Here is a 57671-nt window from a genome sequence, read left to right as displayed (position 1 = left end):
GGCCACGTCTCATTGTTCAAGCATTTATTTTTAATCGTAAAACCACATTCTAGTGATTTTGACATCGCGGCTTTATCGCAATAAGCCACAAATTGTGACCTCGGTTGGCGGATTTCCATTTCATTAATCAGGGCTGCGGCAATTTTCACTTTTTAAAGCCAAAGCCACTGAGTAGATTAGTGGTTATCATAGAACTTGTGGATATTCCGCCATGTTATTACCAGATAGATTAGTGCAAATCGTCACCAACCCGCAGCTTTCACACAAGCAAAAATCCAACTATTTAGCATTAGAAGCGGAAGCCAGTTTGCCCTATATGTCGATATCGCCCGAGGTAAAAGCGGCGATGAATGACGGTATTATTTGCGACATGTTTGAAGGCCATGCGCCGTTTAAACCACGCTATGTGTTGCCAGATTATGCCCGCTACCTTCAACAAGGCTCTGAATACTTAGAGTTATCTGCGGCAAAAAACTTGGACGAAGCCATCAATGCCTTAACGATTCTGTATCATCACGTGCCATCGGTGACCAATATCCCCGTGTATTTAGGTCAGCTGGATGACATTTTGATGCCTTTCGTTGAAGGAATGGATGTGGAAGTCCTTTATCGTAAATTAAAACTGTTCTGGATCATGCTCGACAGAACCCTGCCCGATGCCTTTATGCATGTGAATATTGGCCCTACAGATAACATCGTTTGCCGCACCCTACTGCGCATTGATGCCGAGTTAAAACAAGTTGCCCCCAATTTGACTTTTATGTACGACCCCGCCGTCACGCCAGATGAATTGTTGTTGATTGCGACCACCAATATTTGTCAGTGCAGTAAGCCACATATCGCGAATTACCCTCTGCATGCCAGTGCGTTTGATGAGCGCGGTTTTGGTATTGTCAGTTGCTACAACGCGTTGCCGTTAGCGGGCGGCGCCAATACCTTAGTTCGACTTAATCTTAAAGAAGTTGCGTTAAAGGCCAATTCTATAAACGATTTTTTTGATACTGTATTGCCAAACTACTGCTCACTCACCTTTGAGCTCATTGAAGCGCGCTCGGCATTTTTGCATCAAGAATCACACTTCTTTGACAGCTTTTTAGTTAAAGAGCAATTGATCGATGAATCGCGCTTTGCACCCATGTTTGGTATTTACGGCATGGCAGAAGCCGTGAATATTCTGCGGACATTCACTGCAACTGATGCAACGAAGTTATCTCAACGAGATCAACACACTGGCTATGGTCATCAGGCAGATGCAAATCAACTTGGCTACCGTATTTCTGCTGCGCTCGATGCCATAGTGAAATCCACACCCGTCGCCCATGGTTACCATGGGCGGGCACTACTGCATTCACAGGGCGGTATTAGTATCGACAACGATGTGACTCCTGGCGTTCGCATCCCCTATGGCACTGAACCGAATCCCATCGCCCATATTCAAGCCCTAGCGCAACATCATCAGTATTATACGGCGGGGATTAGCGATATTTTGACCATAGATGAAACCGTGAAATCCAATCCTCAAGCCATGTTCCAACTGTGTAAAGCCGCGCTTGAGTTAGGTTTTAGGGAGTTTACCGCCAATGTCGCCTCTAACGATTTAATGCGCGTGACTGGCTATATGGTAAAACGCTCAGATATTGAAGCGTTTAAACAGTGCGGCTCGCGTCTCAATACCACAGGCTTAGCCGCAGAAGCTGCGGTTAATACGGGAATATTGCAACGACAAGCACGAGTTATCGCCCATGAACACTCCCCTTGTGTCTTTAAATAGACACGCTATTGTCAGTCAGCTATTGCCCTTTTCATGCGTCGACGGGCCTGGCAGCAGGCTCGTATTATTCCTGCAGGGCTGTAACTATCAATGCAAAAACTGCCATAACCCACATACCATAGGCTTATGTGATGCTTGTGGCGATTGTGTCGCCACCTGCCCTGAAAATGCGCTGACATTGATGAGTCTCAATAATAAGCCTCACATTCAATGGGATAGTGAGCGTTGTAGCCAATGCAATACTTGTCTTACCGTATGCCCGAAACAAGCGAGCCCTAAGGTCAGTCGTTACACAGTCGAGGAGATACTGACGATTCTCCATAGTCAGCGTCACTTTATTAATGGTATTACGGTTAGCGGCGGCGAAGCGAGTCTGCAACTGCCGTTTATTATTGCGTTGTTTCAAGCGATTAAGGCCTCAAAGCCGTTATCACACCTGACTTGCATGCTCGACACCAATGGCAGTTTAAGTCTAACGGGATGGCATAAACTGCTGCCGTTTTTAGATGGCGCTATGGTGGATCTTAAAGCGTGGCAGCAAGATACCCATAGGTATATTACCGGTCGTGATAACCATGCCGTGTTCAAATCAATCCAGTTATTGGCTAAACAGCAAAAACTGTATGAGGTGAGATTGCTGCACATTCCGAGCATCACGGATTATGAGGAAGAAATAGACGCGCTAGCGACCTATTTACTTCTGCTAGGCCCAGATACACGAGTTAAGTTAAATGCCTTTCACCATCATGGTGTTGTCGATGAAGCACTCAATTGGCCAAGCTGTAAACAAGCCGATATTGAACGCTTAGCCGCAACGCTTGCAAAGCGAGGCGTAACCAATCTCGTGTTACCTTCCATATACCTTTAACGACTGCAAAGCAAAATTTGCTCATAAAGCCAGCGTAGTGCGGGATCTTTCATGCTTTGACTATGCCAAACTAGGCTGTAAGCCACTTTGCCATATTCTATGGGTAAAGATTTAATCGTTAAGCCTTGAGCTTGGCTAGCGATGGATGCCCAGCGGCGCGAGCAGGTAAAGAGCAACTCACTGTGGTGGCACATTAACGCCGCACTGCCAAAGTCTGGGACCGAAATGGGAACGGCACGTTTTTTAGATTGCTGGGCGAGCAAAATATCAAAAAAAGGCGTACTGAGATCCGTATCGGTAATGCCAATATGGCTAAAACTCAGGTAATCATCGAAGCTGATATGCGGCTGTTTAGCCAAGGGATGGGATGAATTCATCAGGCAGATCATTTCATCGCTAAACAAGGTTTCCCACACCAGATCGTCTTGAAGAGGATTAGGTTGACTCAGATCATGGGGTAACAGCACAAAGTCTAATGTACCTTTAAGCAATCCATCAAAACCAATATTGTCTTTACTGTAAATATCGAGGTGGATATTAGGAGCCAAGCTCAGAATATGGGCACTGAGCTTGGCGGCCAGCAGTTCAAAGGTGCTTTCGCGCATCGCAAGCGAAAAACGCCCCTCAAAATGTGCAGGGTTAAACGCATCCTGACTCATGATCTGATTCATATCATTGATCATCTGCTGCACGCTTGGCCCTAATCGTCTTGCCAATGGGGTTGCTACCAGTGAGTTGCCGTTACGATAGAACAGTTCATCGTTTAAACTGTCCCTGAGCTGGCTTAAGGTTTTACTGACGGATGAGGGGCTTAAACATAAACGTTCGGCGCTGGCGGTTACACTCAGGGTATCGAGCATCACATGCAAAGTGATCAAATGCTTCATACTAATCCGCGAAAGCTTGGCCAAATCCATCGGTGACATCCTATTGATTTATCGTGTACACACATCTAAAGATACGTTCTTTTAATTATGATAAACAATAACATACAACTAACCCAGCATCTTACTCAGTAATGAGCGTCAGCTCACAGGCTTTCTCAAAACGAGTGTTCTTGAAGGCATATGGTCTCAACGTCATCTTGCTTAACGCCATTGTCGATAAATTAAAGTTAACAAAAAAGCGAATGCATTTGAGCATTCGCTTTTGGGATGGCTAACTTTGGATAGCTAACTTGGAATGGCTAACTGATGATCAACATTCAATAAGCATAACGTTGATATTCAAGCAGCAAACTCTAGACGCTAAGCGTCGCAAGCTAATGAGTAACTCAATACAGCTAAGCCTAGCTATGTTTGTTTGCAAACTCATTCATAAACTTGACCAAGGCAACTACGCCATCGAGTGGCATTGCATTATAGAGGCTAGCACGCATACCACCTACGATACGATGGCCCTTTAAGGCAACGAGTCCAGCTATTTGGGCTTGCTTTAGGAACTCACTATCGAGCGCTTCGTTGACTAATTGGAAAGTCACGTTCATTTGTGAGCGGTTCGCTGCAACAACCCCATTACGGTAGAAAGCATTACCATCAATGCATTGATATAACATCTGCGCTTTTTGTTGATTAATTTTTGCAATACTCGCAATGCCGCCAATGGACTTAAGCCAAGCAAAGACTTCAGCGGCGAGATACCAAGCAAAGGTTGGCGGTGTGTTGAACATAGAATCATGCTCAACGGCTAAACGATAGTCCATGATGGACGACTGCACTAAACTCGGCAGTTTGAGCATGTCATCACGCACTATCACTATCGACAGACCCGATGGACCTATGTTCTTTTGTGCGCCAGCGTAAATCAAACCGTAGCGGCTGACGTCGATTTCACGTGACATAATGGTTGACGATAAATCGGCAACAATTGGCCAAGGTGAGTCTAATTCGTCAAAAATTTCGATACCATCTACTGTCTCATTTGGACAGTAGTGAACATAGCGATAATCGGCATCAATTTTATGTAAGTCAGGTAAGACAACCGCATTGAGTCCATTGTATTTTTCAACAATATTCAGACTATCAATCTGTGCTTCACCCACGAGCTTTTGTGCTTCGGCTAACGCGGCAGATGACCATTGACCACTGACTAAATACAGGGCTCGGCCATGATTACCTAAAAAATTATTCACAACAGCGGAGAACTGTCCACGACCACCGCCGTGCATAAATAGCACATGGTAATTTGTGGGGATCTGCATCAGTTCACGTAAATCGGACTCGGCTTGTTGTGTAAGCGCTATGAACTCTTTACTTCGGTGGCTGATTTCCATCACGGAAACGCCTTGGCCATTCCAATCAAGTAATTCCTGTTGTGCTTTTTTCATTACCGCTGCGGGTAACATTGCAGGTCCAGCACAGAAATTATAAATCGCGCTCACTGACACTCTCCTTAATCCCAACCATGATGTAGGTATTGATAAATACGAAACCATTCTAAAATGAACAATGCTACCAACAATCAATGCCATTAAAAAAACGAGCGTCCAATTGGACGCTCGTTAATATGACACTTAATTACTCTTCGTCTTGCTCATCATCAGCAAGCTCGTCTTCATCTTCGTCCAACTCTTCTTCGTCATCCAGCGCTTCTTCAAGCGCCTCGTCGGCTAATTCGCCTTCGATAATGACAGGAACAATCGGTAAACCGTTTTCATCCAGCTCGACTTCATCTTCTTCAGTTTGGATTTCGTCGATACGTTGTAGGCCGACCACTTTCTCGTCGCCCGCAGTGCGGATAATCGTTACACCTTGAGTGTTACGGCCAATGATAGACACGCCGCTCGCAGGTGTACGCACTAAGGTACCTTTATCACTGATGAGCATCAGTTCGTCGTTAAGACCGACTTGAACAGCCCCAACAACTGCGCCGTTACGTTCGCTCACCTTGATAGAAACCACACCTTTAGTCGCACGGCTCTTCGCTGGGTATTCAGACAGTTGCGTCCGTTTACCGTAACCGTTTTCAGTCACAGTCAGAATCGCGCCATCGCCTTTGGGTACGATAAGCGACACGACTTTCTGACCTTCTTCTAAACGAATACCACGAACGCCTGTTGCAGTACGGCCCATAGGACGTAAGGACAAGACTTCTTCGCCGGTTTCAGGATCGGTTTTCACTTCGCCTGTTTCAGAATCACGTACTTTCTCACCAAAGCGAACCACTTTACCTTCGTTCGAGAACAACATGATTTCGTCATCACCGTTAGTGATATCGACACCGATCAGTTGGTCACCGTCTTTGAGGTTAACGGCGATAATGCCGTTTGCACGTGGGTTGCTATAAGCAGTTAGTGCGGTTTTCTTCACAGTACCGTGAGAGGTCGCCATGATGATGTACTTGTCCGCCGCGTATTCACGTACTGGCAGAATCGCAGTAATGCGCTCGCCATCAGATAACGGCAGCAAGTTAACAATTGGACGACCACGGGCCGTACGGCTCGCTAATGGCAGTTGATAAACTTTGAGCCAGTACATCTTACCAAAATCAGAGAAGCACAAAATGGTATCATGGGTATTGGCAACTAACAGCTTCTCGACGAAATCTTCGTCTTTCACTTTCGTCGCGGCTTTACCTTTACCACCACGGCGCTGGGCTTGGTAATCGGTCAATGGTTGATACTTGGCATAACCTAAGTGCGACAGTGTTACCACAACGTCTTCTTCGTTGATCAAGTCTTCAAGACTCATATCGACTTCGTTGGCATTGATCACTGTACGGCGCGCATCACCATATTCTTCAAGGATTTGAACTAATTCTTCCTTGATTACTTCCATCAAACGCTCAGGACTGCGCAAAATAAACAGCAGACCAGCGATAAATTCGAGCAGTTCTTCGTATTCGGCGATGATCTTATCGTGCTCAAGACCGGTCAAACGGTGTAAACGCAGTTCCAGAATGGCCTGAGCTTGTTGCTCAGTCAGGAAGTATTGACCGTCACGAATACCGTATTGTGGCTCTAACCACTCTGGACGCGCGGCGTCATCGCCCGCTTTTTCCAGCATGCCTTGAACGTGGCCTAATTCCCAACCTTGCTCAACCAATTTCACTTTGGCATCCGCAGGCGTGGGTGAGGCTTTGATCAGTGCAATAATCGGATCAATGTTAGCCAGTGCAACCGCCAGCGCTTCCAAAATATGGGCACGCTCACGGGCTTTACGCAGTTCGAATACGGTACGACGCGTCACTACTTCACGGCGATGCAAAATAAAGCATTCGAGCATTTCTTTAAGGTTAAACAGTTTAGGCTGACCATTGGTCAGGGCCACCATGTTAATTCCGAAAGAACACTGCATTTGCGTTTGAGCATAAAGGTTATTGAGTACAACCTCGCCCACTTCACCGCGCTTAATTTCGATAACGATACGCATACCGTCTTTATCAGACTCGTCGCGTAGACCGCTGATCCCTTCAAGCTTTTTATCTTTAACCAGCTCGGCAATCTTCTCGATTAAACGGGCTTTATTCACTTGATACGGGATTTCAGTGACGATAATGCGCTCACGGCCATTATCTTCGGTTTCCACATCTGCCAGAGCACGCATGATCGCGCGGCCACGGCCAGTTTTATAGGCATCAATAATGCCTTTACGGCCGTTGATAATCGCTGCTGTGGGGAAATCCGGACCTGGAATGTATTCCATCAACTGTTCAATCGACAGTGAAGGTTCTTCAATCAATGCCAAACAGCCCTTCACCACTTCTGTTAAGTTGTGGGGTGGGATGTTGGTTGCCATACCCACGGCAATACCCGATGAACCGTTAATTAACAGGTTAGGTACGCGTGTAGGTAATACAGCTGGGATCTGTTCTGTGCCGTCGTAGTTAGGGACGAAATCCACTGTCTCTTTTTCAAGATCAGCCAGTAATTGGTGCGCCAACTTATCCATACGGATTTCGGTATAACGCATTGCCGCCGCTGAGTCACCGTCGACCGAACCGAAGTTACCTTGGCCGTCTACTAAGGTGTAACGCAGTGAGAATGGCTGGGCCATACGGACGATAGTGTCATAAACAGCAGAATCACCATGGGGGTGATATTTACCGATGACGTCACCGACCACACGGGCTGATTTTTTGTAAGGCTTGTTCCAATCGTTCTTCAATTCACTCATGGCAAACAGAACGCGGCGATGAACCGGCTTTAAACCGTCGCGCACGTCTGGTAATGCACGTCCCACGATAACGCTCATGGCGTAATCAAGGTACGAATTCTTTAGTTCGTCTTCGATATTAATTGGCGAAATAGATGATGCCAGATCAGTCATAAACTGCTCGTTCCCCTGAAAAATAGCCGACAACGTATAATCCGTATCATTGCCTAGCCCAAAAACGTGATTTGGCATTCTAACACAGTTATTTAATGTCGCCAGACCTATCATTATCGAATTGAGAGTCTGGTGGCTTAATAGATGAAAACACTGTCAATTTGGTCGTTTGTGCGATAAACAAGCGTTGAAATTCACGGCTTACGATGAGGAAAAATCGCCAAAGGGATAAAGTAAAAGGTCGATACGGAGCACAACAATTAACATAAAAGCAGATAACTGCTGAAAATTCACTCAACCACAAGGGCTTAGCTCAGTCGAGCACTTTGTTTATCAAACATAGTCGTTATAATAGCCGCACAATACAGCTTCTTCAGGTAATAGCATGCATCAGAATACCAATGTAGACCCACAGGAAATCGCAAAGTTTGAACGTATGGCCGAAACTTGGTGGGATCTCAACGGCGAATTTAAGCCGCTGCATCTATTGAACCCGCTGCGCTTAAACTATATCGATCAAACCGCAGGTGGTATTTTCGGCAAGAAAGTGCTCGACGTTGGTTGCGGCGGCGGGATTTTATCTGAAAGCATGGCCCGTATCGGTGCCGAGGTTGATGGTCTCGACATGGGTGATGAGCCCTTAGAAGTCGCGCGCCTGCATGCCCTCGAAACGGGCGTGAGCATTAATTATGTAAAAAATACTGCCGAGGCCCACAGCCAAGATCATCAAGCCTATTACGATGTGGTGACCTGCATGGAAATGCTCGAACATGTACCCGATCCACAATCTGTGATCAAGGCTTGCTGTGACATGGTTAAACCCGGTGGTCATGTGTTTTTCTCCACCATCAACCGCAACATTAAATCCTACGTGCACACCATTTTAGGTGCGGAATATTTGCTAAAAATGCTGCCAGTTGGCACCCACGAGCATAAAAAATTCATTAAGCCTTCGGAGCTGATTGAGCTAGTAGATAATACCGATCTTATCTGTACCGATGCCTTAGGGGTAAGCTACAACCCATTGACGGGCATTTTTAAGTACACGCCAAAGGTTGATGTGAATTACATGATAGCGACGCGTAAGGTTGATTAATATGAGTCTGGCACAGATCCAAGGCGTACTGTTCGATCTCGACGGCACCTTAGCCGATACCGCGCCGGATCTGGTGCAAGCCCTCAATTTAAGTCTTCAGGACGTCGGCATCGCCGCGCAGCCGTTAGCGGCCATGCGCTACGCCGCATCCCACGGCAGTTTTGCTTTAGTCGATGCGGCAATACCCAATGCAGCGGATGATCTTCGTACTCAAGTTCAGCAAGGGCTGCTCGCCCACTATCAGCGCATTAATGGCGATCACTGTGCGCTATTCACAGGCATTGCTGCATTACTCGACTGGCTCGAGTTAACGCAACTGCCGTTTGGGGTGATCACCAACAAGCCTGCCCGCTTTACCCGTCCCTTATTGCGAAAACTGAATTTACACTTACGTATGCCCGTTATCATCAGTGGCGATTCAACCAAACACGCTAAACCCCACACAGCACCTATGCTGTTAGGCGCACAACAGCTGAACTGTGCTCCAGAGCACATTTTGTATCTTGGGGATGCCGAGCGAGATTTGCTCGCGGCCAAGGCTGCTGGCATGTTAGGCGGCGTGGCCCTATGGGGTTATCTGGGCGTGAACGACAAGCCGTTGCAATGGCCAGCGCACGCGCATTTTGCGAGCCCAACTGAGCTACATCAAGCACTAATCGAAGCATTGGCTTAACAACATCAACCAAAAACAGCGCCTACAATGCTCACGAATAAGGCATCCAATACGTAACTTCACTGACGAACATCAGTGTGTCAGCATACTATTTATGACCCACGGAAAAAGTCAGGCGGATAAAAGATCGGCACTCGTGAGCGATCGCGATCTAAAGAAAAGATCGCCTAAAAATCCCCCATGAGTGTGACACGCTAACCTGAAATTGAGCTTCAAGGTTAGTCGTTACTAACGCAAAATTTTATCCTCACGTTATCCACAAGATGTCCCCTGAATTCAGACTTGCAAATAGGGGCAAACCTCACTATCTTGTATCCCATATAATTTAAAACACCATATCTTGTGTATAGGTAACAATCAGACACACTAGAAGCTCGCCGCTTAATTGACTCGTTTGTAACCAGTCAGCTGTATTTAAGGGACGATTATTGATTGTTTTACAAGGATACGTACGGTGATTTTGCTCACCTAAATACATATAAGAACCAAGGCCTATCTCCAAATGAATAGCACTATGACAGTCACAAAACGCTGTGGCGATCGTGAGAATATCGATCTCGAAAAAATACACCGCGTAATTACTTGGGCAGCCAAGGGATTAAAAAACGTTTCTGTTTCGGAAGTTGAACTTCGCTCGCACCTACAGTTTTTCGATGGCATCCCAACCGAAGCTATCCATGAAACCATTATCAAGGCTGCGGCGGATTTAATTTCTCCAGAATCACCGGACTATCAGTTCCTCGCTGCCCGTTTAGCGGTGTTTCATTTGCGTAAGAAGGCCTTCGGTCAGTTTGAGCCGCCCGCATTGTATGCTCACGTGACTAAGTTGGTTGAGCTAGGTAAATACGATCAACACATTTTAAGAGATTACACTCGCGAAGAGCTGGATGTGATGGATACCTATATCGACCATTGGCGCGATATGGACTTCTCTTACGCAGCGGTAAAACAGCTTGAAGGCAAATATTTAGTTCAAAACCGTGTGACCCACGAAATCTATGAGAGCGCGCAGTTCCTTTACATTTTGGTCGCGGCTTGCTTGTTTGCCCGTTATCCAAAAGAGACGCGCCTGAAATACGTTAAAGATTTCTATGACGCGGTATCAACTTTTAAACTGTCGCTGCCAACGCCAATTATGGCCGGTGTGCGCACCCCAACGCGTCAGTTTAGCTCTTGCGTACTGATCGAATGTGGTGACAGCTTAGATTCTATCAACGCGACCGCTTCGTCTATCGTGAAATATGTCAGCCAACGTGCGGGTATCGGTATTAACGCTGGTCGTATTCGCGCCTTAGGTAGCCCAATCCGTGGTGGTGAAGCCTTCCACACAGGTTGTTTACCTTTCTATAAGTATTTCCAAACCGCAGTGAAGTCGTGTTCTCAAGGCGGCGTGCGTGGCGGTGCTGCGACCCTGTTCTACCCTATTTGGCACTTAGAAGTCGAATCTCTGCTGGTATTGAAAAATAACCGCGGCGTCGAAGACAACCGTATCCGTCATTTAGACTACGGTGTGCAGTTAAACAAAATCATGTATCAACGTCTGATCAAAGGCGAAAACATCAGTTTATTTAGCCCATCTGACGTACCTGGCTTGTACGATGCTTTCTTTGAAGATCAAAACGAATTCGAACGTTTATATGTGCAATATGAGCAAGACAGCAGCATTCGTAAGAAAACCATAAAAGCAGTTGAGCTGTTTTCACTGATGATGCAAGAGCGTGCCTCAACGGGCCGTATCTACATTCAGAACGTGGATCACTGCAACACTCACAGCCCGTTCGATTCAAAAGTTGCGCCGATCAGACAGTCTAACCTGTGTCTTGAAATCGCCCTGCCGACTAAACCATTGAACAACATCGATGATCCAGAAGGTGAAATCGCGCTTTGTACGCTGTCAGCACTTAACTTAGGTTCTATCAAAGAATTATCTGATATTGAGCCATTAGCCGACCTCGCCGTACGCGCACTGGATAATCTATTGGATTATCAAGATTACCCTATCAAGGCTGCTCAAATTGCCTCGATGAATCGCCGTACTTTAGGCATAGGCGTGATCAACTTCGCTAACTATTTAGCGAAAAACGGCATGAAGTATTCCGATGGTAGCGCGAACGCTTTAACCCACAGAACCTTCGAAGCGATTCAGTACTATTTACTGAAAGCCTCAATGAACTTAGCCAAAGAGCAAGGTGCGTGTCCGTTATTCCACGAGACCACTTACTCTCAAGGTATTTTGCCAATCGATACCTACAAACGTGACTTGGATAAAATTTGTGCCGAACCATTGCACTTAGACTGGGAATCACTGCGTAGCGATATCAAGCAATATGGCCTGCGTAACTCAACGCTGTCGGCATTAATGCCATCAGAAACCTCGTCGCAAATCTCCAATGCGACCAATGGTATTGAGCCACCACGTGGCCTTATCAGCGTGAAATCGAGCAAAGACGGTCAGCTAAAACAAGTGGTACCAGATTTCGATACACTGAAAGATAGCTATGAATTGCTGTGGAAAATGCCAAGCAACGACGGTTACTTACAGTTAGTGGGTATTATGCAGAAATTCGTTGACCAAGCGATTTCAGCTAACACTAACTACGATCCTTCACGTTTTGAAGGCCGTAAAGTACCCATGCAAACCCTGCTGAAAGATTTGCTCAATGCTTACAAGTTAGGTGTTAAAACGCTTTACTACCATAACACTCGCGATGGTGCGTCGGATTCACACGATGACATCACCAATTTAGAGAAAGAAGATGACGGTTGCGCCGGCGGCGCATGTAAAATCTAGTCTTTAACTTTAACGTTAACGGTTTTATAGGGATCCCTATCTTAGTGGATCCCTATCCATTGGAAAAATAGCACCATGGCCTACTCTACCTTCTGTCAAACACCCAACGATGCCACCCGTGAACCTATGTTTTTAGGTCAATCGGTCAACGTGGCTCGTTACGATCAACAAAAATATGAAGTGTTCGAAAAACTGATAGAAAAGCAGTTATCTTTCTTTTGGCGCCCGGAAGAAGTAGACGTCAGTCGCGATAAGATTGACTACGGTGCATTGCCTGATCATGAAAAACATATCTTTATTTCGAACCTGAAATACCAAACCCTACTCGACTCGATTCAAGGCCGCTCACCCAATGTGGCCTTTTTGCCGCTGGTGTCACTGCCTGAATTAGAAACCTGGATTGAGACTTGGTCTTTCTCTGAGACGATTCACTCGCGCTCATACACCCACATCATTCGCAATATCGTTAACGATCCTTCAGTGATCTTCGACGATATTGTTGTGAACAAAGAAATCTTAAGCCGTGCGACCGATATCGCCGCTTATTACGATCACTTGATCCAACTGACTCAGATATTCCATTTACTCGGTGCAGGAACCCATGTTATCGATGGCAAAGAAGTCATAGTCAATACCCGCACCCTGAAAAAAGCCTTGTACCTGTGCATGATGTCAGTCAACGCCCTAGAAGCGATTCGTTTCTATGTTAGCTTTGCCTGCTCATTTGCCTTTGCTGAACGTAAGCTCATGGAAGGTAACGCGAAAATCATTCGCTTAATCGCCCGTGATGAAGCCTTACACTTAAACAGCACTCAGCATATTTTAAGCATCATGCAAGGCGGTAAAGACGATCCAGAAATGGGTGAAATTGCTGCAGAATGCCAACAGGAAGCTTTCGATTTATTCTTCAAAGCCGCAGAGCAAGAAAAAGAATGGGCCAAATACCTGTTCAAAGACGGCTCTATGATAGGTTTGAATGAACAGATCCTGTGCCAATACGTTGAGTTTATTACTAATCAACGCATGAAGTCGGTGAATCTACCGCAACCATACCCAGAAATTACCAATCCATTACCTTGGATGAAAAACTGGTTAGAAAGCGATGCAGTGCAAGTTGCACCACAGGAAGTTGAAGTCTCTTCATACCTTGTCGGCCAAATCGACTCCGCGGTTGATGGTGATGAGTTCCTCGACTTCGATCTATAAGACACTTAAAAGTGACGTTACAAAATGGCATTAAAACAGTGACATCAAAAAAACGGCCACAAAATCTGTTTGCGAAGGCGCCAATCGTGCGCCTTCAAGGTCAACCTGTGTTGCTCTTTACCGAGCAACAAGGCACTTTGCTGCAAGCGCTCGAAGCCAAAAAAGTCAAAATCTTCTCAGAATGTCGCAACGGTTTCTGCGGTGCCTGCAAAACACGCGTCATCAGCGGAAAAGTCAGCTACTTAAACGAACCCTTAGCCGAACTCAAACATGATGAATGTTTGCCCTGCTGCTGTGTACCAACCGAAGATTTAGAGCTGGATCTATCACCTGAAGGTGCAGCTGTGGTCACCTATTCGTGTCAATCGAATCAGAATAAAGCCAGTTTAGCAAAGTCAAAGCAAACACAAAATGTAGCAAGTGACACACGCACGCAGAAACAGGCAGTGTTTGAAGACTCATAACGGCAAGACTCGATTGTTCAATAAGCTGCTTTAAACAAGATGTGGCGTTAAAACCCAAAATCGCTTTAAAACAAAAATGAGCTTTTAAACAAAGAGTAGCTTTAAGACAAACAGCCCCTTTCAATACAGCCTTATTCAATCCGCGCCATTAGATACCAAACGTTTTAAAACCCACTATTCTCCCTTCTCTCTATTTTCAATGCATTCACACAAACAAACTAAAACAAAAAAGCCTGAACACAGGTTCAGGCTTTCAGGATCTAACATTGAATACTTAACGCTTAAAACGTAAGGCTTATCGACTTTCTATAAACGCATTGCCAGTTCAGCGCCTTGGCGGATTGCACGCTTAGCATCAAGCTCTGCCGCGACATCTACGCCACCAATCAGATGCACAGGCAGGCCCGTCGCTTTCATCTCATCCACTAACGTGCGATTCGATTCTTGCCCAGCACACAAAACGACGTTATCAACGGCCAGCACTTCAGCGGTTTCACCCACGCGAATATGCAGTCCGGCATCATCAAACTTATCGTAACTCACGCCCGTTTTCATCTTCACATCATGTTGCTTAAGCACAAGACGGTGGATCCAGCCGGTAGTTTTACCTAAGCCCTTGCCCATCTTCGACGTTTTACGTTGCAGTAAAAACACCTTACGATGATCTGTATTGTCGGAATGAGGTTCAGTTAGGCCGCCTGCATGCAGGTAAGTTTTATCTATGCCCCACTGTTGCAGCCATTTATCGGGATTCAAGGTGCTCGACTGGCGCTCACACAAAAAGTGCGCCATATCGAACCCTATACCGCCAGCGCCAATCAAGGCCACCGTATTACCGACAGTCACTTCACCCGAGAGCACTTTTTGATAATCGACCACCCGTGGGTCGTCAAAACCGGGTAAGACTAAATCACGCGGCACAACGCCTGAGGCGATTACCACTTCATCAAACTTTTCCGTCGCCAGCACACTGGCATCGAGGCGAGTGTTTAATCTCAGCTCCACCTTATGCAGCTTAATTTGGTTAATGAAATAACGAATAGTCTCGTTAAACTCTTCTTTCCCAGGGATTTTACGGGCGAGATTAAACTGACCACCCACCTCAGATTTCGCTTCAAACAAGACAACGTGATGGCCTCGCATAGCGGCATAAACAGAAAACGCCATGCCCGCAGGGCCTGCCCCCATCACCGCAATACGCTTTTTATTGGCTGTGGGTAAGAAGTTGATTTCAGTCTCATAACAGGCGCGAGGATTCACTAAGCAAGTTGCGCGCTTGAGGGAAAAAGTATGATCAAGACAAGCTTGGTTACAGCCAATGCAGGTGTTGATAAGCTCCGGCGTGTTCGCCGCAGCCTTATTCACAAACTCAGGATCAGCAAGGAAAGGCCGCGCCATCGACACCATGTCAGCTTGACCAGAGGCGATAATCTGCTCACCAATCTCAGGGGTGTTAATGCGGTTAGTCGCAATTAAGGGAACGGCAACAGATTGTTTGAGCTTTTCTGTCACCCACGCAAAGGCGCCACGGGGCACGCTTGTCGCAATGGTCGGTACTCGCGCTTCATGCCAACCAATGCCCGTATTTAGAATGGACACGCCAGCTTGCTCTAACCACTGCGCCAGTTGCACCACTTCATCCCAAGTCGAACCGTTATCCACCAGATCGAGCATAGATAAACGGAAGATAATGATGAAGTCTTTACCGACTTTTGCCCGTATCGCGTTAACAATCTCAATCGGGAATTGCGCCCGTTTTTCAAACGCACCACCCCATTCATCGGTGCGAGTGTTGGTGCGCGCACTGACAAACTGATTAATCAAATATCCTTCAGAGCCCATCACCTCTACACCATCGTAACCCGCTTTCTTGGCAAGGGCGGCCGAACTGGCGTAATCCTTAATGGTCGAGCGCACTTGACGACTAGACATAGCAGACGGTGTAAAGGGTGTAATGGGTGACTTAATCTTACTTGGTGCTTGGGAAAAAGGATGATAGCCATAACGTCCCGCATGCAAAATTTGCATACAGATCTTACCGCCAGCCTCATGCACCGCCTGCGTTACTACGCGATGCTTACCCACTTGCCAAGGAAAACTCAGCTGACAGGCATGGGGCGTAAGGCGACCACGAAGATTGGGGGAAATACCACCCGTCACAATCAAACCTACACCGCCCAGAGCGCGTTCTTTATAAAACGCTGCCAGTTTCTCAAATCCGCCCTTTTCTTCTTCCAAACCTGTATGCATTGAGCCCATAAGCACACGGTTTTTGAGCTGGGTAAATCCCAGATCTAAGGGTTCTAATAAATGGGGAAACGACATTCAAACATCCTTTTAAAACAAGTGATTTAAATCAGCATACCTTGTGTCAAATCTAAGCTCAACCGTTGGATCGGGGCCATCAGTCAAAATCCTTTACAATTGTGTTTAGCCTGTAGCGCCATTTTCAGTTAGCATTGGCAGATTGGACTTATAAAGGAGTGGCAGATGTCCGCTAACCCATCGTTTTTCAAGAGAATATGTTTGTTTATTTGGCACACCCTGAACGGGACGCGTAAACTCATCCTCAATCTAATCTTTTTTGGACTCTTAGCCGCGATCATTATCTCCATTGGCAGTAGCGAAGATATCCAAGTTGAAGATAATTCGGCACTGGTGCTTAATTTAGCCGGCTCTATTGTCGATCAGAAACAACAAGTCGATCCCTTAGAAGCCGCATTCAAACAAGGCCAAAATGCCAACGCCGATGGTGAAATCCTACTCGCCGATGTGCTTTATGTCATTGACAATGCAGCGCAAGATCAACGTATTAGCGTACTAGTGCTCGACCTGGTCGATCTTAAACGTGCTGGGATCAGCAAACTACAATCTATCGGCAATGCACTCAATCGCTTTAAAGAGAGCGGTAAAAAAGTCATCGCCATCGGCAACTACTACGAGCAAAATCAATATTTCCTCGCCAGTTTTGCCGACACCATTTACCTCAATCCCCAAGGCGGTGTCTCGCTTGATGGCCTGAGTATGTACAACCAATATTTCAAATCGGCCTTAGAAAAACTCAAAGTCAAAGCGCATATTTTCCGCGTGGGGACCTTTAAATCTGCGGTTGAACCCTACATACGTGACGATATGTCAGATGCTGCGCGGGAAGCCAGTAGTGCACTGTTAGCCGATGTATGGCAAAGCTACACACAAACGGTTGCAGGCAATCGTAATATCGAACCGAATTCTCTGGTGCCCGACGCAACCACTTATTTGGCAGAACTCGATAAAGCCAATGGCGATTCAGCCACAATGGCAATCAACATGAAATGGGTTGATAACCTAGCGACCACAGAAGATTTTCGTAAAACCATGCTAGAAACCGTAGGAAAAGCCAGCAGTGGTGACAGTTTCAAGCAAGTCAGTTTTTATGATTACTTAACCTTAGTGACGCCACTACCCAGCTTTGTAGAGCAAGACAGTGTTGGTATTATTGTGGCAAGTGGCACAATTTTGAACGGCACTCAACCTGCGGGCCAAATTGGCGGAGAAAGCACCGCCGAACTGCTACGTAAAGCACGTTTTGATAAACACATTAAAGCCTTAGTATTACGCGTTGATAGCCCTGGCGGTAGCGCCTTTGCCTCTGAGCAAATTCGTCAAGAATTACTGGCACTTAAAGCAGCGGGTAAACCCGTGGTTGTGAGCATGGGCAGTTTAGCCGCATCCGGTGGTTACTGGATTTCAGCCAGTGCCGACTATATCTTCGCAACGCCAACGACGCTCACGGGTTCGATTGGGATCTTTGGTATGATCACTACCTTTGAAGATTCATTGGCCAGTATAGGTGTGCATACCGATGGCGTATCGACCTCAGAATGGGCAGGATTATCTGTTACCCGCACACTTTCTCCCCAGATTGAAGCGATTATCCAACGTCATATTGAACGCGGCTATTCGGACTTTATCTCCCTGGTCGCTAAAGAACGTAAGATGACCATAGAACAAGTCGATAAGATTGCTCAGGGCCGTGTGTGGAGCGGTAAAAAGGCTCTTGAGCTTGGCTTAGTCGATGAACTGGGTGATGTAGATGAAGCCATAGCTAAAGCCGCTAAACTCGCGGATATGACGCTATTTGACACCCGCGTCATCGAACAAGAGCTGACACCCGAACAAAAATTCATGCAGCAGATGTTTGCCTCAGTATCGAGCTACCTGCCCGCCTCACTAAGTCAGTCATCGATGTTAGAGCAAATGCTACAACAGTGGACTAGCAGTTTGAAAACGTTAACCTCTTTCGATGATCCAAATAACGTCTACATCTACTGTGATACTTGCAATATGATGAACTAAATCTGCCAGCGTCTAGGTTGCAGCTCGCAACTTCAAGATGATGACAAAGACAAAGCCCGGATCTCCGGGCTTTTTTATTGGGTTTATGTCAGTAAAATCGTATAATTCGGCCACTTGAAGCTAAGAAAACGACAAGAATGACTAAACGCTCCATTTATGTTGCCTATACTGGCGGCACCATCGGTATGCAAAAGACCGATAACGGCTTTGTCCCCGTCGCGGGATTCCTGACTCAGTGCGTGCAATCTATGCCTGAGTTTTACCATGAAGAAATGCCGACATTTGTGATCCACGAATACTGCCCGCTTATCGACTCTTCCAATATGGCACCAACCGATTGGCAGATGATTGCCGACGACATACAAGCCAATTACGATAAATACGATGGCTTTGTGATCCTTCACGGCACAGATACCATGGCATACACGGCTTCGGCACTGTCATTTATGCTGCAAGGCTTGTCAAAACCTGTGATAGTGACGGGCTCGCAAATTCCCCTCGCCCAGCTACGCTCAGACGGCCAAACCAATTTATTGAATTCACTCTACATAGCGGCGAATTATCCAGTTGCGGAAGTGTGTTTATTCTTCAATAACAAACTCTTTAGGGGTAATCGCTCGACTAAGGCCCATGCAGACGGTTTCGATGCTTTCGCTTCACCCAACTTCCCGTTACTGCTTGAGGCGGGGATCAAAATCAATCTACGCGCAGGCAAAATCACGGTCGCCAACGATACCCCATTAGAAGTCGCTCATATCAGCCCACAACCTGTCGGTGTGGTGACCTTGTATCCTGGGATCTCAACACAGATTTTTGAGAACATTCTGCAACAGCCAGTTAAAGCCCTCATACTGCTGACATTTGGTGTGGGTAACGCGCCGCAGGATGCCGCCTTACTCAAAACCTTAAGGCAAGCAGATGAACGTGGCATAGTGCTGGTGAATCTAACCCAGTGTTTCCAAGGTAAGGTGAATATGGGCGGCTATGCCACAGGTAATGCATTAGCCAAAGCAGGCGTGATCAGTGGTGCTGATATGACTATAGAAGCAGCCTTAGCAAAACTGCATTATTTGCTATCTAAAAATTTGCAACCAGCTGAGATAAAAGCGGCCATGTTGCAAAACTTAGTCGGTGAATTGAGCATAGATTAAAGATAGTGTCTTCTAATCTGTTTGTTGCCCTCAAACGCTAGCAACAAAAAAAGCCCATATTTGATGGGCTTTTTTGATTTAAACTCAGACTAGATTTCAGTTCAGACTTAACAGCACTAAATGAGTGTTTATTTTAAGACTTTTGCGGACCAAGATTTGCATTGAAGTTATTTGATATCAAATCAATATTAGCCTTGATATCACTAACAAAAGATAAAATGCTAGCTCCCCTTGCCAACCTCAGACTTACACCGAATTCCTAATAAAGCACACCTTACAAGCCGATCTGCGCGGCCAGTCAGAAATTATAAATCCTGCGCTTTAAAGCCAGCAATCGGCTCACCGCGGAATTGCTTTTTCAGCTCGGCCTTAGACAGCTCATTAATTTTACCGTCAGATGCAATAGTGAAATGCTCTGTTTGCTCAAGCTTACGCGCTTGATACAACATAACCACCTGCAGAGCCGATTCACGCTGAGTCTCACTCAAGACAGTGCCATCTTCCCACTTACCCAGCTCAGCTGCACTGCGAAGCCTTTCATAAACTTCAATGGGCATTTGATCGATCACTTGATTGATATCCGTCATACACTTTTCCGCTTATGTAACACGATTCTGACTCGTGTAATGAGATAACCTACAAAACCAAACACAAAGCATATTCCGGCGATATTCGCACGCATACCTTCGGCGGGTTCCCCACCCCAAAACCAAATCACCACACCAGCAATGAACAAGGTCATAGCAACGAAACTCTGATTCATTAAGCTGCTGGACTTTTGAATATGGCTAATGCGCGATAAGGACTCATTGTCGCCATCGGTTTTTGCTTGGCAATGGGGGCATGAAGGCGCTTTGCTCGACATACGTTTACGACACACCGGACATTCAATTAATGCCATATCAGCCTCGCCCTAACGTAACTTATCAACAACGGCGAGCATGGCAATTAGCGATGCTTCACCTAAATAAATACTGCGTTCTGGCGACCAACCCACAAAAGGATCGGCCAGATTGTTATTGTCTTTAAACGGCATCTCAAGGGTATTTGATAAACACTTGAAGGTCTGGGCAACCCAATTAGACGCTACGGTCAAATTCGCTTGGCCTGGCTCATCTTTATCATAGCCAAACTGAGTTTGAAAATCGGCACTGGCTAAGGTCAATGCTTGGCTAAAGTCCGCTTGCAGCTGCACGAGTTTATCATTGTAAGCGGGAACGCCTTCACAACCCGCTAGAAACACATAAGGTAAGCCTTCATCACCATGCACATCATAAAACAGGTCAACACCCGTTTGCTGCATCTTGTTGACGACGTGATATACCTCAGGGCTTTTTTCTAAACTCGGAGTTTGCCACTCGCGGTTAAGATTAATCCCAATCGCATTAGTGCGCAGGTGGCCTCTGACACTGCCATCGGGATTCATGTTGGGGACTATATAGAAATTAGCCTTATCAAGCAGCGCCTTTGCCGTGGGACAGTCATTATCGAGTAAACGATTCACTAGGCCTTCAACTAACCATTCAGCCATCGTTTCACCCGGATGTTGTCTGGCGGTGATCCAAATATTGCGTTTAGAAGGATCGCCATTCCCTACTTTCATCAGAGTAATATCGCGGCCATCTAAGGTCAGGCCTAAATGCTCTAAATTGACATCTGGGTGTAACTGGGCGCCGCTGAGTAAATCTAAATGACGCTCATAGCTGTAGGGTGCAAAGTAAGCGATTTGAATGGCATCGCAATCTAACTCTATGCTAATACTCAGTTTACCGTCTTGATATTGAGTCGGAATACGGAACCAATGCTGGCGATCATAACTGGCCACCGCCTGATAATCTTCCCATCCCTTGGTATAAGAAGCGGTTCCCGCATTGATAATATTCAAGGTGTAATGGTTACCCACCTCACCTTCAAATCGAAAATTGAACCATTGATAAAACTCACCACCCGCATCAGGGCGGATAGCAAGTTGAATATCGTCTTTATTATCAAGATTGACGACTTGGATATTTCCGCCATCAAAGTTGGCACTGATCCGCATAATGATTCCTAATAGGTTGTTAAAACTAAGGGCAATTTAATGGCGTGCGACAGATAGCACACGGCACATTTTATTATATGGCCGATAGAATAAACCAAAACATCCCAAGGGGAAAACGAAAGCCATTAAATTCAGTCAAGACACTTGCAATCGGCCTTTAATTAACCAGTTAACACGCCTAAAATCCACAAAAAAAAGAGCCTTTCGCTATAAATTAATGAAGATATTAGACCATAAAACTATAACCTTGGCCTCGTACTGTATTTATCAAATTACGCGGCAAGCTGATATTGGCTAGCTTGCGGCGAGTGTTACTAATGTGCATGTCCAGATTACGGTCAAATCGGCCCAAATCTTTCTGTAGCACTGAGCGCTGCAACTCTTGCTTAGTGATGACTTGGCCTTTTCTTTCAAAAAGATATTTAAATAATTTAAACTCGGTTTGGGTCAAATCGACATAGCGGGTGCCAATAGTGATCCTATAACTCATTTCATCGAAGTTAATCACTTTAGCCGCCACAGTCGCCATTTGCGGCGAGTGAGAGTGACCGGCACAGAGACGCCGCTCTAAGGCTCGTAAGCGGACAAAAATCTCTTTTATGCTAAACGGCTTACTCAGAAAATCATCTGCCCCCAATTCATAACCAGTGATGCGATCATCTTCATTGTCACGTGCTGAAATCATCAATACTGGCGTTGAACATTCACGCGCTTTTAGCAACTCAAACCCATTCATCTGTGGCATCACTAAATCAAGCACTATGATGTCTGGAGCAAAACTTTCAATGCATGCCAGACCCTCTATGCCATTAACCGCACACTTAACCTCATGCCCTTGCGTACATAGGGCATCAGCTAACCACACGCTAAACAATGGATCATCATCGACCAAGAGTATTTTACTCATCCTTAAAACCCAAACGAGAATCTATATCATTTATATTACCATGCGAATCGAGACGACTCTAGCGCTATTACATTCGTTAAGAAGTGTGATGTTGAAAACTGTGAACAAAATACGATATTAACAACCAATCAACGGATGATTAGCGACTCTAAAATCATCTCGTAAACTCCCAATAAAAAAGCGCCCTAAGGCGCTTTTTAGAAACTAAGAGTCTGAACTTAGCTTAGAATTTAACAGTTACACCACCGTAAATCACGCGGCCGACTGTGTCATATACTTGTGGAACTGTACCACCATCGCTACCGTTAGAAACAGTAACTGGTTTTTCATCAGTGAAATTCTTAACGCCTAAACTGACAGTCGTCATATCATTGATATGATAAGTACCAGAAATGTTATGGTACAAAATTGAGTCTACATCAGTACCTTGAGCTAGATCTGTCATTCCGCCGATATAACGATTGAAGTACATAACACTCCAATCATCTTGACCCGCTGACAAGCTAAAGTTGTTACGAACTCGGGCATAAGCACCAAAGTTACCATCAATAGTACCAGTATAGCTTTCACCATCCTGCTCGAAGTTAACTAAGTAAGTTGTGTCATTGTTTAGTTTCCAATCTAAACCAATAAGCTCAAAGCTGTAGGCTAAGTTGAAATCTACACCACTCGTGTCTTGTGTACCCACGTTAGTTAAAGCATTCGTTAAATTATCTAAATCGCCATTAGCGCCGATATTGAAAATTTCACAAGATGCTGCACCTGTTGCATCGCCATCTACTTGGAATCTATGACATGCATCTAGACCTGCTTGAGTGTCCATACGCGCAATCGCGTTATCAACTTTGAAACTCCAGTAATCCAAAGTCACAGACATACCATCAAGATAGCTTGGCGAATACACTAAACCAGCCGTATAAGACTCTGATTCTTCAGGCTTTAAATCTGGATCTGATGTACGATTTACTAAAATTTGTGGATCTTGAGCATTGCCCCATGGATCATCTAAATAATCAAACGAACCTGAGTTACCACCATACAATTCAGCAACACTTGGAGCACGGAAACCAGTAGCCGCTACACCACGAACCATTAACTCATCCGTTGCGGCATAAGTTAAGCCAATCTTCCAAGTCGTTGCTTTACCAAAAGTAGAGTAATCATCTAAACGTAGCGCAAATTCACCCGTTAATTTCTCAGTGAAAGGCACACTTACTTCTTGGAAAATAGAGATAACGTTGTAGTTACCATCTGTAGGGTCTTGTTGAGCAGCAGTACTTTCACCAGCAACAACTACAGGATCAGGATTATAAAAACCACTTTCACGACGGTATTCTGCACCAATCGCAAAACCAACGGCACCTGCTTTTAAATCAAACAATTCGCCATTTAAACCAGCAGAAAGTGTTTGTTGCTCATTACCACCATTTGCTTGCTCTGAATAACCGATTTCGTTAATCATTTGCTGTGTTAATGGGGTGCCACTAAACCATGCATTAGGATTTGCATAGATCGAATCAAGCATATCTGATGCATTGATAGAATTATCTACTGCAGTTTTAGCTTGGTTTTTACCATAGGTGTAGGTTACATCCCAATTCATACCAGTATGAACATCTAAGGTGCCCGCTAAACCACCTGATAAACGCCAAGTATCAGTATCCTGAGTATAAATACGAGGACCTACATCGTTAGTCCGGCGACGATAGTTAACTAAACCCTTATCATCGGCTTTAATACCTGCTGCGATCATGCCGCTATCAAGCGTTACACATGGAGCTCCGGCTGGAACGCCCGCCGCGCCGCAAACATTTAGCATAAGATCAGCGGGTTGAGCAGCCATTTGCTGGTTAGAACGACGGTTGGTATAAATAGCATCTGCAGTTAACACAACATCATTACCTAACTCTTGAGTCATGTTAGCAAATAAACTACGACGTTCACTTGGTGTTTGATAGTAACTATCTTGGGTAAAATCATAACCGTATGAACGGTCTACCCAGTTGCCATTGGCATCTTTAATCTTGCCGCCTAAAGTACCTTCAGGGATAAATGAACTTGCACCAGGTTCAGTCCAATCACGGTCACCTTGGATCACGCCACGACGGTCAGAAAAAGCAGCACCAAAGGTGTAATTACCACCATCGGTATTGAAACCGTATAGTGCACTTACGTCGCCATTTTTACCGTCACCCTTGTCAGTGCCACTACCGTTAAAATCGAGCTGGAAACCTTCAAAGTCTTTCTTAGTGATAATATTCACTACACCAGCAATCGCATCAGAACCGTAAACAGCTGAAGCGCCGTCTTTCAGAATTTCAACACGTGCAATCATAGCGACTGGAATAGAGTTCAAATCCACAGAGCTGTTAGCACCGGAACCAGAGTTCACCATGCGGCGACCGTTTAATAACACAAGCGTACGTTGTGAACCCATGCCACGTAAATCAACTTGTGCAACACCGTCTGCACCGTTGTTTGTTGTTGAACCAATTGCCGCACCCGCCATCGAAGTCTGTACTTGCAGCATTTGGTCAACAGAAGTAAAACCTTCCGCTTTAATCGCAGCAGCATCAATAACGGTCACAGGAGATGCTGTTTCCATATCTTGGCGTTGAATGCGTGAACCTGTCACTTCAATACGTTCAACTTTTGCTTTTTCTTCAGCAGCAAATGCGCTTGACGTAACAAATGCACCAGTAGTGATAGATGCAACGATAGCTAAGTTAATAGCTGACGCTACTTTAGTTCTTTTGATGATCATGTATGAATGCTCCCTAGATCTTACTATTATTTTTATGCTTACAGCTTGTACAGCTATTGCTGTACTAGTGTTGCACCTGATACTGAGGATTCACTTTAACTCCGTCAATGCTCAAAATTTTAACCAATAAAACCACATTGTTAATTATTGTGATTTATTTAGTTAATTAATTTGAATGTTATTTTTCAACACCCTTATTAACCACACTTACGCAGAGTTAATCACCACAAGATTGATATTGAGCAGACTTCAAGACTGTTAACAGGAAACATAAACGCAACATTTCGCACATTAAAAAATGTGATGCGGATCACACTTTTAAATCATTATTAAAGTTATCAAGAAGAACAGTGTATTGATTAACTATTGTTAAATCTGCATATCTAGCAATATCCACAGATAGCCAAAGCGCTAAAATACCGATAAACATAGATAAATTGCATTAAAACAGAGATACACTATGTATCAATTGTGCTAATTATGCATTTTAACAACGTCTAAAATTATGGTTTAACAATTAAGGTACAAATAATTCTGCACGCCTTTGAAATGACTATTTGTTACTGATCTTGCATATTAATTTTGAATATAAGTATTAGCTTCCAATCCCTCTAAACACTCCCTATTTCTTATTCTTAAATAAATGACTTACATCTCATACGGACCACATTCAAGGACAAATTTTCTTTATAAAAAAAGCGACCACTTAGGTCGCCTCTTATAGTCTGTATCATCAAACTGATGTTTACTCGGGTTTGATCAACTCAAAATGTTGATATGCCCGTGCGGTTGCAATACGGCCGCGGGGCGTGCGTTGGATAAAGCCTTGCTGGATCAAAAAGGGTTCTAGCACATCTTCAATGGTTTCGCGTTCTTCACCTATGGCTGCTGCTAAGTTATCGAGTCCAACTGGGCCACCCATAAACTTATCGATAATGGCGAGTAGTAACTTGCGGTCCATGTAATCGAAACCTTCATTATCGACATCCAGCAAGTCTAGTGCATGGTCGGCAACAAACTTAGTGACAGCGCCATCATGCTTCACCTGCGCGTAATCCCGCACGCGGCGAAGCAGTCGGTTAGCTATCCGTGGTGTACCACGTGAACGGCGTGCGATTTCAAATGCACCTTCAGCATCAATATCCAGTTCCATCACCTGCGCCGAACGCGTGACTATGGTGCTTAAATCTTTGATGTTATAGAATTCAAGCCGTAGCGGGATCCCAAAACGCGCCCGAAGTGGTGAAGTCAAAGCCCCTGCCCGTGTTGTCGCGCCCACTAGAGTAAACGGTGGTAAATCAAGCTTGATAGAACGTGCCGCTGGCCCTTCACCTATCATGATATCCAGCTGGTAATCTTCCATCGCTGGATACAAAATCTCTTCTACCACTGGGCTTAATCGGTGGATTTCATCGATGAATAACACATCACCGGATTCGAGATTGGTTAAAAGTGCGGCGAGATCTCCCGCTTTTTCCAGCACAGGCCCAGAGGTGGATTTAATGTTAACCCCCATCTCGTTCGCAACAATCATGGCTAAGGTGGTTTTACCCAATCCCGGCGGGCCATAGATTAACATATGATCTAAGGCTTCATTACGATTCTTTGCCGCTTGAATAAACACCTTAAGCTGTGCCCGAGTGTCATCTTGACCCGTGTATTCATCGAGCATTTTAGGACGCATCGCCCTGTCGATGGATTCATCTTGAGCTTGGATCTGCGGCTGGATGAGTCTGTCTGCCTCAATCATTGTTATTCCTTATCGCAGCTTTCATCTTAATTATCATCATTGTTCAATTAAAGCATCGATTTAAGGGCGGCTTTGATCAGAGTTTCTGAATCCATGCCCTCTTTGTAGGCTGCAGAAACCGATTTGCTCGCCTGCGGTGGTTTATAACCCAGCGAAATTAAAGCTGAAATAGCATCTTCTTCGGCGCTATTGACTGTCGGTGCGGGTGAGTAATTGGATTGCAGCACGAACTCACGCTCTGAGCCTGCGGAGGCTTCCATCAAGCTCTTGAGCTTATCGCGCATTTCTACCAGTAACCGCTCGGCGGTCTTCTTGCCAACACCGGGTAATTTCACTAAGGTCACTATATCATCGCGCTCAACGCAACCCACAAATTCTGCGGCTGTCATGCCTGATAAAATGGTCAAAGCAAGCTTGGGACCGACACCATTGGTCTTGATCAGTAAGCGAAATAACGCCCTTTCCTGCTTAGTGATAAAACCATAGAGAAGCTGTGCATCTTCACGCACCACAAAGTGGGTGTAGACCATAGTTTCATGATTAACTTCAGGCAGCTCATAAAAGCTAGTAAGCGGCATCTGCAACTCGTAACCCACACCATTAACATCGATCAAAATTTCTGGTGCTTGTTTCTCAACGAGCACGCCCTGTAAACGACCTATCATCTGTACCGTCCGTATGTTCTTGCCGTTGCCCGGCCACTCAATGCAATTAAACTCTGGCTAGTGTGATAATGACACACAGCAACACCGAGTGCATCTGCGGCGTCAGCTTGTGGGGCTGCGGGTAATTTAAGTAATTGTTGGATCATGTGTTGTACTTGGGCTTTCTGTGCTCGCCCCGTACCCACGACGGCGCTCTTAATTTGAGTCGCACTGTATTCGGCCACAGGTAAATTGGCGACTGTGGCAGCAACAATGGCCGCGCCGCGTGCTTGGCCTAACTTGAGCGCAGAATCGGCATTTTTTGCCATAAATACGCGCTCAATCGCAAATTCGTCCGGTTGATACTGACGAATAATCTCAGTGATCCCATCAAATATTTGCTTGAGCCTGCCAGGCAGTTCTTCAGACGAAGTGCGAATACAACCACTGCCGAGATAAATCTGATGCCGTCCCTGACATTGGATCACGCCGTAGCCTGTGATCCGTGAACCTGGGTCAACACCTAAAATAATTGCCATTCAATACCTTATTTGGGATCTACATTTGCGTCCCCGTTCCTACGTTAGCATTTGCGAGCTGAAATGGGCATCAATTGACGCCCCAATTCAGCTCACAGTCAATCTAGCCTAGGCTTGCCATCACATCATCGGAGATTTCCGCATTATGATACACCTCTTGCACATCATCGTGATCTTCAAGGGTGTCGATAAGGCGCATAAATTTTTCGGCGGTTTCTAGATCAAGCTCAGCTTTCGTCGAGGCTATCATCGCGATTTCGGCATTATCCGCCACAAAATGGGCTTTATCGAGCTGCTCTTTCACCGTATAGAAATCAACAGGATCGGTAAACACATCCACAGCACCATCATCATAGCTGACAATATCTTCCGCGCCCGCTTCAAGCGCCGCTTCCATTAATGCATCTTCATCGGTTCCCGGCGCATAGGATAACACTCCACGCTTAGTGAACAGATAAGACACCGAACCATCCGTGCCTAAGTTACCGCCCGATTTACTAAACGCATTACGTACACCACTCACAGTACGATTACGATTGTCCGTCATGGTTTCAACCATCACAGCAGTGCCGCCTGGGCCATAACCTTCATAGAGAATGGTTTCGAGTTGCTGGCCTTCTAATTCACCGGCGCCGCGTTTAATCGCACGCTCAACCGTGTCTCGGGTCATATTGCCACCGAGGGCTTTATCGATGGCGACACGTAATCGTGGATTAGAGTCGGGATCTGAGCCACCTTCACGGGCTGCAACGGTTAACTCGCGAATGAATTTAGTAAAGAGTTTACCGCGTTTAGCATCTTGAGCCGCTTTACGGTGCTTAATGTTGGCCCATTTACTGTGACCTGCCATGGGAAGTCTCCTCTACTTAGGTATCATTTAGGTGCCATCGCAAAGCTTATCAAGAGCCGAAGGTGGAATGAGACTAAATAACGGCTATTTACTTAAAGGATTGAACTAACAGATATTGATAAGCGGTGGAATGACGGTTCACTAAAACAAACCGAGGCTTATGCCTCGGTTTTCGGTACGACAAAAAATAACTGACAAGGGTTAACCCAAATCGACTTACACAAAAACGATTTACATAATGTCGATTTGAATAAGGTCGATTTACAAAAGTCGCCTTACAAAGCCCTCTTACAAAAGATCAGTCTTCCGCTTTAACAGCTTTCTCAACCACGGCAATACCCAGTTCAGCTAATTGCTGCGGATTGGCAAAACCAGGCGCGTTAGTCAGCGGACAAGCGGCAGTGGTGGTTTTCGGGAACGCCATCACATCGCGGATTGAGCTTGCGCCCGTCATCAGCATGATGATGCGGTCTAAACCAAACGCTAAACCAGCATGTGGTGGTGTGCCGTAACGCAGCGCTTCTAACAGGAAGCCGAACTTCTCTTTAGCTTCATCGTCAGTAATGCCCAGAATACGGAATACCGCAGACTGCATTTCTTGGTTGTGGATACGCACCGAACCACCGCCTAATTCGCAGCCGTTTAATACCATATCGTAAGCATCAGAAACACGATTTGCTGGGTTAGCTTCAAGTTCAGCTGCCGTTACACCACGCGGTGCGGTGAACGGATGGTGAACCGCGTAGAAGTTGCCGTTGATTTTCTCAAACATTGGGAAGTCAACTACCCACAGTGGACGCCATTCACCTTGCAATAAGCCAAAATCTTCGCCCGCTTTAAGACGCAGTGCGCCCATAGATTCGGCAACCACAGTCGCCTGATCTGCACCAAACAGGATAATGTCACCAGTTTGCGCGCCAGTGCGGCTCACGATTTCATTGACTATGCTTTCGTTTAAGAATTTTAGCACAGGTGATTGAATGCCTTCTAAGCCAAGGCTTAGGTCATTAATCTTCATCCACGCTAAGCCTTTAGCACCATAGATGCCAACAAATTTAGTGTAATCATCGATTTGCTTACGAGACAGCGCAGCGCCGCCCGGAATACGCAGTGCAGCAACACGGCCTTCTTCATCGTTCGCAGGACCAGAGAATACCGCAAATTCGACTTCTTTGAGTAAATCGGCAATGTCCACCAGCTCTAATGGGTTACGTAAATCTGGCTTATCTGAACCGAAACGACGCATCGCTTCGTTGTAGGTCATGCGCGGGAACTCGCCGAGATCGACGTTCAGCATTTCAAGGAACAGACCACGCATCATCTCTTCGGTTTTCGCCATCACTTGCTCAGAGCTCATGAAAGACGTTTCGATATCGATTTGGGTGAATTCTGGCTGACGGTCGGCACGTAAGTCTTCATCACGGAAGCATTTTACGATTTGATAGTAACGATCAAAGCCTGACATCATCAGTAACTGTTTAAACAACTGTGGTGATTGTGGCAAGGCAAAGAACTGACCTTTATAAGTACGGCTTGGTACTAAATAATCGCGGGCACCTTCTGGGGTTGCCTTGGTCAGGATCGGGGTTTCTATGTCTAAGAAACCGTTTGAGTCGAGGAAACGACGCACAGAACTGGTGACTTTAGCGCGGAAAATTAATCGCTGCGCCATTTCTGGACGACGTAAATCTAAGTAACGATACTTAAGACGTTGCTCTTCGCTGTTGTTCTGGTAGTTATCCATGCTCAATGGCAGTGGATCGGCAGCATTGATAATCGTCAAGGCTTGACCTAAGACTTCAATCTCACCCGTCTTCATTTGACCATTGACTTGGCTATCAGGACGGGCACGAACTAAGCCTTTGACCTGAACGCAAAATTCGGCGCGCAGCGTGCTAGCGACATTGAACACCTCAGGTAAGTCTGGATCATAGACCACTTGGATGAGACCTTCTCTGTCTCTTAAATCTAAAAAGACAACGCCACCCAAATCACGGCTACGATTAACCCAACCTACCAAGGTAACTTCTTGTCCAACGTGAGACTTATTGACGTCTCCACAATAATGACTGCGCATCTAACTCTATCCTTTATCCGGAAACCGGTGCTTTGGAAATAATCAAAACGAGATAAAAGCGGCATTATAGTAAAATAATGCCGATTACCAAAGTACTTCACACTTAGGCGGTGAAGTATCAAACAGTTTTACGCCCTTGACTAGAGGCGAACGCACTATCTGAGCATGAGCGTTCAAAAAAACATCAAGCTGAGCGATAACAACGCCCGCCGCTACTTTTTGCTTGGTACATCAGCTGATCGGCTTTTTTCAACAAACCTATCGCTGTGTCACCATCGCGGGGGTAAATCACCACGCCGATACTAACGGCGATGCTGACACTGACGCCTTGAATAAGCAAAGGGCTCGACAGTGCCTGTAGAATATTATCAGCAACTTGGGTTGCAGCATCGAGATCTTGAACACGATTTAGCAGGATAACAAACTCATCGCCGCCAAATCGCGCAACGGTATCGGATCCACGGATAACCTTGGTTAACTTTTGGGCGACCAGTACCAGTAATTCATCGCCAATAGGATGACCGTGTTGGTCATTGATTTGTTTAAAACCATCGAGATCGATGAATAACAAAGCGAAATGTGCCTGTTCTCTGCGATGAGATAGCAAAGCTTGGGTTAGTCTGTCATCAAGTAAGGCACGATTGGGCAACTGAGTTAAAGCATCATGATTAGCCACATGCAACAAACGTTTTTCTGCCACCAATCGCTGGGTGATCTCACGATTTAAGCGACGATTCACTAACAACACCGCCACCATCACTAAGCACAAGATTATCACGCCAAACACGATATAACGCAGCCATTGCAGATATTTAGCGCTCTCTGTCGCCACTGAAAATGACACCCAGCGCGTATATATTTTTTGCTGATGTTGAGCATCAACCAAAGCCAAAGCTTTATTAATCAGCGGCACCAGCGGCGCAAATTGAGGATAAACACCAATATGACTGTGTTGATCGGCGAGATCACTGAGCAGCGACATTTTTAGTGTCGGATAGTGGCTGGTTTTCAGCTCAGAAGCTAAAGTCACCACTTTATCGATAAACACATCCGCATTGCCATTCGTCACGGCCGCTAATCCGGCCTGCGTATTTGGCACTATGACTAACTTGAGCGAAGGCTCCAGACTCATCAATTGCGCCACCAAATGATATCCCTCAACCACAGCCACCCTTTGACCTGCGAGCTGAGCAATATTAAAAACCGAGACTTGTTCCAGTTGCGACACTAAGGCCCACGGCGATGGCCAATAGGCTTCACTAAACGCTAAACGCTGCTGGCGCTCCGCCGTTTGCGCGACACTGCCGGCTAAACTCACCTCGCCCTTTTGCAACGCCTCGATTAACGAATGCCAATCATCAAAGGCAACGGGCGTGAGCTTAAGTTTGAGTTGTTCCTTGAGCAATTTGACGATATCGCTATTGATCCCCGCAAACTCACCCTGTTCATCCATAAACTCCATCGGTGGCCATTGTTTTAGATAACCGACTTTGAGCTCGCCTACGCTTTCCACATAGGCCTGCTCAGCGGGGCTTAAGCTGACATGACGCTCAGCTTGGGTAAAAACATGATCTTTAGGATTGAGCATCCATTTATGTTCAATCTCAGCAAATTCTTGATTGCTAATACTGTTAAACCCATTGGCTATCCTCTGTGTAAGGCCAGCATCATCGCTACGGGTCAGCACATAAATGTTGGTGCTAAATTCGAGATCAGGATACTGGCTAAAGTCAGACCAGCCTTTATTGAGCAGTAAATAATGGGATGTCCATGCACCCGCGGCGATAAAACCGACAACTTCTCCAGACCTCGCCCCCGCCACCATGGCATCCATACTGTCGTAATAACGCAGTGACACTTGGGGTAATGCTTTACGCAAATCCACCAAATAAGGTGCTGTAGGCACCACACCAATACGTTTACCTTTTAAGCTGTCTAAATCGATTAACTGTTGCTGATAGAGAAAGAGTCGACTCTTCACCGTATATAAATGCCAAGCCTGAGTAAGGCCCGTTTTAACATCATCACTTTCTGGATAACCTATGTGGGCATCGGCGAGACCGCGACGAACATCGTTCACGCTGGAGTTCATATCACCAGAAATAAAATCAACGGCAATACCCGTTTTCTCAGACCACAGTTGCCACATGTCCACATACAAACCATGGGGTAAATCATCGACCCCTAAGTCCACAAAAGGCTCGGCGCCCAGTTGCATCGAAATAACAATCCCAGCTTGTTGACGTTGATAGCCAAGCCAACGTCGCTCCGTTTGCTGAATAAAGTGCGCATCGAGCGCAGTGAAACCTTTATTGATTTTATCGACTAATGCAAGATTGCCCTTTTGAACTGCAGGTACAAACTGCATCGCCTTAATTTGAAGGCGGGCAGTATTGGGAAAGTTTGCGGCAATCTCTTGGGATGAGTCGGGATCTTTCAAATAGCCTTCTAACCCCGCAAAGACTACGATCTCGCCCGCGGCGACCCCTGCCAATAATTTCTCACGACTTTCGTAGCGTTTAAACACAAGCTGCGGTTCGATACGGTGTAATTCCGCTTCATGGGATGAAGCCGCTACCACACCAATTTGAAAGGGGATCAGTTCTTTGATGGATTTTTTGCCCTGCAAGGATTTATGCAAATACAAAAAAGTGCCCACATCCGCAATGGGCACTGCAAAATCAAATTCTTGCTCTCGCTCTGGGGTTTTCCCCATGCCGATATGCACTTGCGCATTACCTTGCCGCAGTTGATCAAGGGACTCGTGCCAGTGGCGCGCCACAAAAACGACTTGGGTATGGCTTTGTTTAGCCCACTCTTTCCATAAATCAACCAGTAATCCAGTCGGCTCGCCATCGTTGTCGACATATTGATAGGGAAAGCTATCCTCACCCATAACGATGATTAATGGCTCAGAGGACAACGGACTTGCCTGCCCCGTTATGCTCAAAAAACAGCTGCACAAGATCACAATTAAGTGGATCACAAACTTCAAGTTGAGCCCTTAGTACTTGATGTACATGTAACGATTTTGTTATCTATTAAGTATTAGACAAAAATTTATCGCAAATTACTAGCATGAGACTTGCTGCTAATCGCTCTGATTCGTTAAAATGCGCAGTTGAATTCCCATGAAAAATCTCAGATGAACGTTTCTCAAGACACTATCTACGCTCAAGCGAGCGAGCATATTAGCGATTTCCAGTTTGATAACCGTGTAGCAGGTGTGTTCAGTGACATGATCCGCCGCTCAGTGCCTGGATATACGCAAATTATCAATACCATAGGCGATTTTGCAGATCGTTTCGTCATGCCAAATACTCAAATTTACGATTTGGGTTGCTCACTCGGTGCCGCGACCTTAAGTATTCGTCGCCAAATCCAAGGCCGCCAATGTCGCATTATTGCTGTAGATAACAGTGAATCTATGGTCGCACGCTGCCAAGAGAACCTGAATGCCTATGTCAGCGATACGGATGTCGATCTGGTTTGCGGTGATATTCGCGATATCGATATTCAAAATGCGTCATTGGTGGTACTCAACTTTACCTTGCAATTTTTACCGCCAGAAGACAGAGAAACCCTGATAGCGAAGATTTATCAAGGTCTGAATCCCGGCGGGATATTAGTACTGTCAGAAAAAATTCGCTTCGAAGATGCTCCTATCCAAACCTTATTGGAAGAGCAACATTTAGACTTTAAACGCGCTAATGGTTACAGCGAACTTGAGATCAGCCAAAAACGCAGTGCGCTGGAAAATGTCATGAAACCTGACACCTTAACCACGCATCAACAACGACTCACCAGCCAAGGCTTTAGTCACTTTAGTCTCTGGTTCCAATGCTTTAACTTTGCTTCTATGGTGGCCATCAAGTGATCAGCTTTAGCTCGTTTTACCAACAAATCGCCGATTCGAATCTACAGCATTGGCTCGAAACCCTGCCGAGCATTTTAGGCCAATGGCAACGGGAACATAAACACGGCAACTTGCCAAAGTGGGAAAAAGTGCTCAACAAGCTGCACTATCCTGCTCCCGACCAAGTGGATTTTGTCGATAGCGTGACCGTCGGTAGTGGCGAGCAACTCAGCCCAGGCGAAAAAGAGAAGTTAGAAAACCTACTGCGCCTATTTATGCCATGGCGTAAAGGCCCCTTCCACATTCATGGCATCCACATCGATACCGAATGGCGCAGTGACTGGAAATGGGACCGCGTTAAGCAACATATTTCGCCGCTAAACAACCGCACTGTGCTCGATGTCGGTTGCGGCAGTGGTTATCACATGTGGCGCATGTTGGGCTCAGGTGCCAAACGTGTCGTCGGTATCGACCCTTCGCCGTTGTTTTTATGTCAGTTTGAAGCAGTCAAACGTTTAGCTGGCCCCCATCACCCAGTGCACTTGTTGCCTCTTGGCATTGAAGAGCTGCCACCGCTCGATGCATTCGACACAGTTTTCTCCATGGGCGTTTTGTATCACAGACGTTCGCCTATCGATCACTTGTTACAACTGCGTGATCAATTGCGCACCGGTGGTGAGCTCGTGCTAGAAACCTTGGTGATAGATGGCGACGAAAATGCCGTACTCGTGCCTCAAGATAGATATGGCAAAATGAATAATGTATGGTTCATTCCATCTGTTGCCGCGCTCATGCTCTGGTTAAAGAAGTGTGATTTCACTGATATCCGTTGTGTCGATACCGATGTCACAGCCCTTGCCGAGCAACGCCGTACCGACTGGATGCCCAACGAATCATTGGTTGAATACCTAGATCCTAACGACATCACCAAAACGGTTGAAGGTTATCCTGCGCCCAAACGCGCCACGATTATCGCAGTAAAAAATCAACCTAATCAGGATTTAAACTAACCTTTTCAGTATGAAGTAAGCGAATATCAGTCATTGCGTCCTCAGGGGTTGAGTTGGTAATGACTGATATCAAAAGTCGAAAGATCACCATTCCTCTAGTTCATCTGGAATCTGGAATCTGGAATCTGGAATCTGTAGGTGTTCAGCAGCTCAGTGTAACTCCTTCCTTGGATAGCAATACATTTGCGACTCCCACCCTTATCGTTGACATCCAGAACAGAACAGGGTTTCATGCATAACAATGACTTGAAGCTAACTCAATTGGATACTAAGTCAAAGTTAACTCATTCCATCACAGATGCAGAACACATAACCCATGTTAAAACCCACTTTACTGTTTGGCTTGAGCCTTTATGTTACGAATGCCGCCTATGCGGCGCCAAGCCCTGTTCCCCTTTTAGTTGAACAATGCCTGCGTTTGCCAAGTATTGATCTTGCGACTGTGTTCGCCAATGCGCGTTTAACTGCGTCTGAATTAACCTTGGCCCAGCGCGCACTTATTTTTGAGCAACAGATGTTAGGGCTTAATAATATCAACGACAGACTCAACTATTACCGTGGGTTTAACTTACCAAGTGAGGAACGCGAGGGTCTACTGCAATGCCAGCTACACCTCGCCGACACCCTGTCGCAACTTATCAGCCAAACTGAATTGAGCCAACTCGCCTATGCCTTAGCCCAAGGCAATGCAGAACAAATACTACTGAGCCAACAGCTTAAACAATTGCTACAACAACATTGGAGCGCCGAGGAGAAAGCGAAATTACATACAGCACAAGCCAGCATAAGCCAAGGGTTAGGCAGTCAACAATTTAGTCTTGCCTTCAATGACAGCCAATGCCAACCCGAAGCGACTCAGCAACAACATCATCTGCATAAAAAAGGTGATAGAAGTGATGAGCCGAAGCCCGACAGTTCAAAGCAGAGCGACTTTTCTGGCACTATCGCCAGTTACTTACTAGCGCAAGAAAACGCCGTATGTCGCCAAAATGTATGGCAGGCCTACCAAGCCAGAGCCAGTGAAACCAATCAAACGGCATTACAGCGAATTGCTGAGCAGCGCCAACAAGCCGCCACTGCTGCAGGCTTTACCGATTACAGCGCATTAGTGCTTAGTTCGCAGCAGTTATCGTCCCCTGAATTAGTCAAAGCCTTTCTCGATAGCCAAACCCAAGATCTGCAAGTGGCTCCCTGGGATATTGGGCGAACCCTGTCACAACAAGCATCAGCCAAGGGGCCGACATGGCAAACTTCTGACGTCTTGAGTCACAGCTTTACTTATCTGCAAGTGTTTGGTTTACACTTTGAGACCATAGAAACCGCTAAGGTCGATAAAATACCTGCCGATCCCAATCGGCCACATATCGTCAGGGTCTACCACCAGCAAAGATTGTTAGGTGAAATCTATGTGGCGTATAACCCAAATCCACAGCAAGGTAGTCAACAGCAGACATTGCGTCAAAGTGTACTCGGCCAGCAATTTGGACAACAAGCGTTGGATCTCAAACCACAGCTGAGTAACTACAAAGACATTGAGCAATTAACCGAATCCATCGCAGAGGCTGTCACTTCCCTTGCTAAAGCGAGCCATTTCTACCTCAACAATGCCATGGGACAGAGTCAAGATAGCTATTTTGTGGCGAGCCTCTGGTTAGCTGAAGTGCTACGCCATCAACTATTTCCGCAATTTGAGCACACCTATTTACAGGAGCGTGAAACACTGGCTAAAGCTTATTCGAAGCAGCTTAAAGTCTTTCGCGCTAAGGTTGCAGTCAACTTTTACCAAAACTCAAGTGCACAAGTCTACCCCGATCTCGGTGCGGAGTTTAATGCGAGCTTTGGCCAAGACTGGCCACAAACACAGGATTATCCTTATAGCTTCAATACTATCGCCAACGAAGGACCGCTCTACTACCAATCACTCTGGCAAGCATCGCTAGCCCAGCTGATAGCTCAATCCACATTCAACTGCCAAGACAAACTCAAATTATTCAATGTATTAGTCATCAATGAAGACGCTTTGAGCTTAAGTGACCAATTAAAAGTGGTCATTGGCGCCCCCGTTGATAGTGCTGCACTGATCCAAAGAATTTCAAATAGCGCCGCTTCAGAACATGCTGACAATTCCAACAATCAAGCTTTCGACGCAACAGGTTCTTGTGCGTTTTAAGTGTGAATGCTTAGGATGTGTTTGTGACTCGCTCGGGTGCAAACACTGAAAATCGTCATGATTAGCCTCTCTATCCCCTCAATAACTTAGCGCGACATAACTATCTATATGTCGTGGGAATGACTGACTCTATGATATTTAATTGAAAAAGTCGTAAGAAGTGGCCACTATAAGCCTCAATCTATCGTTTTTTTGAGATTATAATGACTCGAGCTAAATCTACCTTAGAACAATGGCGTATTTTGCAAGCGGTGGTCGATTTTGGCGGCTATGCCCAAGCGGCCGAAAAACTCAACAAGAGTCAATCGTCACTTAACCATGCCGTTGCCAAATTACAGCATCAATTAGGTATCGAGCTACTCGAAGTCAAAGGCCGTAAAGCCTATCTCACCCCGCAGGGCGAAGTGCTGCTGCGCCGCTCACGGCATGTCACCCAAGCCGTCAACGAGTTAGAACAACTTGCGAGTAATCTTGAACAAGGGTGGGAGCCAACACTCACGATTGCCCGTGAAATTATCTATCCGATGAAAAGCTTAGTGTGTGCCCTCAATGCGTTTCTGCCCCACAGTCGTGGCACTCGAATCATCATGCTGGACTCAGTGATCACCGGTACTCAAGAGCTCATTCTGCAGAGTAAAGTCGATATTGCTATCTGTGCAGGGGTGCCGCCTAAAGGGTATTTATCCGAACCCTTATGTGAACAAGAACTCTACCTCGTCTGTCATCCAAATCATCCACTCGCTGATTTAGGCACAATTGAAGACGATAAACTACTGGCACAATATTTACAGTTAGTGATTAAAGATACTGGAGTGCAATCCAACATTGATATCGGCTGGCTCAAAGCTGAGCAGCGCTGGACAGTCTCTAACTTCCATGAAGCTAAAGTCATTTTAAATCAAGGTATTGGTTTCTGTTGGATCCCCTCTTTCTTAGTCCAAGAAGAATTGGCTTCGGGTAATCTAGTACGTTTACATCTTGAGGGTAGCCAAAAACGTCGCATCATGTTGAGCTTAGTTATCCCTAATAGGGATCAACAAGGGCCTGCATCAAAACTGCTCGCTTCCTTGATTTTAAAACAGCACGGAATTGAAACGACGAATAGTCATTAACAGCAAGATACCAAACGAGTTATCAATTCGAGTGAGCAAAACGACAAGTGCCAACTGCTGATTAAATGGTTAGTTCTTAGTGGTACTGAGAGGTTGTTTCGAAAAAGATGATGAACAGCGAATCATGGGAATAGTTAAAGCCTAATCTTACACACTAAAGTCGACATAGCGTGCTTGTTGATAACCCAAATATTGCGGCTGAATAAATCCCGTCTCCTGCAAGAGGTCATCCTCCACATATAACTCGCTCTGCAAAGACACATTAGTATTCGCGCTAGCACTGATATTTGAAGACTGCTCATTTACATTGTTTGCGGACAAAACATCCGTAGATTGCAAATTGCTAGGCAGATCATTTGAAGATGCCAGATAAGAAGGCTGAATATTGGCTTGCGACGTCATATCGACACGAGCTGAAGGTCCGGCACTGGCTTGTGCAACCGCGGCATAATAACGGCTTGCAGCACTATCGGATCTTGAGATAAAACCCGTCGCTAAATCCGCTGAAGTTGAAGCTTCTCCAAATGCTAAAGTTGCGGTCGGTGGCTCAATCGTTTCCACTGTGGTCGATGTAGTGACTGAGTCACTGATATCAGAAGAGGTTTTCGAACCCGTATCAATGACTTTCGTGTTGACCGTTTGCGCCTCGATCGCTTGTTTTAGCTTATCAAGCGCAGTAGAGGCGGGGGTGAATACAGCCTCTTGGGGCTGAGCAATATTACCGGACTCATCAACGTCTCCCGTCACTACAGGTGTATGTTTTTCTAACGGTGGCAACTCTTTGATTTGAGCATCCGCGTCTATTAATGTTTGAGCCGTTTGCAAGTCAACAATTTGTTTTTGTCGCTCCTCTGCCAGCATCACCTTAGCTTCATTCATTTTTTGCAAGGCTTCCGCGGCAACACGGATATCCGCTGATGACGGGTCAACAGGAGCCATTGCTGCGGCATAAACTTGCTTCATTTTGTTTATCGTTGCAAGCGGGTCGCCTCCCACTGGAGAGACATCAATCTGCACTTCGCCATCGGTGGCGTAACGTTGGCCATCAGCACCCTTTTCATACTTAAAACTCGGGCTCTGAGCGTATTGTCCTCCGACGGTTGCGTGGGCATGCTCATGGGCTTTAACCTCTGAATCTCGAGTTTTAAGTTCATCGACTTGCTGTTGCTGTTGAGCCTGTACTTTTTCTTGGGCTTGTATCTCTTGTTCCTGAGCCTGCTGAACCAGTGATTGCTGCTTTGCCTCTTCCGCTGCTGCTATTTGCTGTTTCCGCGATTCTTCTTCCTGTACTTGCTTTTCAAGCTGATTATCATTTGGGGCAAAGACAGCAGCTAAGACTTGTTGACTATCATCTGGGTTAGACGCTGCCGCAGGAGCATCTACAGGACTAGCTTGAGCCTGAGCTTCACCGAAAACTTGAGTAAATTGTTCTAACACAGTCGGTCGAGCAACATCATTGCTAGCGGATTGATCTGTGGCTTGCGTAGAGTTTGACTGACCAACAGGCCCTGCACTCGTTGCTACACTCTTATTTACAGCACTCTTATTTACAGAACTGTTAATTGCAGAATCGGTCGTAGTGGGATCAACTAACGCAGCTCCAGTAAAGACAGTTTGTGGTCCAAACACTGCCGCTAAATAAGGCATTATTGGAGAAATATCACCCGTATTGGATGGATTGAAAGCAGGAATATCAGTACCCCTAGTGCCAATTGATGGACTCAGAGGCGTAAAAATATCAACGGGAATATTGCTCGTTACACTGAGATTTGGACTTATTGTAGCCAAGGAATTTACCCCAAGTCCGCTATTACTCGTACCCGCGACAGGCGAAAATACCTGAGTAGAAATAGGTGCCGCAATCTGTCCCCCGCGTACACCAGAAATGGATCTTGGTCCTGTTAACAAACTAAAACTCGCATCGGCATGTAAGCTAGCTCGATCATTTAACGTATTTACCTGAGGATTGCTCCTTGGCGTTGGTACGGAAAAAGGAGCGACCTCGAGTGCTTGGCTTGCACCATTCAGTACAGGAAGTACAGATGCAGCAGTTGATGAAACAGCACTAGAAGCTGCAAAAGACACATTTGGTGATGAGTTAAGAGATTGGGAAACGTTAGCAGCTAATGAAGTAATAGGCGTGGCTTGAACTGGAGCAAATGAAGTTCCAGTAACCTGTAGTTCATGGACACCACTCGCTTCAATTTTTGCGGAGCCTGCAGTGTGAGCGCTGGCTCCTTGATAAGTGCTATTAGCGTGACTCTGGCTTAGATTAGAGCTGAGCATCTTATCATGTGCCGAAAATGAAGAGGATGGCGCTCCAACCTTAAGTGATAGCGCCACAACCGACATGATATTTACACCTTAATATTAATGATCGAACCTATCGTTTCAGAATCAGTTTCAATGACTTCTGTTGACGCTTCCCCTTGTCTTAATGACTCATTAGCGGTAAGTAATGCCGAGGTTTTATCAGGCTGCGCAACATCTCTTGTAGATTCAGCCGGAGCCGCACTTTGAGTCGGTGTAGGTTTAGCCACATCTATTGTTGCTTGAGTGAGCCCAGATTGAGCACTTTGCAAGCCTTGCAGACCGGATGAATAAGCAGATTGGATTTGCATAACGGTATTCCTGCACGCTGTGATTAATGGGTCAATTATTGACCAATCACCTGCAAAAGTACAGGTTTTATCCGCATTCTCACCATTTATTCACGGTCTTATTTATCCTGTGATCCAATTGGCTTCCCAATCCTTAAATACGGGATTAAACCCCTGCCGTTGCATCTGTTCGATAACTTGCTCGACACTGCGATCATCGCTTATCTCAAATTGATCGAGTTGACTGTCAGGCGCTTGATAGCCGCCCGGTTGCGTCGAACTGCCCGCACTGATTTGAGTAATTCCAAGTGGTAAAAGATTATCCCTCAGCTCAGGGCTTTCCCTTGTCGACATGCTGATATCAAGCTGATGATTAAAAAGTCTAAATGCACAAATCATTTGTACTAAACCTAAATCCGATAGCATAACTTTTGGGGTGATCCCGCCAGTACAAGGCCTTAACCTTGGCAGCGAAATACTAAAGCGAGTGCGCCAATAGCGACGCTCTAAATAGTCAAGATGATATCCCATCATTAACGCATCTAAACGCCAATCATCCAGCCCCAGTAACACCCCAAGACCAATTTTATCGACCCCCGCCGCCGCAACTCTGTCCGGTGTTGCTAAACGATAGGCAAAATCCATTTTTTTACCTCGGGAATGGTGACGAGCATAAGTCTCGGGCTGATAGGTCTCCTGATAAATCATCACAGCATCTAAACCTAGCGCGACTAACTGGCAATAATGGTCCTCACTCATGGGCTGAACCTCCATCGCCACATGGCTAAATTGCTGCTTTACCAATGGCAAAATCTGCTTGAAGTAATCGATACCAACCTTAGTTTCATGCTCACCCGACACCAGTAAAATCGAATCGAACCCCCTATCTTTAATAATGGCCATCTCGACCATCAACTCCTGCTCATTCAAGGTTTTGCGTTTGAGTTTGTTACTCATGCTAAAACCACAGTAATCACATTCATTAGCGCACAGATTAGAGACGTATAGCGGTAAATACATGCCAAGATTCGCGCCAAATCGCTGCCGCGTAAGCGCCGCTGAACGTTGTGCCATGGTTTCGATATAAGGTTCAGCCGCAGGTGATAACAAGGCCAGTAAGCTGCGTAAATCCCCTACTGGACTCACTAACGCCCGCTCGACATCTTGGGCTGTGCAAGAATACAAATCGAGTAACAGTTTATCCCGTGGGATGTTGGCAAATTCCGCTACAAAACTCATTGGTTTAAAAATCCTGTCAGAGGACTGGTCTGTACCGCGCCCGTTTGTACTCGGCCAAGCCCTGCTTCAAAGGCCCGTCTGCCGCATTGCACCGCCTCCTTAAAGCACTCGGCCATCACTATCGGCGACGCGCTGCTGGCGATGGCGGTGTTGACGAGCACCGCATCGGCGCCCAGCTCCATTGCCCGCGCAGCCTGTGAAGGTGTGCCAATGCCAGCGTCAATCACCACTGGCACCCGCGCCTGCTCTATGATGATTTTTAAAAAGCTTTCAGTGACTAAACCTTGATTACTGCCAATCGGACTCGCCAGTGGCATAACAGCAGCGCAGCCCACTTCTTCTAAACGACGGCACAGCACAGGATCGGCATGCACATAGGGCATCACGATAAAACCTTTATCACAGAGAATCTTAGCCGCTGCTAAGGTTTCAATTGCATCGGGCATCAGGTACTTAGGATCGGGGTGGATTTCGAGCTTAATCCAATGAGTTCCCAGCATTTCACGGGCAAGCTCAGCCGCAAACACCGCTTCCTTGGCGTTTCTCGCCCCCGAAGTGTTAGGCAATAGCCGGACACCCGCTTGACGTAACGGCGTGAGTAAATCATCAAGCCCCATTTTAAAATCAATTCTTTTCATCGCAACTGTCACTAACTGCGATTTTGAAGCCATTATCGCCTCGATCATCACTTGGCTATTACTGAACTTTCCCGTCCCAGTAAATAAACGCGACTCAAACTCCACATCGGCAATCTTTAACATACTAGCCTCCCGCTACAGCTGAGAAAAGTTCTAATTTATCTTCATGTTGGCAGAGAATAGATTGCCAGCGATTGCGCGGAACGACCTCAGCATTCAACACGATAGCAACTGAATCGAGGGCAATATTTTGTGCGAGGATCACAGCCGCGAGTGACGTCGGTTCAGATAACGACTGCGGGATATTGTTTATGTGAATTAAAATCATATCAAACCTCAAGACTATCTTTATTTGATGATAGATAAGCCCCTTTGGGACCACACACGTCACAGTGGGGATCCCGCGTTAATACAGCAGCAGTCCACGCAAGTGATTTAGCGTCAAAGCGCCAAAAACGCCCCAGCAAGGCATTTTTCGGTTCATCACAACCGCTGTCCACACTCAGCAAGAGTTGCATTGCCACCAAAGATTGCATTGACGCCATCACGCCTACGCTGGGGCCGAGTACACCTTGTGTACTGCAGCTCTGCGACACTCTCGTCTGTGCGGGGAAAATACAGTGATAGCAACCACCAGAGGGGAACTGCATTTGGTCGACTGCAAACAATTGACCGCTAAATGCTGCGATTGACGCACTGACTAAAGGCAAAGCCGCTTCGATACAGCAGCGATTAATGGCTTGGCGAGTCGCGAAGTTATCTGTGCAGTCAAGCACAAGCACTCTTTTACCCTGTTGTTTTTCCTGTAAAATATCAGCCAAATGATGAACTGCAGTTTCTGCATTAAATTCCGTATAATGGGCAGTAACAGTGCAATGTGGCGCTAAGCCTTTGAGCTTTTGCTTGGCAACTCGGGCCTTATTGAGTCCAATGTCGGCATCGTTGAATAACAATTGTCTTGGCAGATTTGATACTTCAACCTTATCCATGTCGATTAAGGTCAAGCTGCCAATGCCAGCACAAGCCAGATACTGCGCCGCCAATTGCCCTAAGCCGCCAAGCCCTACAATAACAACGCTGGCGTCGACCAATTGCAATTGCCCTGCCTCACCGACCTCTGGCAATAAGACTTGCCGAGAATAACGCATGAAATCTGAATAACTGAGTGTATGAACGCTTTGTGTACCGTCGCAAAGAACCTCTGCGTGAGCAAGCGGTTGGTTTTTACTCATGCTTAGCAACCAACTCATGCTTTACAGCCAGTTCTTCAGACAAGCTACATTGCTCCCAAGCTTGGCTCAACTCTGCAAATGCTGCGACTGGATCCTGAGCCTCGGTTATTGCGCGCACCACAGCAATATTGCCGACCCCAGTGGCTTTCACCTTTGCCAGATTAGCTAAGTCGATGCCACCAATGGCGACCAAGGGATAGTGGTCTTGGAGTAACGCCACATAATGTTTAAGTTTTGCGAGCCCTTGGGGCGCCGAAGGCATTTGCTTCGTCGTGGTTGGGAATATATGCCCAAGCGCTATGTAGGATGGCGAGTATTGATGCGCCAGTAGCAACTCAAAATAACTGTGGCTGGATATACCTAATGCGAGCCCTGCCGACTGAATGGCCGCTAAGTCGGTAACGGCGAGATCTTCTTGGCCTAAATGTACCCCAAAGGCATGGTATTTTATCGCTAACTGCCAGTGATCATTAATAAAAAGCTGTGCATTAAAATGCTTACCTAAGGCAATGGCCGTTTGAATTTGTGCTTCTAATTCGGAGCCAACCAACTCAGACTTACCTGACTCACATTTGCCTAAATCAGATTCGGCTAGCACTGCACTAGTTAACTCGCTGATGTCGGTTTTTATCCGTAACTGCAGGGTTTTAACGCCGGCCGCTAATAAACTTTCCAGCATGATTAAGTCACTCACCACAGGGTAAACACCAAGATCGGCATCGAGCACTTTAAAACCGTGGGGTAAAATATTTTGAGGTGGCGTCGAGACTATTCTTACCTGAGCGGTTGCCTGATCTGTTGCGGATAAAACTGTTACAACTAAATCATTACCAACATCAAGGTGTTGGTTGAGTTGATGACTAATAAAATTGCCATCACACAGATTTATCTTGGCATAGCGGGACAAGTTATTAGGCCAACCCGTACGGGCCAACGGCCCTGGACCTTGCCCTAAACCAATCGCCGCGCTTAAGCCTTGACTCACGTAGGCTTTGGCAACCACCACCGCATCTTGCAATACAAAACCTTGCGCTAACACGGCGGCAATGGCCGATGATAAAGTACAGCCGCTACCATGGTTATGACGGGTATTAACCCGCTGGCTGGCTAACCAGAAACGCCCATTTTGATGCAGCTCAGAGCTCGCGCGCACTTGACGACAAACTAGATAATCCTCGGCAAGCTCAAGATCCCAGCCATTACTCTTGTAAGCGGTATCAAGAGCGTGAGTTTGAGTTTGAGTATCAGCAAGAATGTCAGTGCAACCAAAGCTCACATCGCCACCTTTAGCGAGCACACTGCAATCAAGGCTCTGGGATAAAGCCAGTGCCGCAGCAGCGAATTGCGCTTTAGTCGAAACATCACTGTGAGTTAACCGCCCAAGTTCAAGCACATTGGGCGTGATAAGTTCGATTAAACCTTTGAAAGGCCTAAAATCTAAGGCTGATTTAGCCGCACTTTTTATATCCTGGCAGTTATCTACTGCTAATGCATCGCCACAACTGGCGACCATCACAGGATCGACAATCACAGGCACTGATGGATAGTTGATTTTAAAACTCGCGATCCAATCTGCCAGCAATGCCACTTGAGTTTGATCTGCCAGTAAGCCGATTTTAATTGCTTTGGGTGGCAAGTCGGAAAGTAAAGTCGTCAGCTGAGCCATTAACATCGCCGCTGATACGGGCTCGACTAAAGTGACCGCCACAGAACTTTGCGCCGTCACTGTGGTGACCACACTGCAACCGTGACAGCCCAAATCTTGAATTGTCGCTAAGTCCGCCTGAATACCGGCACCACCGCCACTGTCTGAACCAGCTATGGTCCAAACAAACGCGGGACGCTCGGTATTCATGGGCACATTATCCCCATGAATACCCAACATAATTAGGCTTCCTCAGCTTCGGCGACAAGCTTGTCTTTCACGTGATAGATCTCGGCGCCCGAAGCAGCAAACTCTGCCGATTTTAGCGCCATTGCCGCTTCCAACTCCTGCGGCGTCTTGATTGTGACTTGCATAGCTTGGGCAGCCGCTTCAACTTGATCCGCCTTCGCTTGTGCCGCCTCTAAGCCAGCGGCATAGGCGCGCACATCTTGGGTGATTTTCATCGAACAAAATTTAGGGCCGCACATAGAGCAAAAATGCGCGACTTTAGCGGATTCCTGCGGTAAGGATTCATCGTGATAAGCACGTGCGGTTTCAGGATCGAGTCCTAAGTTATATTGATCTTCCCAGCGGAATTCGAACCGCGCCTTTGCCAGCGCATTATCACGAATTTGCGCACTCGGATGACCTTTCGCCACATCGGCGGCGTGGGCGGCAATCTTATAAGCAATCAAACCTTGCTTAACATCTTGTTTATTCGGTAATCCTAAGTGTTCTTTTGGCGTGACATAACACAACATAGCGCAGCCGTACCAAGCAATCATGGCCGCGCCTATGCCGGAGGTGAAATGATCATACCCAGGTGCGATATCGGTGATTTGTGGGCCAAGCGTGTAAAACGGCGCTTCATCGCAGTGAGCTAACTGCTTGTCCATGTTCTCTTTAATGAGCTGCATCGGGATATGTCCCGGCCCTTCGATAATGGTTTGTACGTCGTATTCCCATGCGATTTTGACTAGCTCACCTAAGGTTTCAAGCTCTGCAAACTGGGCAGCATCATTAGCGTCGGCAATCGAGCCTGGACGCATACCATCACCTAAAGACAGGGATACATCGTAGGCAATGCAAAGCTCACAGATCTCACGAAAATGGCTGTAGAGGAAGTTTTCCTTGTGGTGACTCAGGCACCATTTGGCCATAATTGAACCGCCGCGGGAGACAATCCCTGTGACGCGTTTAGCCGTCATCGGCACATAACGAAGCAGCACACCAGCATGAATCGTAAAGTAATCAACACCTTGCTCCGCTTGTTCAATCAAGGTATCGCGGAACACTTCCCAGGTTAAATCCTCTGCCACGCCGTTCACTTTCTCCAGCGCTTGATAAATCGGCACTGTGCCAATGGGCACTGGCGAGTTACGGATGATCCACTCGCGGGTTTCGTGGATATAACGACCTGTGGATAAATCCATTACCGTATCTGCGCCCCAACGGGTAGACCAGACGAGCTTTTCCACTTCTTCCTCGATGGATGACGTCACCGCCGAGTTACCGATATTGGCGTTCACTTTCACCAGAAAGTTACGCCCGATGATCATAGGTTCGGCTTCGGGATGGTTAATATTCAGCGGAATAATCGCGCGGCCACGGGCGACTTCAACGCGGACAAATTCGGCGGTAATCGGTTCGCCGACTAAGGCACCAAAAGCTTCGCCCTTGGCTTTACGATTGAGGATTTCATCCTGTACTTCGGCAAGTGCCATTTTCTCGCGGATCGCCACATATTCCATTTCGGGCGTGATAATCCCTTGACGGGCATAGTGTAATTGACTGACTCGTTTACCCTGCAGCGCTCTGCGTGGGCGGACAATGGCACTCGAACCTGCCTCAAAACGCAGATGATCTAAACCGTCATCGGCGAGTCTTTGTTGGGTAAAGTCTGAGGTCGCGCAGGGTAATTGCTCTGTATCGTTGCGGGCTAGGATCCAGTTTTGTCTTAATTTACTCAGGCCTAGACGCACATTGATATCGGCCTCAGGATCGGAATAAGGTCCGGCGCAATCATACACTCGGATTGGCGGATTTTTTTCCATGATAGGCGCATCATCGGTACCGCCGACAAGGGTGTCAGTCTGCAGGATTTGCCGCATGCCAACGCGAATATCAGCACTGGAACCTTCAAGGTAAATCTTTTGTGAATTAGGATGTTGCAGCGGCGCTAACGTATCGATAAAGACTTGGGCCTGCGCGCGGGTTTCGCGGCGACTCGGCGCCTTAGGCACGATTGATTGACTAGACTCAGCCGATTTATTAGGCACTGTCGATTTATTAGGGATTGTCGATTCTGGTGCTGTGATTTCTATCGCATTGGCAGCTACAGCTGGGTTTGGGTTTGAACTGGACATAAGCAATCTCACGTTAAAAAATGGAGTTGCTTGTCTGGAGAATTGAGTTGTTGATAGCTGGACATGGCAATCAACTTTTGTGGCCAACACTGGCTTCAAAAATTGAGTTACCCTGCTCAATAACGATTAAATCTAAACATTAAGGCTTAAAACACTGCTGAGTAAACAGGTGTTCAAGCCGTCTATTTTAGCGATTTAATGTGTGTTATTACGCTTGTTTCCTTCGCAGGTTTTAACCTGATCAGGTTCAACGGATCCCGAATAAACGGTCTCAGCCAAGAGGCACTCCGACAAGATGAGTGCGCAGTATAGACAGAAGCGGCAGCAACAAACAAGGAAAAAAGCAATTAAAAATCTTAACCACCAATCCAAAATAAAGATTCATAATTAATTGTTTTTAATTGATTAAATAAAACTAAACTAAAAAAGCTATAATTAGAATGAAAATAAATCATAAAAGAAAGTCACTATTTATGGGGTTTGAGCATCATTTTGTTTAATCGAGATTGAATGGCATCATCAATAGCTTGATTGATTTTTTTGCCACTGCAGTTAATGGGAAAACCTAAATTTTCGGCGTTAGGATTAACTTGAGTGCCGACTTGTACCACGCGATAACAAGTATCCCCTTTACGCACAATACGATTTGGGTCTAAGGGTAAATCTAGACTCGTTGTGCCACCGAAATCATCGGCATTAGGGACAAATAGCACCTCCATCTCTGGGCTCATTTCACTCATATTCGATTTCCGGGTGAACTTATCGGCCTGTTCAATGACGAGATCATCGAGCGCTTGCTCGCGCTGACGTTCAAAATATTGCTGGGTGAATAAACTCATGCTTGAGCTTGTCGCTATTGTGCTCTCACCTTCTGCTGCAGGCGAGCTCTTAGCGCCAAGCTGCGGCTTTAATTCTGAGGTATCCAACGTATTCGTTGGTTTTGTTGCCATCGTTTCAGTGGGTTGTTCATCACTTGGGGCAATTGATTGAGTTTTCTTTGATTGAGATTGGATCGATTGAGTGATGTTCGGTTTAACCGTATCTGGGTTCACTTTTTCTGACTCTACTTTTTCAGAGACGGCCTTTTTGGGTGCTATTGTTTCAGGCATGACCTTTTCAAGTATTGGCAGAGGCTTCACTTGAGTTTGAGGTGTGGGAACAATTGTAGGCGTAACAGAACTTGTCGCTTCAGTCTTATCCTCGGCCTTGATCTCAGTTTTGGACTCCGAGGTTTCGGCTTTCTCTACCGCGGGAGCATAAATAAAGTATGCCTTGATCGCTGCCACTTTAGGACCACGGCTTTCTACTTCTTTCAATCCAAAGGGATTTAACTGCGGGCGCCACAACATGCAGATAAATAAAAATAAACACATATGCACTAAGATTACAAAAAATAACAGACTTAATCCTTTGAAATATGGCTGACGAGTACGTAACCCCAATCCTTGAGCACTAGTTTGTATCGTCCCAGACAGTTCAGGTTTAGATTCAGACTTAGGAACCAATTTATCTTGATGTTCAGCATGGATTTCTTGCAGTACGACATCTTGGGCTTGCTCTTGATATATAGCTTGAGTGTCATGCTCAGTGACTAAACGGCCTACACCGCTATTGAACGCTAATGGCTCCGCATTAGTAGTAAAAACAGGCGTTTGAGCAGCATCCAGTTCACCGAGGTGATGATCAAAGGCGATAAAAGTCTCACCTTCTGGCGATGTGACCGAAATCAGCAAAGCACTATTGGCATCATCTCCAATCGCTATCGCTGTAGGAGATGCTGTCAATAAAGGCGCGGCCTTGGGTTGATGTTGAAAAGGCAAAATCCATCCTTAGGTTTTGTATAGTATCCATTGATTTCAATGATGCTTAACGTGGAACAATTGCACTCAAATCCAATATCAATCCAATATCGGGTTGGTGAATATTGAAAGCGAATTATCTATTGATTGCATTTACTTACGAGTGCTCAACGCAGATTAGAGGAGGCAAACAGAGCAAAGTTCAATGCGAATGCAACCTGCTACAAGCACAGCACTTTACGCTAGTGCTTGATAAGTCACTTGCCAGTTAAGACAAATAAGGCTGGGAATTGGGATCATAATCGCGCTAAATTGAATGTTAAATCTCACGTCTTGAAGCGAGTAGCATCATCAATGCGATGCACTGATGGGAGTGCAAGACGGCGTTAAAAATCTAAAAGATGAAAAATAGAAGCCAACCATAAATTTAAGCTTACAAGTGTACGCTTAAATATGGTGATTTATTTTTCTAACTGATAGACTCAGTCATTATCGTTTACGAGTGTGTATCTACCATGTCGAGTCAAAGTGTTACCGAACAGCCAAACACAGTTAAAAACCTGGTAAAACCTGGACCATATAGTATCAAAGAAGAGATCGCTAACAGTGTATCCCATGGCCTAGGTGTCATTGCGGGGATTGTGGCATTGGTCCTCATGCTGCTTAAAGGTCAAGATCACCTAACGCCAATTCAACTTACGGGCGTAACCATTTATGGTGCGAGCATCATAGTGCTTTTCCTATGCTCGACGTTATATCACAGCGTTAGCCATTCAGGCTGGAAACATAAACTGAAGATCGCCGATCACTGCGCTATTTACTGTTTAATTGCAGGAACTTACACACCTTTGATGCTGATAAGCTTACAAGGCACGCAGTCGATAGTGATTTTAACGGCCATTTGGTCGCTTGCAATTGGTGGGATCCTATTTAAGACACTGTTTATTCACAAATTCAAAAAGTTAAGCTTAGTCTTGTATCTCGCTATGGGCTGGCTATGTGTCACTGTGATGGGTGATTTAACGAAGGCAATGTCAGAGGTAGGGTTTAATCTATTAATCTTAGGTGGTTTATTTTACACCTTAGGGGTTGTGTTCTACGTCGGTAAACGCATTCCATTCAACCATGCCATTTGGCATTTGTTTGTGCTCGGCGGTGCCATGAGCCACTTTCTGTGTATTTATCTGACTGTTATTTAAATGACTATGATTTAACTGATGGTGATTTAACTGGCTCTGATTTAAATGACTATGACTTAACAGATGGTGATTCAGCTGACAGTGATTTATCTATGGGTCAAAGCTAAAAGTCGTTAATTATCTATTCATGCACTTCCTCGAACACTCTCTCAAACACTGCAATCAAGTACGGTTATTCAATTCAGTAAACAGCGACGCTAATAGCGTCGCTTGTTCTGCTCTGCCACACTGGCGCCAAAGCGCAATAATACATTCTGCGGTACACAAGCCCCCTTCTTGCTGATTACGCCGCAATATAAAGGCGGATTCAGGCATAAGTGGCGGCAAACTGACTCGTGCAGCCGTTTTAAGATAGGGGCTCTGGCGCAGCATCTTACGCGCCTCCTGCCAGGTCGCATCTAAAATCACCACTTGGCTCGGCATTCGTTGTGCTGCTATGACTGTAGATTGTGCAGGCGCTAACAAGGCTTGGGCGTTCGAGAGCACTGGCTCAGCTAAAACCGTATCTAAGGCATTATGATCAATGGGCCCAGTGTGCTCAGTATCACTTGCTGGAAACAACAGTTTGGCCTGCTGGGATGCGAGCATTGCCACTAAATCGTTATCAGGTGCCGTTCTCGACCAAATGATGCTTTTCACCTCTTCAGGGAATGTAGCTAACGCAAGTTGGCCAGTATTCGTTTTGCGGGTTAACTCGCGCTCGTGGGTCAATAAAATAATCTGCATTGCCTTCCTTGCTGCGGCAAAAGAGTGAGAAATAGCCTTAAACATCCACAGACTCAGGCACAGACTCGAAGCATATCCGCTTAAAAGATCAGTTTAAAATAACGGCGTTCAATCGCCAACAAGCCAAGCCAAGCCAAGCCAAGCCAACTAAGTTTGACGTGAAATAAAATCATAGATTAAAGTTATGATTTAAAAATGGTAAAATTTAAAAACATTCCAATACTATCTGTTTTAGCAGAAAAGTTTCACGCTCTATTGATTGGCCTTTATGGGGATGATTGCGCTGAATATCTTCGTTATGGGCGATAGCTTGATGAATATTAAGCCATTCAGGCCGCATGCCATTTTTTATCTCATGGGCTTCTAATCGAGTCTCACCTAAACCACGCTCGCCCAGTGTGATGTCAATACGGCACACATAACAGAATGACTCCATGTGCACCACGTTCGCCCCCTCACGGTACCAAGGTCGAAACTCTTCGTAACGACCAAAGGGGGCTAACACTTGAATATCTAAGGCGCCGGTTTCTTCCTGAAGCTCGCGGATCAGTCCATCTTCGAGACTCTCGCCATCGTCAATTCCGCCTCCAGGTAAGCTGTAGTCGCGGTATTTTTGGGTATAAAGTAGCAAAATGTCTTCACCCGATAACACTATCGCGCGGGCAGCTCTGCGATAAAAAATGCGTGCCGTCTGTAGGTTAACCGCTGGATCTTGGGTGGTTCTCAATAAACGCATCGTCGTAGCCATTTGCCGAAAAGGAGTCGCAGCATAAACGAAAATGTGCCAAATGCAGATCAAAAACTGTAGCAGAGGCAATAATCACACTCAGTCCAGTCAGAGTGATTAATAGGTTTTAGCGATTACAAGCTTAATTATTAACGGCTTAAGCTAAAATCGTTTTACCCATGATGTTAAGATCGCGATGCATCATCTCTTTCGCCTGATTCTCATCGTAGCTGCTCATCTTTGGTGCCCATCGTAATGTCCAAGCTGAAAAATGCTCAATAGCATTCAAACTCACTATGTTCACTCAAGAGCTGGGCCAATTGCTGCTGATAGGCATCAATAATCTCTGGTGTTTGCTTATGCGTGGGCATGCGTAGGTAATGACCAATCACCTGCGACAGATAACGCTGCGCTCGCGGCAAACTTGTTTCATCTAACGTCTGCCACATTAACGAACCCGTAGCACTGATAAGCAGACCATTTGGAGCCGCGATTGTACTGACATGGAGGATTTCGTAGAAACGTTGATTCTCTTCCAATAAATGTTCCGACTTAAGCCCTAGCCCTAAGGCAGTGAGTGATTGCCTGACATAGTAATTATGATGCACGGGACACAAAATAAATTCGAGGTGCCGCTGTAGGTGCTGGGCTAGAATTGCCTTCACTAAGTCCACCAGCAGTTCACCGCCCACACCAGCGATAATAATCAACTGTTTATCTTGGTCACGGGTTTGCTCGAGCGGTAAAGTCGCGACATCAAGGCAATGCACTTGCCACTGAGTATGACTATATGAGTTTGAGTTTGAGTTTGGTTCTTGGTTTGACTGTGGGTCTATGTCTGGGTTTAAGTTTGGATCTGAGTGTGGCGCTAAGTTGGGATTAAGGCCTGATAAGTCAGCGGGGAAAAAACGCTGTAAACGCAGCTCAAGCGCCTGCATTAGCGAAGGCACACAATCGACAAAATGCACTTGGCGAGCAGCATTCCTTTTTAACAACAGCATACCGAGCAAACCATGATCGCAGCAGCAATCCCAAATATGATCGTAATGACCAGTGATCATGCTGTTTATCTGTTGTAAACGTTGGCTAATTTTCACGGTTTGACCTTACTGCTGCGGCTCCAAATGCTGTAAATCCCACGCTAAATTGCATTTTTAAGCAAAAAGAAAGCGCGCATTTTACCCGAGTCAAAAGCAAACCACATCTTTTGTTCGTGCCCTCGCAGTGCTTCCCGTCACGTCTGTTACGCCACGCCTTAATGTGGTGAATACGTATGCAGGCCGTTGCGGTTAAAAAGCCATCGCCACTAGTATGCTGTGAGTCACATTCATTATAAAAACAAGGATCAAGGAATGTTCATCAAGACCAACCCTATTCAGTTCACTCGCAGCGACTTAACTGCCTGTCACGTAACAGACTGCCACTTAACAAACAGCCACACTCGCCAGAGCTCATCGTGCCAAAAGCTATCGCAAGCGCTATTAAGCCCTACAGCCATCGCCCTTGCGGTCACGAGTCTTTTTAGTGCCAACGTATTTGCTAAAACCGTTACCGTCAGCTCACCCAACCAACAAATTCAAATCAGCTTGAGTGATGATACTGGCCGCCCCGAATATAAAATCGATTTTTACGGTAAAACAGTCATAGAACCGAGCCGCTTAGGCTTAGTTTTTCAATCCCTTGGCGAACTCGGTCAAGGATTACAGATAAAAAGCAGCGATAAAAAAAGTGCTGATGAAAAGTGGCAACAACCTTGGGGCGAACAGGAATGGATCCGCGATCAACACAATCAACTGACTGCTGTATTAAGTAATGGCAAGGTGCAACTCGAAATCGAATTTAAAGCCTTTGACGATGGGATTGGCTTTCGCTATCACTTAGCCGAGCAAACCGCCCTGCCCGCCAATTCGCCGCTATCCATCACTGACGAGTTAACCGAGTTCAATGTCGGCAATAGCGCTAAAGCCACAGCATGGTGGATCCCTGCCCGCGGCTGGAATCGCTACGAATATTTATATCGCACCACAGCGCTTAAAAACGTCGATAGAGCCCATACCCCCTTCACCTTTAAACTCGCAGACGGTACGCACTTAAGTATCCACGAAGCCGCCTTGGTGGACTTTGCAGCCATGACCTTAGATCAACAGCGCGATGGCAAGCTTAAGGCCGATCTCACGCCTTGGTCTGACGGTATTCGCGTCAAAACCCAAGTGGGTTTTTATACGCCATGGCGCACCATTCAAATTGCCGACAAAGCAACTGGGCTACTCAATTCGCACCTCATCCTAAACCTCAATGAACCCAATAAACTCGGCGATGTTACTTGGGTAAAACCAGGGAAATACGTCGGTATTTGGTGGGGAATGCACTTAAACGAAAATACCTGGGGCTCGGGCCCAACCCATGGCGCAACCACCAGTGAAACAAAGCGTTATATGGATTTCGCCGCTAAATATCAGTTTGATGGTGTACTGGTAGAAGGTTGGAATGAAGGTTGGGACGGCGACTGGTTCCACAACGGCGATCAATTTAGCTTTACCAAGGCCTATGCTGATTTCGATCTGCCCGCCATCACAGCCTACGGGGCAAAACAAAATGTACGTTTAATCGGCCACCATGAAACCGCAGGTTCAGTCACGCATTATCGCGAGCAAATGGCTGATGCCTTCGCCCTGTATGAGCAGCATGGTGTTACTCAAGTCAAGACGGGCTATGTCGCCGATGGTGGCCAAATCAAGCGCATCGATGACAAAGGCATTACCCGTCACGAGTGGCACGACGGCCAGTTTATGGTCGGTGAGTATTTGCACAATGTCACCGAGGCTGCGAAACACCATATCAGTATCAATACCCACGAGCCGATTAAAGACACAGGCCTGCGCCGAACCTATCCGAACTGGATCTCCCGCGAAGGTGCCCGCGGCCAAGAGTACAATGCTTGGGGTAGCCCACCAAACAACCCTGAACATACGGCCATGTTACCCTTTACCCGCATGCTTGCGGGTCCAATGGACTTTACCCCAGGGATTTTTGACTTAGCGCCCAAGGGGTTGGATGCAGAAAATCGTGTGCAAACCACATTGACCAAACAGCTCGCCTTGTACGTTGTGCTCTATAGCCCAATCCAAATGGCAGCAGATCTGCCGCGCAATTATGAAAAGCACTTAGATGCCTTCCAATTTATCCGCGATGTGCCCACAGATTGGTATCAAAGTGTCGCGCTGGCCGGTGAAGTCGGTGACTATGTGGTCTTTGCCCGCCAAGCGAAGGATCAAGGTGATTGGTACTTAGGCGCACTCACGGATGAAACCGGACGCAAGGTCACGGTCAAACTGGATTTCCTCTCCCCGAATAAACGTTATCAAGCACAAATTTACCGCGATGGCGCAAAAGCCGATTGGAAAACCAATCCCTATGATTATGTGATTGAAACAAAAGAGGTGAGCGCTAAAGATAGCCTAAACCTCGCACTCGCCAGCAGTGGCGGCACGGCAATCAGATTCAAAGTACTTTAAGTTTAGTATTTTAAATTCAGCATGTTAACGTTAGCGCGTTAACAACGTGTTTAAGCGAGTGTGAAAATACAGAGTAAAAAAACAGAAAGTCACCAAGGATATACCTTGTCCTTGGTGACTTTTTATTGCCAGATAGGACCTATTTATCCCAATACAAAACGTAAAAGTTAATCCTCCTCGAAGCATCTTAGCTGATGTTGGCGTAAATTCAGTTCTTGCCTAGGCCGACAAATCAGCATGAACCGAATACACAGGCTTTAAATACCCTCGCAAACTAGCCAACACCACAGACTGTTCAATCCAGCCCAAGGCAAATGCGTACAAGCAACACAGGTGCAAAAATGCCTCAGTTAGATTAATCTGACCTTACTTTCTTCCTTATGGTGCTCAGCTTGCGATATCGGGCAAATTTATTAGAAATGCGCAGCTTTAAACGTTTCGAAACTGAACTCGCGCACTTAGGCTTTAGCCATTTTAAACCCTTAGCGCCACTTCGCCCTTGGGTGCAGCGCTACTTTCATTTGCGCGTTGCGACTGATTTACCGCAGAACATTGAACAGACATTTTATTGTCATCCCAAAACCACCGCCTCTGGCGGTGGTGATTGTTCCTTGAGGCTATAGCCTGAATTACGCCCATG

Annotated in this window: 42 protein-coding genes, 1 pseudogene and 1 riboswitch; of the genes and pseudogenes, 16 read left to right on the top strand and 27 right to left on the bottom strand. The window is 46.1% G+C overall.

The window, feature by feature from the left end:
• Window positions 1-211 precede the first annotated feature (211 nt).
• Both GWI56_RS13530 and GWI56_RS13525 read left to right on the top strand, forming a co-directional pair.
• Window positions 212-1771, top strand: coding sequence for a YjjI family glycine radical enzyme (locus tag GWI56_RS13530; RefSeq protein ID WP_198573176.1), 1560 nt, complete (start codon window positions 212-214; stop codon window positions 1769-1771).
• A complete protein-coding gene (locus GWI56_RS13525; RefSeq protein ID WP_198573175.1) occupies window positions 1743-2639 on the top strand; it encodes a YjjW family glycine radical enzyme activase in 897 nt (298 codons plus the stop codon). The genes GWI56_RS13530 and GWI56_RS13525 overlap by 29 nt, the downstream gene beginning before the upstream one ends.
• Here the strand turns inward: GWI56_RS13525 and GWI56_RS13520 are convergent.
• The 3 genes from GWI56_RS13520 to gyrA all read right to left on the bottom strand — a co-directional run bounded on the left by GWI56_RS13520 (window position 2636) and on the right by gyrA (window position 7906).
• The gene (locus tag GWI56_RS13520) at window positions 2636-3556 is read right to left on the bottom strand and encodes a LysR family transcriptional regulator (protein ID WP_198573174.1); all 921 of its coding nucleotides are present in this window, start codon (window positions 3554-3556) and stop codon (window positions 2636-2638) included. The two genes, GWI56_RS13525 and GWI56_RS13520, sit on opposite strands and share 4 nt — an antisense overlap.
• 371 nt (window positions 3557-3927) lie before the next feature.
• Window positions 3928-5019 carry a 3-phosphoserine/phosphohydroxythreonine transaminase gene (gene serC, locus GWI56_RS13515; protein WP_198573173.1) on the bottom strand — a complete coding sequence of 364 codons (1092 nt, stop codon included), beginning with the start codon at window positions 5017-5019 and terminating at the stop codon, window positions 3928-3930.
• 136 nt (window positions 5020-5155) lie between these two features.
• Complete coding sequence (gyrA, locus tag GWI56_RS13510) at window positions 5156-7906, bottom strand: DNA gyrase subunit A (protein WP_028759867.1); 2751 nt, start codon at window positions 7904-7906, stop codon at window positions 5156-5158.
• Window positions 7907-8291: 385 nt separating this feature from the next.
• Between gyrA and ubiG the strand changes: the two genes are divergently transcribed.
• From ubiG to yfaE, 5 genes are all read left to right on the top strand, one after another.
• Window positions 8292-9002 (top strand): bifunctional 2-polyprenyl-6-hydroxyphenol methylase/3-demethylubiquinol 3-O-methyltransferase UbiG, encoded by a 711-nt coding sequence (ubiG, locus tag GWI56_RS13505; protein WP_028759866.1) that lies wholly within the window; start codon window positions 8292-8294, stop codon window positions 9000-9002.
• A 1-nt stretch (window position 9003) separates the two neighbouring features.
• Complete coding sequence (locus tag GWI56_RS13500; RefSeq protein ID WP_198573172.1) at window positions 9004-9675, top strand: HAD-IA family hydrolase; 672 nt, start codon at window positions 9004-9006, stop codon at window positions 9673-9675.
• 502 nt (window positions 9676-10177) lie between these two features.
• The gene (nrdA, locus tag GWI56_RS13495) at window positions 10178-12466 is read left to right on the top strand and encodes a class 1a ribonucleoside-diphosphate reductase subunit alpha (protein WP_198573171.1); all 2289 of its coding nucleotides are present in this window, start codon (window positions 10178-10180) and stop codon (window positions 12464-12466) included.
• Window positions 12467-12541: 75 nt separating this feature from the next.
• A complete protein-coding gene (gene nrdB / locus GWI56_RS13490; RefSeq protein WP_028759863.1) occupies window positions 12542-13672 on the top strand; it encodes a class Ia ribonucleoside-diphosphate reductase subunit beta in 1131 nt (376 codons plus the stop codon).
• Window positions 13673-13710: 38 nt separating this feature from the next.
• Window positions 13711-14136 carry a class I ribonucleotide reductase maintenance protein YfaE gene (yfaE, locus tag GWI56_RS13485; protein ID WP_173497904.1) on the top strand — a complete coding sequence of 142 codons (426 nt, stop codon included), beginning with the start codon at window positions 13711-13713 and terminating at the stop codon, window positions 14134-14136.
• Between the two features lie 306 nt (window positions 14137-14442).
• Here yfaE and GWI56_RS13480 read toward each other — a convergent pair whose 3' ends face one another.
• Window positions 14443-16461, bottom strand: a complete 2019-nt coding sequence (locus tag GWI56_RS13480; protein ID WP_198573170.1) for an NADPH-dependent 2,4-dienoyl-CoA reductase — start codon at window positions 16459-16461, stop codon at window positions 14443-14445.
• Window positions 16462-16626: 165 nt separating this feature from the next.
• On the opposite strand from GWI56_RS13480, the gene sppA reads away from it, so the two are divergent.
• Both sppA and ansA read left to right on the top strand, forming a co-directional pair.
• Window positions 16627-18474: a signal peptide peptidase SppA gene (gene sppA, locus GWI56_RS13475; RefSeq protein WP_198573169.1), complete on the top strand. Its 1848-nt coding sequence runs from the start codon at window positions 16627-16629 to the stop codon at window positions 18472-18474.
• Between the two features lie 137 nt (window positions 18475-18611).
• Window positions 18612-19625 carry an asparaginase gene (gene ansA / locus GWI56_RS13470; RefSeq protein WP_006086774.1) on the top strand — a complete coding sequence of 338 codons (1014 nt, stop codon included), beginning with the start codon at window positions 18612-18614 and terminating at the stop codon, window positions 19623-19625.
• A gap of 305 nt (window positions 19626-19930) precedes the next feature.
• On the opposite strand, the gene GWI56_RS13465 is transcribed toward ansA, so the two are convergent.
• The 11 genes from GWI56_RS13465 to GWI56_RS13415 all read right to left on the bottom strand — a co-directional run bounded on the left by GWI56_RS13465 (window position 19931) and on the right by GWI56_RS13415 (window position 34192).
• Window positions 19931-20212, bottom strand: coding sequence for a DUF1315 family protein (locus GWI56_RS13465; RefSeq protein WP_198573168.1), 282 nt, complete (start codon window positions 20210-20212; stop codon window positions 19931-19933).
• A complete protein-coding gene (locus GWI56_RS13460) occupies window positions 20209-20526 on the bottom strand; it encodes a hypothetical protein (RefSeq protein WP_028759858.1) in 318 nt (105 codons plus the stop codon). Before GWI56_RS13460 ends, GWI56_RS13465 begins: the two co-directional genes overlap by 4 nt.
• 12 nt (window positions 20527-20538) lie before the next feature.
• Window positions 20539-21666: a M14-type cytosolic carboxypeptidase gene (locus GWI56_RS13455; protein WP_198573167.1), complete on the bottom strand. Its 1128-nt coding sequence runs from the start codon at window positions 21664-21666 to the stop codon at window positions 20539-20541.
• Window positions 21667-21892: 226 nt separating this feature from the next.
• Entirely contained in the window at window positions 21893-22573 is a 681-nt protein-coding gene (locus tag GWI56_RS13450) for a response regulator transcription factor (protein WP_028759856.1), read from the bottom strand.
• A gap of 223 nt (window positions 22574-22796) precedes the next feature.
• Window positions 22797-25334, bottom strand: coding sequence for a TonB-dependent receptor (locus GWI56_RS13445; protein ID WP_028759855.1), 2538 nt, complete (start codon window positions 25332-25334; stop codon window positions 22797-22799).
• A gap of 748 nt (window positions 25335-26082) precedes the next feature.
• The gene (gene ruvB / locus GWI56_RS13440) at window positions 26083-27087 is read right to left on the bottom strand and encodes a Holliday junction branch migration DNA helicase RuvB (protein WP_028759854.1); all 1005 of its coding nucleotides are present in this window, start codon (window positions 27085-27087) and stop codon (window positions 26083-26085) included.
• A 47-nt stretch (window positions 27088-27134) separates the two neighbouring features.
• On the bottom strand, window positions 27135-27752 hold the full coding sequence (ruvA, locus tag GWI56_RS13435) for a Holliday junction branch migration protein RuvA (RefSeq protein ID WP_198573166.1): 618 nt from the start codon (window positions 27750-27752) through the stop codon (window positions 27135-27137).
• Entirely contained in the window at window positions 27749-28270 is a 522-nt protein-coding gene (ruvC, locus tag GWI56_RS13430; protein ID WP_006081743.1) for a crossover junction endodeoxyribonuclease RuvC, read from the bottom strand. Before ruvC ends, ruvA begins: the two co-directional genes overlap by 4 nt.
• Before the next feature lie 103 nt (window positions 28271-28373).
• On the bottom strand, window positions 28374-29120 hold the full coding sequence (locus GWI56_RS13425; protein ID WP_198573165.1) for a YebC/PmpR family DNA-binding transcriptional regulator: 747 nt from the start codon (window positions 29118-29120) through the stop codon (window positions 28374-28376).
• A 298-nt stretch (window positions 29121-29418) separates the two neighbouring features.
• Window positions 29419-31197, bottom strand: a complete 1779-nt coding sequence (gene aspS, locus GWI56_RS13420) for an aspartate--tRNA ligase (protein WP_198573164.1) — start codon at window positions 31195-31197, stop codon at window positions 29419-29421.
• Window positions 31198-31381: 184 nt separating this feature from the next.
• Window positions 31382-34192, bottom strand: coding sequence for a transporter substrate-binding domain-containing protein (locus GWI56_RS13415; protein WP_198573163.1), 2811 nt, complete (start codon window positions 34190-34192; stop codon window positions 31382-31384).
• 150 nt (window positions 34193-34342) lie between these two features.
• Between GWI56_RS13415 and cmoA the strand changes: the two genes are divergently transcribed.
• From cmoA to GWI56_RS13395, 4 genes are all read left to right on the top strand, one after another.
• Window positions 34343-35074, top strand: coding sequence for a carboxy-S-adenosyl-L-methionine synthase CmoA (cmoA, locus tag GWI56_RS13410; protein ID WP_006081747.1), 732 nt, complete (start codon window positions 34343-34345; stop codon window positions 35072-35074).
• Entirely contained in the window at window positions 35071-36063 is a 993-nt protein-coding gene (gene cmoB / locus GWI56_RS13405) for a tRNA 5-methoxyuridine(34)/uridine 5-oxyacetic acid(34) synthase CmoB (protein WP_198573162.1), read from the top strand. The genes cmoA and cmoB overlap by 4 nt, the downstream gene beginning before the upstream one ends.
• 316 nt (window positions 36064-36379) lie before the next feature.
• Entirely contained in the window at window positions 36380-38233 is a 1854-nt protein-coding gene (locus GWI56_RS13400) for a M3 family metallopeptidase (protein WP_198573161.1), read from the top strand.
• A 203-nt stretch (window positions 38234-38436) separates the two neighbouring features.
• Complete coding sequence (locus GWI56_RS13395; protein WP_198573160.1) at window positions 38437-39345, top strand: LysR family transcriptional regulator; 909 nt, start codon at window positions 38437-38439, stop codon at window positions 39343-39345.
• Between the two features lie 147 nt (window positions 39346-39492).
• Here the strand turns inward: GWI56_RS13395 and GWI56_RS13390 are convergent, their stop codons facing one another.
• The 9 genes from GWI56_RS13390 to GWI56_RS13350 form a co-directional block, all read right to left on the bottom strand.
• Entirely contained in the window at window positions 39493-41697 is a 2205-nt protein-coding gene (locus GWI56_RS13390) for a putative metalloprotease CJM1_0395 family protein (RefSeq protein WP_198573159.1), read from the bottom strand.
• Window positions 41698-41702: 5 nt separating this feature from the next.
• Window positions 41703-41966 (bottom strand): chemotaxis protein, encoded by a 264-nt coding sequence (locus tag GWI56_RS13385; protein WP_105252574.1) that lies wholly within the window; start codon window positions 41964-41966, stop codon window positions 41703-41705.
• 102 nt (window positions 41967-42068) lie between these two features.
• The gene (gene thiH / locus GWI56_RS13380; RefSeq protein WP_198573158.1) at window positions 42069-43184 is read right to left on the bottom strand and encodes a 2-iminoacetate synthase ThiH; all 1116 of its coding nucleotides are present in this window, start codon (window positions 43182-43184) and stop codon (window positions 42069-42071) included.
• Window positions 43181-43945: a thiazole synthase gene (locus GWI56_RS13375; RefSeq protein WP_198573157.1), complete on the bottom strand. Its 765-nt coding sequence runs from the start codon at window positions 43943-43945 to the stop codon at window positions 43181-43183. The genes thiH and GWI56_RS13375 overlap by 4 nt, the downstream gene beginning before the upstream one ends.
• Window position 43946: 1 nt before the next feature.
• Complete coding sequence (thiS, locus tag GWI56_RS13370; RefSeq protein ID WP_105252576.1) at window positions 43947-44150, bottom strand: sulfur carrier protein ThiS; 204 nt, start codon at window positions 44148-44150, stop codon at window positions 43947-43949.
• Window position 44151: 1 nt separating this feature from the next.
• Window positions 44152-45054 (bottom strand): HesA/MoeB/ThiF family protein, encoded by a 903-nt coding sequence (locus GWI56_RS13365; protein WP_198573156.1) that lies wholly within the window; start codon window positions 45052-45054, stop codon window positions 44152-44154.
• Complete coding sequence (thiE, locus tag GWI56_RS13360; RefSeq protein WP_198573155.1) at window positions 45047-46939, bottom strand: thiamine phosphate synthase; 1893 nt, start codon at window positions 46937-46939, stop codon at window positions 45047-45049. The genes GWI56_RS13365 and thiE overlap by 8 nt, the downstream gene beginning before the upstream one ends.
• A gap of 2 nt (window positions 46940-46941) precedes the next feature.
• A complete protein-coding gene (thiC, locus tag GWI56_RS13355) occupies window positions 46942-49065 on the bottom strand; it encodes a phosphomethylpyrimidine synthase ThiC (protein WP_242068404.1) in 2124 nt (707 codons plus the stop codon).
• Window positions 49066-49266: 201 nt separating this feature from the next.
• Window positions 49267-49365, bottom strand: a riboswitch (TPP riboswitch).
• A gap of 167 nt (window positions 49366-49532) precedes the next feature.
• Window positions 49533-50885 carry a hypothetical protein gene (locus GWI56_RS13350; RefSeq protein WP_198573154.1) on the bottom strand — a complete coding sequence of 451 codons (1353 nt, stop codon included), beginning with the start codon at window positions 50883-50885 and terminating at the stop codon, window positions 49533-49535.
• Window positions 50886-51379: 494 nt separating this feature from the next.
• On the opposite strand from GWI56_RS13350, the gene GWI56_RS13345 reads away from it, so the two are divergent.
• Window positions 51380-52063: a hemolysin III family protein gene (locus tag GWI56_RS13345; protein WP_198573153.1), complete on the top strand. Its 684-nt coding sequence runs from the start codon at window positions 51380-51382 to the stop codon at window positions 52061-52063.
• A gap of 162 nt (window positions 52064-52225) precedes the next feature.
• On the opposite strand, the gene GWI56_RS13340 is transcribed toward GWI56_RS13345, so the two are convergent.
• The 3 genes from GWI56_RS13340 to GWI56_RS13330 form a co-directional block, all read right to left on the bottom strand.
• On the bottom strand, window positions 52226-52834 hold the full coding sequence (locus GWI56_RS13340) for a tRNA-uridine aminocarboxypropyltransferase (protein ID WP_198573152.1): 609 nt from the start codon (window positions 52832-52834) through the stop codon (window positions 52226-52228).
• A 160-nt stretch (window positions 52835-52994) separates the two neighbouring features.
• Window positions 52995-53525: an NUDIX domain-containing protein gene (locus GWI56_RS13335; RefSeq protein ID WP_198573151.1), complete on the bottom strand. Its 531-nt coding sequence runs from the start codon at window positions 53523-53525 to the stop codon at window positions 52995-52997.
• Between the two features lie 266 nt (window positions 53526-53791).
• Window positions 53792-54613 (bottom strand): tRNA (adenine(22)-N(1))-methyltransferase TrmK, encoded by an 822-nt coding sequence (locus GWI56_RS13330; RefSeq protein WP_198573150.1) that lies wholly within the window; start codon window positions 54611-54613, stop codon window positions 53792-53794.
• Between the two features lie 255 nt (window positions 54614-54868).
• On the opposite strand from GWI56_RS13330, the gene GWI56_RS13325 reads away from it, so the two are divergent.
• Window positions 54869-57031, top strand: a complete 2163-nt coding sequence (locus tag GWI56_RS13325; RefSeq protein ID WP_198573149.1) for a glycoside hydrolase family 97 protein — start codon at window positions 54869-54871, stop codon at window positions 57029-57031.
• A 380-nt stretch (window positions 57032-57411) separates the two neighbouring features.
• Window positions 57412-57600 (top strand): annotated as a pseudogene (locus tag GWI56_RS13320) (AraC family transcriptional regulator); the annotation flags it as partial.
• Window positions 57601-57671 lie beyond the last annotated feature (71 nt).

This window comes from Shewanella sp. DW31, assembly GCF_015767295.1.
GTDB lineage: Bacteria > Pseudomonadota > Gammaproteobacteria > Enterobacterales > Shewanellaceae > Shewanella > Shewanella oncorhynchi.
The sequence above is the reverse complement of the archived record's forward strand: the minus strand, read 5'-3'. Positions and strand labels throughout refer to the sequence as shown.

Excerpts from the sequence above, each read along its gene's own strand:
- GWI56_RS13530 (WP_198573176.1), top strand. The coding sequence starts at position 212 with ATGTTATTACCAGATAGATTAGTGCAAATCGTCACCAACCCGCAGCTT.
- GWI56_RS13525 (WP_198573175.1), top strand. The coding sequence starts at position 1,743 with ATGAACACTCCCCTTGTGTCTTTAAATAGACACGCTATTGTCAGTCAG.
- GWI56_RS13520 (WP_198573174.1), bottom strand. The coding sequence starts at position 3,556 with ATGGATTTGGCCAAGCTTTCGCGGATTAGTATGAAGCATTTGATCACT.
- gyrA (WP_028759867.1), bottom strand. The coding sequence starts at position 7,906 with ATGACTGATCTGGCATCATCTATTTCGCCAATTAATATCGAAGACGAA.
- ubiG (WP_028759866.1), top strand. The coding sequence starts at position 8,292 with ATGCATCAGAATACCAATGTAGACCCACAGGAAATCGCAAAGTTTGAA.
- GWI56_RS13500 (WP_198573172.1), top strand. The coding sequence starts at position 9,004 with ATGAGTCTGGCACAGATCCAAGGCGTACTGTTCGATCTCGACGGCACC.
- nrdA (WP_198573171.1), top strand. The coding sequence starts at position 10,178 with ATGAATAGCACTATGACAGTCACAAAACGCTGTGGCGATCGTGAGAAT.
- nrdB (WP_028759863.1), top strand. The coding sequence starts at position 12,542 with ATGGCCTACTCTACCTTCTGTCAAACACCCAACGATGCCACCCGTGAA.
- GWI56_RS13480 (WP_198573170.1), bottom strand. The coding sequence starts at position 16,461 with ATGTCGTTTCCCCATTTATTAGAACCCTTAGATCTGGGATTTACCCAG.
- sppA (WP_198573169.1), top strand. The coding sequence starts at position 16,627 with ATGTCCGCTAACCCATCGTTTTTCAAGAGAATATGTTTGTTTATTTGG.
- ansA (WP_006086774.1), top strand. The coding sequence starts at position 18,612 with ATGACTAAACGCTCCATTTATGTTGCCTATACTGGCGGCACCATCGGT.
- GWI56_RS13465 (WP_198573168.1), bottom strand. The coding sequence starts at position 20,212 with ATGACGGATATCAATCAAGTGATCGATCAAATGCCCATTGAAGTTTAT.
- GWI56_RS13460 (WP_028759858.1), bottom strand. The coding sequence starts at position 20,526 with ATGGCATTAATTGAATGTCCGGTGTGTCGTAAACGTATGTCGAGCAAA.
- GWI56_RS13455 (WP_198573167.1), bottom strand. The coding sequence starts at position 21,666 with ATGCGGATCAGTGCCAACTTTGATGGCGGAAATATCCAAGTCGTCAAT.
- GWI56_RS13450 (WP_028759856.1), bottom strand. The coding sequence starts at position 22,573 with ATGAGTAAAATACTCTTGGTCGATGATGATCCATTGTTTAGCGTGTGG.
- ruvB (WP_028759854.1), bottom strand. The coding sequence starts at position 27,087 with ATGATTGAGGCAGACAGACTCATCCAGCCGCAGATCCAAGCTCAAGAT.
- ruvA (WP_198573166.1), bottom strand. The coding sequence starts at position 27,752 with ATGATAGGTCGTTTACAGGGCGTGCTCGTTGAGAAACAAGCACCAGAA.
- ruvC (WP_006081743.1), bottom strand. The coding sequence starts at position 28,270 with ATGGCAATTATTTTAGGTGTTGACCCAGGTTCACGGATCACAGGCTAC.
- GWI56_RS13425 (WP_198573165.1), bottom strand. The coding sequence starts at position 29,120 with ATGGCAGGTCACAGTAAATGGGCCAACATTAAGCACCGTAAAGCGGCT.
- aspS (WP_198573164.1), bottom strand. The coding sequence starts at position 31,197 with ATGCGCAGTCATTATTGTGGAGACGTCAATAAGTCTCACGTTGGACAA.
- cmoA (WP_006081747.1), top strand. The coding sequence starts at position 34,343 with ATGAACGTTTCTCAAGACACTATCTACGCTCAAGCGAGCGAGCATATT.
- GWI56_RS13400 (WP_198573161.1), top strand. The coding sequence starts at position 36,380 with ATGTTAAAACCCACTTTACTGTTTGGCTTGAGCCTTTATGTTACGAAT.
- GWI56_RS13395 (WP_198573160.1), top strand. The coding sequence starts at position 38,437 with ATGACTCGAGCTAAATCTACCTTAGAACAATGGCGTATTTTGCAAGCG.
- GWI56_RS13390 (WP_198573159.1), bottom strand. The coding sequence starts at position 41,697 with ATGTCGGTTGTGGCGCTATCACTTAAGGTTGGAGCGCCATCCTCTTCA.
- GWI56_RS13385 (WP_105252574.1), bottom strand. The coding sequence starts at position 41,966 with ATGCAAATCCAATCTGCTTATTCATCCGGTCTGCAAGGCTTGCAAAGT.
- thiH (WP_198573158.1), bottom strand. The coding sequence starts at position 43,184 with ATGAGTTTTGTAGCGGAATTTGCCAACATCCCACGGGATAAACTGTTA.
- GWI56_RS13375 (WP_198573157.1), bottom strand. The coding sequence starts at position 43,945 with ATGTTAAAGATTGCCGATGTGGAGTTTGAGTCGCGTTTATTTACTGGG.
- thiS (WP_105252576.1), bottom strand. The coding sequence starts at position 44,150 with ATGATTTTAATTCACATAAACAATATCCCGCAGTCGTTATCTGAACCG.
- GWI56_RS13365 (WP_198573156.1), bottom strand. The coding sequence starts at position 45,054 with ATGAGTAAAAACCAACCGCTTGCTCACGCAGAGGTTCTTTGCGACGGT.
- thiE (WP_198573155.1), bottom strand. The coding sequence starts at position 46,939 with ATGTTGGGTATTCATGGGGATAATGTGCCCATGAATACCGAGCGTCCC.
- thiC (WP_242068404.1), bottom strand. The coding sequence starts at position 49,065 with ATGTCCAGTTCAAACCCAAACCCAGCTGTAGCTGCCAATGCGATAGAA.
- GWI56_RS13345 (WP_198573153.1), top strand. The coding sequence starts at position 51,380 with ATGTCGAGTCAAAGTGTTACCGAACAGCCAAACACAGTTAAAAACCTG.
- GWI56_RS13340 (WP_198573152.1), bottom strand. The coding sequence starts at position 52,834 with ATGTTTAAGGCTATTTCTCACTCTTTTGCCGCAGCAAGGAAGGCAATG.
- GWI56_RS13335 (WP_198573151.1), bottom strand. The coding sequence starts at position 53,525 with ATGCGTTTATTGAGAACCACCCAAGATCCAGCGGTTAACCTACAGACG.
- GWI56_RS13325 (WP_198573149.1), top strand. The coding sequence starts at position 54,869 with ATGTTCATCAAGACCAACCCTATTCAGTTCACTCGCAGCGACTTAACT.